We start from the raw sequence: 50,894 nt of genomic DNA on the forward strand, positions 1-50,894 counted from the left end.
CCGACACTGGGCCGGCGACGACCCCCTGCGCCCCGTCAGGTCGATCGAGTCCGCGACGGCGACCGAGGTCGAGGTCGAGGTCGAGGCCACGCCGTCCCCGGCGGCGACCGTCCCCGTCGACGCAGGCCCGGTCACCGACGATCGGCGCGCCCTCCGGGACGCCGCGGCCGGTCAGGCCGTGGGGCGCGCGGGCGCGTGGGCGCAGAACGCACGCCTGGTGCTGACGGCGTCGGTGGCCGTGGCGGCCGGCGTCGTGGTGACCGTGCTCGGCATCCTCTTCACCACCTGATCCGGGCGCAGGGCAGGGCCCGCCCTACGGGATCGAGAAACCGGTCGACGTCGGCAGGTAGTTGGAGATCTGCCAGTTCGCCTGCTGGTCCTCACTCCCCACCCGCTCGTCGAAGTTCAGGTTGAAGCTCGGGCTCCCGTTGGCCTTGATCCCGCCCAGGATGATCGATCCCGTCCAGTTGAGCGAGCTCGAGGTGCCGTCCATCGTGAGGATCATCCCCGGGGCCCAGAGTTCCGCATCGGCGAAGCCGCCACCCAGGTTGGCGTCACCACTGCCCCAGGCGTAGATCTTCAGGTCGGTCGGGTCGCCGACGAGGCCCCCCTTGCAGATCCCCGACCCCGATCCGATCGTCTCGCACTGGTTGACCGTCGCCGCGCTGAGATCGATGTTGGGGGACGTCGTGGACCCGACGGGCGGGAACACGAAGATCTGCACCTGACCGTTGTTCTGCTGGGGACTCTGGGCATAGTCCACGTTGACGGTGCCGGTCATGGTGAGCCCACCCCGGCAGGAGTAGATCCCGGGCTCCAGGGTGGCCGGGCCCGTGACCGTGTAACCCGTCGCATCCGTTCCCGTGACCTGCGAGCTCATAGCGGTGCACGCCTGGGTCGGCCCCGGGGGTGACGCGGTCGTGAGCGCCGGCATGCACGGGGTCGGGGGCTCGCCGTAGGGGTTCAGTGGCGCGGGGCAGGTCTGGGAGGGTTGCTGGGGCGCGTAGATGGGACCGAGGTTCTGGACCGGCGTGCACTTCGAGATCGAGCCTCCGTAGTTGACGTACGTGGCGTTGGGATCGGTGGGGCCGTTGCACGTCAGCGTGCCTCCGGGCCCGACGGCGATGGCGGCGGTGGCGCCCGGGACCGGGTTCCCGTAGGCGTCGGTGACCTGCAGGTCCGTGGTGGAGTTCCCGTCGAACGTGACGAACGCCCCTCCGTAGACGGCATTGGTGATGACGGGGCTGTTCTTGATCGTGACCTGGACCGCGTAGGAGACACCGCGCGACGTCCCTTTGGACAGGACCGTGTACGAGTTGCTCGCCGAGCTGTACCGGGCGGTGTAGACGGTCCCGGGTGCGCCGGGGATACCGCTCAGGGTGCAGGCGCCACCGCTGTTGGGCTCGTTGCAGAACGAGGCGGGTGACGCACCCTCCTGGTCGATCTGGAACAAGGCGTCGGCCACCCCGGACTGCGCCAATGCGCGGGCCTGGGCCATCTTGGTCTCGAGGTTGGCGTTGTCGAAGTCGCCGAGCACACGGGTGATCATCGCCGAGCTCAACAGCACCACGACGAAGATGATGGACATGACGACGGCGAGCGAACCGGCCTCGCGGTCTCGGCGGGCCGGGGGACGACGGAGCGGTGGCACGTTCATCAGCATCGGCTCACCCCCGGTGCCTGGTTCATGACGTGAACGGTGGTGGTGGACCCGTACGGCGCCGAGTTGACGTTGGCGACCGACAAGGTCACCTGCACGGCCGTCGTGGCGGCGCTGATGCTCGGAGCGGTCGCCTGGGCCTGGGTGACGAGGTTGATCGAGCAGTGGTCGTAGTAGCCGAACAGGGGGATCCCGCCGCTGGCCGGGTCGCCGTTGGTGACGTCGGTCAACTGCACGGTGGCGGTGCCGGAACCGATCTGGCGAGTGAGTTGCCTCGTCGCGTAGCTGTACTGCCAGGTGATGACCTGGTTGGACGGCTGGATCGTCAGCTGGAGCTCGTCGTTGTAGGCGGCCACGCTCCCGAGCGTTCCCACCGGGTTGGCGGACTGGATGTCGCTCTGCAGCTGCAGCAGCACCAGGCGGACGTTCGCCGCCGAGTTGGCGCTGTTGACGGTCGAGGCCTCCGCCTTGCTGAAGACCGTCACCATCGTGACCGTGAGCGTGAGCAGGATGATCGAGATGGTCATGGCCACCATCAACTCGACCAGGGTGAAGCCCTGCTCGGTGCAAGACGGTGCCCGCCGGCGTTGCGGGCGCGAGCCCAGGGTCTTCAGCATGCCGCCGACCCGTTGGTCGTGGCGAACGACACCTGGGCCCAGAGGCTCGTCGGCGAACCGTTGAGCGAGACCGTGTAGAGGTGCGTGCCCGTGGTGAACCCGGCGGCCGGGCACACCGTGTCGGCGTACTGGGTCGACCCCCACGTGAGGGTGTACGGCGACCCGGGATCGGCGCCGTTCGACGTGGCGGCCACCGTGACGGTGTCAGCGCCACTGGTGCACGATCCCGAGTAGGTCACCGTCAGGGACATGGCGCTCGTCAGGTGGAAGTTGGTCTTCTTCACGGTGGCCTGCCCCGAAAGCTGACCGGGCTGGCTGACCGTCAGGGTGTTGAGGACACAGGACTGGACCGGGGGTGTGAGGGTCGTGGCACTCACCCAGGTCTGTGAGGTCGCCCACATCGTCCCGTCGGACGAGAAGCCCACGACCTCGAACCAATACTTCGTGGACGGCGCCAGTCCCGTCACCGTGAAGCTGGTGGCGGTCCCCGCGATCGAGCCGCTCGCCGTCGATCCCGGCAGTTCCCACGCTCCCGACGTGCCCGATGTGTCCGGCGTCACCAGCGCCAATTGCCCGCCGGGGTCGGGCGCCCAGACCACGTCGTAGAACCCCGTCGGGTCCACAGGAGCGGTCCAGACGAGGTTCACCGTCACCTCTCCGGCCGGGTCCACGGGGACGCACGGCGAGACGTCGGCGGGACCGCCGGGGCACGCCGACAGGCCCGCCACGTTGTCGGGAGCACCGGTCGTGCCCGACGGCGGGGTGTCCTGTGGGCCGGTGTACTTGCCCAGGCCCCCGGGGTACACGAGGATGTTCTGCGTCGCCGAGACGTTGTGGCCCCCCTCGGACCACGACACCACGGCGTACACCTGCTTGTAGGCGTAGGCGTTCCCGCCCGAGCCGTCCACCCACACGATGTGCGTCACCTCGGAGAAGACGACGGTGCCCACCTGCTTGAACTGGGTCCCGGTGGGCACCTGGGCCGTCGCCGGGGCCGTCGGGGTGGCGCCCAGGTCGACACCGGGTTGGCCGTTGTACCCGGGGACCGTCTGCGGTGGCGTGCCGAACTGGTTCTCGTAGAAGCCGAGGTTGGCGTAGCTGATGGCGTTCGCCTTGGCCAGGAAGCCGTTGGCGATGGCGATGGCGTCGCCGTACTCACGGTTGTAGGCGGAGTTGGTGGCCCCCCAGTAGAAGACGCTCGCCAACGGGAGCAGCACGATGCTGAGGACTCCCAGGGCCATGACGACCTCCAGGAGGCTCTGGCCCTCGTCGCCGCGCCGGCCGACGCGCCACGTCCGCCCCGGACGGCGGGTGGGCTGCCTAGCGCCCACCGGAGTGCCTCCTCGGGATCCCGGCCGCGCCCGCCCGGCGGACGTGCGTCCAGGCCGCCACCAGCCGGTGACCGATCGCCCGCTCGTCCGCGGTCGCCGGCATCCTGGCCGCCCGCACCAGCACGGCGACGTGCCCGAAGCCGTCAGGGGCGTCGGCCTCGCCGAGCCGGCCCTCGAGGAGGGCGTCGGCGACGTCGGGGGCGAGCGCCACGTCGCGGTCGAGCGGGCACAGGGGCATCATCTCCTGGTATCGCCCCCCGGCGTCAGGCCGTTACAGCGAGACGGAGCTCCCGGTGGTCGTGGCGTTCCCGCATGCGGCGCAGCGCCCGGTGCTGGGCCACCCGTACCCACCCCGGGGTGCGGCCCAGGATCCTCGCCACCTCGTCGACGTCGAGGCCGCCCACCACGCGCAGCACCACGACTTCGGCCTGGTCGGCAGGCAGGTCCCGGACCAGGATCTCGACCGCCCGCTCGGCCGACATCGCTCCCACCACGTCGGCCTGGAAGTCGCCGCCCGGAGCTACCGCGTCGACGGCACCGAGGGCGACGGTCCTCGGCCGGCGGTGCTCACGCCGGAAGTGGTCCACGACGCGGCGGCGGGCGATGGAGAACAGCCAGGAGCGGAAGTCCCCGTCGTCCCCCGCGAACCGGTCGAACCCGTTGGCCACGGCCAACCACGTCTCGGCGGCGAGGTCCTCGGCCGCCGCGCCGGCGTGGTGGCGGAGGTAGCGCAGGATCTGGGGGTTCAACGCCCGGAACAGGCACGAGAACGCCTCCTCGCTGCCCTCCTGTGCAGCGCCCACCACGCTCGTCAGCGATTCCACCGTGTAGTAATCGGCAGAGGGCGGCCATTGATGAAGCCCCGATGCCGGGCGGTCCTGCGAGCCGGGGCCCGGACCGGTCAGGCCGACTTGCCCCGTCGGAACGAGGCCAGGAGTTTGCCGCGCTTGCTCACCAGGGAGACGTCACTCGACTCGATGTGGATGTCGTCGTCGATGGCCCTCTCCCCGGCGTGCTCGGCGGTGCCCGGCAGTGAGTCGAGGGCGTCCATGACCTCGGCGGCGATCCCCGGAGAGGTGAAGGCGCCGCCGTCGAGGTCGGCGCCGCCGTCGTCGTCCCCGTCGTCGTCCCCGCCGATCGACCACAGGGGGAACACCGGCAGCGGCTCCATCGTCGTCAGGGTGAGGGCGTCCTCGACTGCCAGTGGAGGGGCGAAGAAGTACCCCTGGCCCACGTCGGCCCCCAGCTCCCGCAGGATCTTGACCTGCTTGGCGGTCTCGACGCTCTCCGCCACCGTGCAGATGCCGAGCGAGTGGCTGACGTGCACGATGGTCTCCACCATGGCCCGGCTGACGCCGGTGGGGTCCGCCAGGCCCTCGATGAGGGTGCCGTCGATCTTCATGGTGTTGATGGAGAATTGCCCCATGCTCTCGATCGTCGACCAGTCCGACCCGATGTCGTCCACCGTCAGCTGGATCCCGAGGCGCGACATGGCGTGCAAGTCGGCGGCCGCCCCGTCGTCGGTGACGCTGGTCTCGGTGATCTCGATGGTGAGCCGGTCGGGGTTGAGCCCCGACTCCTCGAGCGCGGCGGCCGCCGCGGAGGCCGCCTCGCGCTGGCGGAGCTGGAACACCGAGCAGTTCACGGCCAGCTGGAGGTCCGACTGCCAGGACGCCGCCGCCGCGCAGGCCTCGGACAACACCCAGGCGTTGAGCTCCACCATGTGGCCGTTGGACTCCGCCCACGGGATGAGGACGCTCGGGGGGATCGGCCCCAGGTCGGGGTCGTTCCAGCGGAGCAGGGCCTCGAAGCCGAGCAGGCGACCGGTGGCGAGGTCGACGGCGGGCTGGAAGACGAGCTCGGGCTCGCCGTCGAGGCCGAGTTCGGGTCGTGCCCTCACGACGACTGCCCGGCGGTCCTTGTAGTCACAGGTATGGCATCGGCGGAGGGACCCCGGTCCTTGAGCGCGCCTCGGGACGGGACCGGGCCGCCCGGGGGTGGTTCCGGGGGGCCCGGGAGGTCGGGGGCCGCTGCGGGCCGGGAGCGCCCCGGCGCCCTACCGGAAGAGGAGCGTCGCCTTGTGGGCGAAGTCGACCAGGGGCGCGGGCCAGATGCCGAACAGCACCGTGACCGCCACGCACACGGCGATGGCAGCCGCCACCGTCACGGGCACGGCCGAGGCCTCGTCGTCGTCGGGCCCGACCAGCACCGAGACCGTCCCGGCGGACTCCGCCGCCAGGCCCGCCGGCACGCCGGCCTCGCCGGCCTCGCCGGCCTCGTCGGCCTCGTCGGCCTCGCCGGCGGCGGCCGACGGGGCCACCCGGGCGCCGTCGTGCCCGGCCGGGTGGGCCGCGGACGGGGCGGGTGAGTACATGAGGAGGATGACCCGCAGGTAGAAGAAGGCGGCGATGGCCGCCGACACCATGGCGATGACGGCCAGCGCCGTGGAGCGGCCGCCCACCGACGCCGAGATCACCTCGAGCTTGGCCAGGAACCCCGTGGTGAAGGGGATGCCGGCCTGCGCCATCAGGAGCACCGCCAGCGAGCCCGCCAGCCACGGGCGCCGGGCGGCGAGGCCCCGGTAGCGGTCGAGGTCGTGGCGGGTGTCACCGGGCCCGCCCACCACGGTCACGACCGCGAAGCTCCCGATCACCATGAACGTGTACACGAACAGGTAGTAGAGCGACCCCTCGATCCCGCGCGCCGTGGCCACCTGCAGGCCGAGGAGCACGAAGCCGGCGTGGTTGATCGACGAGTAGGCGAGCATGCGCTTGATGTCGCGCTGGGCCAGGGCCACCACCGCCCCGAAGAGCAGGGTGATGGCCGCCAGCACCCACACCGCGGGCTGCCAGTCGCTGCGCAGGAGCCCGAACGACGACACGAACACCCGCAGCAGGGCGGCGAACCCGCCGGCCTTGGCCACCGCCGCCATGAAGCCCGTCACGGGGCTCGGGGAGCCCTGGTAGACGTCGGGCGTCCACAGGTGGAAGGGCACGGCCGCCACCTTGAAGCCGAAGCCCACGAGCAGCATCGCCATCCCGGCGAGCAGCAGGCCGTTGTGCAGCATGACGTTGTTGGCCAGGTAGGAGGCGATCTGGGGCAGGTTCGTCGACCCCGTGGCCCCGTAGACCAGGGCCACGCCGTAGAGGAACACCGCCGAGGAGAACGCGCCCAGGACGAAGTACTTGAGCGCCGCCTCGCCCGACTCGGCCCGGCGGGCGTTCATGGCCGCCAGGACGTAGAGGGCGATGGAGAGGATCTCGAGCCCGAGGAACACCACGATGAGGTCGTTGGCGGCGCCCATGATCATCGCCCCCGACGCCGACACCAGCATGAGCACGTGGAACTCGGGGCCCCAGGCGTGCTCGCGGCGCATCCAGCCGTCGCCGACCAGGGCGGCGAGGAACACCGCGCACGACACCAGCACGGCGACCAGGGCGCTGAAGCCGTCCTCGACGACGGCCGAGTCGATGGACACGTGCGCCCCGTGGTTGACGACGTCGAACCACTGCACCAGGGCGAGCGCCAGCGCGGCGAGGGACGTGGCCACGGTCATCCCCGTCACCGTGGTGGGGTCCATGGGCCGGCGCTGCAGCGACGCCGCCGCCAGGATCACGACGGCCCCGCCCAGGAGCACGAGCTCGGGGAGGATCGACAGGTAGGCGATCTTCGGGACGGCCAGGCCCGCCGCCAGCAGCGTGGTCACGGCACCCTCCCCGACGTCGCCGATCCGCTGACGCGCACCGGGGCCGGCCCGTTCGTGGCCACCGTCGGCTGGTGCGTGCCCGTGGACCCCTCCACGTGGTGCACGAGGCGGTCGACCGAGGGGGTGATGCGGTCGAGCACGGGCTTCGGATAGACGCCCAGCACGAAGATGAGGGCGACGAGCGGCGCCACCACGGCGACCTCGCGCCACGACAGGTCCCGGACCGCGGCGTTGGCCTCGTCGGGCTCGTGGTGGAAGGCCTGCTGGTAGGCCCACAGCAGGTAGAGAGCCGCCAGCACGACCCCACCGGTGGCGGCCACCGCCCACCACCGGTGCGACAGGAACGTCCCCGTGAGCACCAGGAACTCGCCCACGAAGCCGTTGAGCCCGGGCAGCCCGATGGCGGCCAGCATGGCCACCGTGAACACCGCCGCCAGCACCGGCGCGGCCCGCTGGAGGCCGCGCAGCTCGTCGGCCTGCCACGTCTTGCGCCGCTCGTAGACCCACCCGATCACGATGAAGAGCACGGCGATCACGAGGCCGTGGTTGACCATCTGCAGGACGCCGCCGGTGACCCCCTGGGTCGTGAGCGCGAAGGTGCCGAGCACCACGAACCCGAGGTGGGCGAGCGACGAGTACGCCACCAGCCGCTTCAGATCACGGGTGACGCACGCCACGATGCCCCCGTAGAGGATGCCGACGACCCCGAGCGTGAGCAGCAGCGGCGCCAGGTCGACCACGGCCCGGGGGAACAGTGTCAGGTCGAAGCGGAGGATGCCGTAGGTGCCGAGCTTGGCCATGACCGCCGCCAGGATCACCGCGCCCCCGGTGGGCGCCTCGGCGTAGGCGTCGGGCGACCACGTGTGGAACGGGAAGATCGGGGCCTTCACGGCGAAGGCGGCGGTGAACGCCAGGAACAGCAGGACCTGCGAGGCCAGCCCCAGATGGGTGGTGCTGAGCGCCACGAGGTCGAACGTCAGGTGCCCCGTCTGGCGCTGGTGGACGAAGGCCACGGCCACGATCCCCACGAGGAGGAAGGCGGAGCCGAGGAAGGTGTACACGAAGAACTTGATGGCCGCGTAGGCGCGCCGGGCGAAGCCCCACCCGGCGATGACGAAGTAGACGGGGACCAGGGTCAGCTCGAAGAAGAGGAAGAACAGGATCAGGTCGAGCGAGACGAAGCTGCCGAGACACCCGGCCTCGAGCAGCAGGAGCCAGGCCACGAACGAGCGCGGGTGGCGGTCGATCTTCCCCGCCACGAGGGCCAGGGGGAACAGCAGGGCCGCCATGAGGACGAGGAACACCGAGATGCCGTCGACACCGAGGTGCCACGAGATGCCGAGCGTCGGCGCCCACACGTGCTGGCTGACGAGGCGGAACCCGCCGTCGCCGGCCCGGTAGCGCACGGCCACGGTGATGGCGAGGGCGAGGGTGGCGAGGGACCCGGCCAGGCCCACGGCCTGCACCGCCAGCCGCTGGCCGCGCTCGCCCAGCGAGGACGGCACGAGCGCGGCGACGAGGGCCGCGCCCGCGGGCAGCAGGATGAGCACGGTGAGGAAGGGGAAGGCGCCGTCGTGCGTCATGACCACGCCCTCGATGCCATCCAGGCGAGCAGGACGACCAGGCCGAACACGATGCCCAGCGCGTACTGGCGGACGAAGCCGGTCTGCACCCGCCGCAGCCCGCCCCCCGTGGCCCGCGCCAGCCGGCCCACGCCGTTCACGGCGCCGTCGATGACCCTGGCCTCGACCACCGTGGCGCAGAAGGTGGCGAACGCCTGGCCCGGGCGGCCGATGAGCGCGTCGTAGACGTCGTCGAGGAAGTAGGCGCGCCGGAGCACGGCGGGCTCGAGCGCGGGCGCGTCGGGGCGGCGCGACCACAGCGGGAAGGACACCGCCAGCCCCGTCACGGCCACCACCGAGTCGACGATGCCGAGGGCCCACCGGGTGCCCGACGACTGGTGGGCGTCGAACAGGGCGGTGCCGAAGACCGGGCGCAACCACCCGAGCGGGTCCCAGCTCGGGTGCCACGGCAGGTGCAGCAGGCCGCCGACGAGGGCCAGCGCCGCCAGCACGACGAGCGGGAGCGCCATCACCGGCGGCGCCTCGTGGGGCACGGCGCCGCCGTGGTCGTGGGCGTCGGGTGCCGACGTCGACGCCGAGGGGCGGGCCCCCAGCACGGCGCGCCAGCGGTCGTCGCCCCAGAACGCCAGAGCCGCCAGCCGGGTCATGTAGTAGGCCGTCAGCGCGGCGGTGACGAGGCCCACGACCCACAGGACCGGGAACCGGGCGAAGGCGTTGTCGAGCACGTCCCCCTTGGCGAAGAAGCCCGACAGGGGCGGGATCCCGGCGATGGCCAGCCAGCCCACGGCGAAGGTGGCGAACGTGAGCGGCATGAACCGCCGCAGGTTCCCCATCTTCTTGAGGTCCTGCTCGTCGTGCAGCCCGTGGATCACCGATCCCGCCCCGAGGAAGAGCAGCGCCTTGAAGAAGGCGTGGGCGACCATGAGGAAGATGGCGGCCTCGTAGGCCCCGGTCCCCACGGCCAGGAACATGTACCCGAGCTGCGACACCGTCGAGTAGGCGAGCACCTTCTTGATGTCGCTCTGGGCGCAGCCGATGGTGGCGGCCACGAAGGCGGTGGTGGCCCCGATCGAGGCCACCACCAGCTGGGCGGTGTGCGACTGGGCGAGGACGGGGCTGATACGGCACATCAGGTAGACGCCCGCGGTGACCATGGTCGCCGCGTGGATCAGGGCCGACACCGGCGTGGGGCCCTCCATGGCGTCGGCCAGCCACGGGAACAGCGGCAGCTGGGCGGACTTCCCCGCCGCGGCCCCGAACAGCAGCAGGCACACCGCCGTGCCCGTCCCGCCGCCGATGGCGGACAGGTGGGAGAAGATCCCGGTGTAGTCGAGGGTCCCGGTCTTGGAGAAGACGAGGAAGACGGCGATGAGGAACCCGACGTCGGCCAGGCGGTTGTAGATGAAGGCCTTCTTCCCCGCGCTGGCCGCGCTGTCGCGCCCGAACCAGAAGCCAATCAGCCAGTAGGAGCACACCCCGACGCCCTCCCACCCCACGAAGGTGAACAGGAGGTTGTTGCCCAGCACGAGCAGCAGCATCGACGCCACGAAGAGGTTCAGGTAGAGGAAGAACTTCGGGTAGTCGGGATCGCCCTTCATGTAGCCGATGGAGTACAGGTGGATGAGCGCGCTCACACCCGTCACGAACAGCGCCATCGTCATCGACAGCGGGTCGACGAGCAGCGCCGCCTTCACCTGCAGCCCGCCCACCGGGATCCACGTGAACAGGTCCTGCGTGAACGACCGGAACGGGGCCGCCCGCGAGACGAGCCCGGCATAGACCACGCAGGCCACCACGAAGGACCCCGCCACCGTGGCCGTGCCCAGCCAGCCGGCCCAGGGATCGCCCAGCCGGCGCCCGGCGGCCGCGAGCACGACGAAGCCGGCGAGCGGCAGCAGCGGCAGCAGGTAGGCGGCGTGGAGCATGGTGATCGGGTCCGGTTCGGTCGGGGGCTGGTGGTCGGGGGCTGGTGGTCGGGGACTGGTTGTCGAAGTCGAATGGCGGGCGGTCAGCCCCGCATGATGTGGAGGTCGTCGGCGGTGGCGGTCCGGCGGCGGCGGAAGATGGCGACGACGATGCCGAGGCCGACGACCACCTCGGCCGCCGCCACCACCAGGGTGAAGAACACGAGCGCCTGGCCCCCGACGTCGTTCAGCATGCGGGCGAAGGTCACGAAGGTCAGGTTGGCGGCGTTCAGCATGAGCTCGACGCACATGAACATGACGAGGACGTTGCGCCGCACCAGCAGGCCGAGCGCGCCGATGCAGAACACCACCGCGGCCAACCCGAGGTACCAGCCACCGGCGAGGCTCACGACGCCGGCTCCTCGGCGTCGGCGCCCGACGAGCCGCCCGCCACGAAGAGCTCCTCCGCCTGCGCCGGGGCCGGGGCCGCGCCGTCGGCGCCCGAGCCGGTGATGGGCGTGGGCACGGCCCCGACGACGTCGTCGGCCTCGTCCACGGGCGCGCCCGACGCCCCTCCGGGCCGGCGGGCCAGGACGACGGCGCCCACCACGGCGATCACCAGGAGCGCCGAGGTCACCTCGAAGGCGAACAGATAGGTCGTGAACACCGAGCGCCCCAGGGCGGCCACGTCCCCGCCGGCCTGGCCGCGGGCGGGGCCGGCCACCGACCGGGCGCCGACGGACCAGTGGGCGCCGATCCCCATGAGCAGCAGGCCGGCGAGGGCCAGCACCACGAGCCCCACGGCCAGGGGCCGCTGGGCCCGCAGGGGCTCCTCGGCCACGTTCTCCTCGCGGTCGACGCCGAGGAACATGATCACGAAGAGGAAGAGCACGACGATGGCGCCGGCGTACACGATCACCTGCACGGCCGCCAGGAAGTTGGCCTGCTGCTCGACGAAGAGCACGGCCACGCCGAAGAGGGTCATGACGAGCATCAGCGCGGCGTGCACCGGGTTGCGGGCCACCACCACGCCGACGGCGCCCGCCAGGACCACGGCGGCGGCCACGGCGAAGGTGAAGGCGTCCACCCTGGTGGCGGTGCCCAGCACGGTGACGAGGGTGGCCAGCGTGGCGGTGAGCATCAGCGGCCGTCGCTCCGGCGGCGCAGCGAGCCCGTCCGCAGCTGGACCCGGTCGCGCAGGCGGCTCATCACGCCGCGCGCCCCCTGCTGGTCGGGATTGCGGTCGATGTCGTCGAGGTGGGCCGAGAAGGTGTCGCGCAGCTGCCGGTTGCCGGTGGCGACGTCGTCACGGTTGGCGCTCTGGCCGCCCTCCGGGGCGCGCACGCCGTACCCCAGCTCCCCCGACCACTGCACGCGGCCCTCGTAGGCGGCCACGCCCGACGGCGACGTCGCCCGCATCCAGCCCGAAGTGTGCAGGTCGTCGCCTTCGCGCCAGTCCTCCCACGGCAGGCGGCGGGGCCGGCCGTCGTCGTCGACGAGCAGCTCGTCCTTCGTGTAGATGGCGTCCGCCCGGTTGGTGAAGGAGAACTCGAAGAGCTTGGTCTCGGTGATGGCCTCGGTGGGGCACGCCTCCACGCACATGTCGCAGTGGATGCAGCGCAGATAGTTGATCTCGTACACGAAGCCGAAACGCTCGCCCGGCGAGACCGGGTCGGACGGCACGTTGTCGGCGCCGCGCACGTAGATGCAGTCGGCCGGGCACACCCCGGCGCACAGCTCGCACCCGATGCACTTCTCCATACCGTCCTCGTAGCGGTTGAGGACGTGGCGCCCGTGCTGGCGGATCGGCTTCGGCTTCTTCTGGAGCGGGTACTGCCACGTGACGCGGGTGCGCGCCATCTGCTGGAGGGTCACCTTGAACCCGCCGAGGAAGCTCAGCTCGTCGCGCAGCCCGTCGAGGAACCCCATCAGGACACCACCTCGGGCGCGTCGATCTCCTCGGTGGTGCCGCCCGCGCCCGCCCCGACCACGATGGAGCGCAGCAGCAGGCCGCCGGCGACGACGAGCGCCACGATCACGCCCACCCCCCACCACCGTCCCACCAGGAACGCCGCCAGGACGAGGACCCACCCGAGCGACAGCGGGATCAGGACCTTCCAGCCGAGGTCCATCAGCTGGTCGTAGCGCAGCCGCGGCAGGGCGGCGCGCAGCCACACGTAGACGAACAGGAAGATCAGGGTCTTGCCGAGGAACCAGGCCACCGGGATCAGCCACGACAGGATGAACACGTGGGCGGTGGGCCCGTCGGGGCCGCCGAGGAACAGCGTCACCACGATGGCGGACATGGTGATGACGTTCATGAACTCGGCCATGAAGAAGAGGGCGAAGCGGATGGACGAGTACTCGGTGTTGAAGCCACCCACGAGCTCCTGCTCCGCCTCCACCAGGTCGAACGGCGGGCGCGTGAGCTCGGCGGTGATGGCGATCATGAAAAGGAAGAAGGGAAGGATGCCGGTGCGGATCAGGTACCAGCTCCCGATGAACGTGTGGGACTGGGCGTCCACGATGGCCCGGGTCGACAGCGACCCCGCCAGCAGCACCACCATCGTCACCGTCATCCCCAGGGCGGCCTCGTAGGAGATCATCTGCGCCGAGGCGCGCACCGATCCGAGCAGCGGGTACTTCGAGCCCGACGACCAGCCCGCCAGCATGACGCCGTAGACCGAGACCGACGACATCGCCAGCAGGAACAGGATCCCGATGGGCGGGTCGGCGACCTGCAGCTCGAACGTGTGCCCGAACACCGTCACGAGGCCCCCGACCGGCACGATGGCGAACGCCAGGAAGGCGGGCAGGATCGACAGGTAGGGGGCCAGCTTGAACACGAACTTGTCGGCGCGCTCGGGGAGGAGGTCCTCCTTGAAGAACAGCTTGATGCCGTCGGCGAGCGTCTGCAGCAGGCCCCACGGGCCGGCGCGGTTCGGGCCGATGCGGGCCTGCATGTCCGAGATGATCTTGCGCTCGAACCAGATCATGAGCATGACCGAGACGAGCAGGGCACCGAAGGCGACCAGCACCTTGATGACGACGATGAGCAGCTCGACCCAGTGCACGCCGTGCGCGAACAGCGGGTCGCCGAGGGCGAGGAGGTGTCCCATCACCGGCTCCCGGCCGTCACAGCGTCTCCAGCCGGACGTCGACGACGGGGTCACCGGCGTCGATCAGCGCCGACGCGCCCGCAAAGACGGTCGCCGCAGCCTCCCCGGCGGTGCCGGCGGTGGCGCCGTCCCCGTCCGATGCGGCCGCGGTGGCGGCCAGGTTGAAGCCGATCGAGGCCACCCCGCGCGGGACGCCGTCGTCGGCGACCGCCCGCAGGACGAGGGCGCCACGGGCCGAGCGCACGCGCACGCGCTCACCGGTGGTGACACCGAGGCGGTCGAGGTCGTACGGGTTCGCCTGCACCGTGGCCGGCGGCGCCAGGGCGGCGAGCGAGGCGCACGCCTCCACGAACACGCCCCCGTCGTAGAGGTGGCGCGGCGCCACGAGGCGCAGCGAGTAGCTGTCGGGCGCGGGCACGTGCGGGGCGTCCACGGGCTGGGGCCACTGCAAGGGCCGGGGGCGGGCGGCGGCGCTGCCGGCGCCGTTGCCGTCGCCATGGCCGGCGCCGTTGCCGTCGTCGTTGCCGGCGCCGTTGCCGTCGTCGCCGCCGAGGGGCTCGGCCAACCCGGCGCGCGGCGGAGCCCCCTGGATCTCGACGGCCTCGATGCCGGGCGTGGCCACGGGGTCGAAGGGGGCCAGCGAGGCCCTGGAGGAGATGCGCACGGGTGACGACGCCAGCGGGGCGACGATGCCGTCGCGCCCGCCGGGCGCGTCGAGGGCGGCTCGGGTGATCCCGGCGTGCGAGGGGGCCAGGCGCTCGACCTCGTCCCAGATCTCGGCGACGCTGGCGAAACCGAGGTCCGCGCTCAGCCGCTCGGCCAGCTCGACGGCCACCATCCAGTCCGGCCAGCACTGGCCGGGTGCCACCAGCTTCTGGGCCACGCGGGTCACGCGGCCCTCGATGTTGGTCGTCGTCCCGGCGCGCTCGTGGGCCGAGGCGGTCGGCAGCACGACGTCGGCGAGCGCCGACGACGACGACAGGAAGGCGTCGACGGCCACCACCAGCCCGGCGCGGCGCAGGGCCTCCTCGGCCAGGGCCCGGTCGGGGAAGTCGCCGACCGGGTCGGCCCCCACGAGCACGAGCGCGTGCATGGTCCCGTCCGCCAGCGCCCGCAGGATGCCGGTGGTGTCGCGGCCGCGCGCCGGGGGGACCGAGCCCCACGCCGCGGTGTACCAGTGGCGGCCCTCGTCGAGACCCACACGGCCCGGCAGGAGGCCCGGTGCGAGGCCCATGTCGATCGCACCCATGACGTTGCCCCGGCGCAGTGCCGGAAGAAAGCGCGCCGCGGGCCACGCCTCGGCCAGGGCGGCGGCGGCGGCGGCCACCAGCTCGGCGTGCTCCGCCATCGAGGGCCGGCCGAGCACGACCACCACGCCCTCGCCCCCGTCGCCGGCGCGCCCCAGCGCACCGCGTGCGGCCTCCCACGCGCCCTCGTCGACCGACTCCGGGCGCTCCCCGCCGGCGGCGACGGCGCGGGCCAGGGCGGCGGCCTCGCCGGGCCGGTAGGCGAGCGACGCCGTGGCGAACTCGCCCAGGGCGCCCGAGCGCGCCGCCAGCTCGACCACGGGCACCCCGCCGTCGACGGCGGCGCCCCGCAGGCGGAGGAAGAGCACCGGCAGCTCCTCGCGCAGGTCGCCGGCGAGGACGACCACGCACCGGGCGCGACAGGCGTCGTCGACGGTGGCCCGGGGCAGGCCCAGCACCACCTCGGCGGGCAGGCCGTCGGCGAGCTGGGCGTCGACGGAGTCCGTGCCGAGCACCGACTTGGCGAGCTTGGCCCACGCGTAGGCGTCCTCGTTGGACAACCGGGCCCCCCCGATCACGCCGATGGACTCGGGGCCGTGCTCGGCCCGGACCTGCGCCAGGCGCGCTGCCGCGGTCGACAGCGCCTCGGCCCACGACGCCGGCACCAGCGCGGCGCCGGCCGCGTCGCGCTCCCCGGTGCCGCGCACGAGCGGCACCGTCAGGCGGTCCTCGGCGTTCACGGCCTCGTAGCCGAACCGGCCCTTGTCGCACAGCCAGCTGTGGTTGAGGGGATCGCTGTCGATGCCGAGCAGGCGCGTCACCCGGTTGGCAGACGACTGCACCGCGGCGCGGCAGCCGAAGGCGCACAGCGTGCACGTCGACTCCACCTGGTCGAGGTCCCAGGGACGGGCCGTGAACCGGTACGGCGAGGCCGTGAGGGCACCGACGGGGCAGATCTGCACGGTGTTGCCGCTGAAGTACGACGTGAAGGCGTGGTCCTCGAAGACGCTCACCTCGACGGTGTCGCCGCGCCCGAGGAAGTCGATCTGCGCCTCGCCGGCCACCTCGGCGGCGAAGCGCACGCAGCGGCCGCACTGGATGCAGCGTTCGCGGTCGAGCAGCACGAGCTCGGAGATGGGGATCGGCTTCGCCCAGTGGCGCTTCTCCTCGAGGAAGCGGCTCTCGCCCGGGCCGTACCCGAGGGTCTGGTCCTGCAGGGGGCACTCCCCGCCCTTGTCGCACACGGGGCAGTCCAGGGGGTGGTTGACGAGGAGGAGCTCGAGCACGCCCACCTGGGCTTTCTTCGTCTTCTCCGAGGTCGTGTCCACCTCCATGCCCTCGGCCACGGTGACGTAACAAGCCGGCTGGAGCGTCGCCCCACGGGGCCCGGACACCTCGACCAGGCACATCCGGCACATGCCGACGGGCTTCATGCGCGGGTGGTAGCAGAACCGCGGGATGAACGTCCCCGCCCGCTCGGCCGCGGCGATGAGGAACTCGCCCGCCGGGGCCGTGACCTCGCGCCCGTCGAGCGAGAAGGTGACCGTGGCGTCGGGGTCGGCCGGTTGCGAGATGGCGTGGTGCGAGGTGGCGACGGGGTCAGCCATGGGGGCAGCCCCCCTCCTTGACGTGCACGAGGAACTCGTCACGGAACATCCGGATGGCCGACGCGATGGAGGAGGGGATGGAGGAGCCGAGCACGCAGATGGTGGTCTGCTGGGGCGGCCAGGACACGCCGGGCGCCAGGTTGTCGCAGACGTCCATGAGCAGATCGACGTCGGACTCGCGGCCCGCGCCGTCCTCGATGCGCCGCAGGATCTTCTCGAGCCAACCGCTGCCCTCGCGGCACGGCGTGCACTGCCCGCAGGACTCGCGCCAGAAGAAGCGCGTGATGCGCCAGGCGGCCCGCACCACGCAGGTGGAGTCGTCCATCACCACGATCGACCCCGACCCGAGCATCGAGCCGGCCTCCCCCACCTCGTCCTGGCCGAGGGGGAGGTCGAGCTGGCCCGGCCCGAACCACGGGGCCGACACCCCGCCGGGGATGATGGCCTTCAGCTGGCGGCCGCCGGGGATCCCGCCGCCCAGGCCGGGGTCGTACACGAGGTCGCGGAAGGTGGTCTTCACCATCTCCACCTCGTAGACGCCGGGGTTGTGCACGTGCCCGGCGAGGGCGAAGAGGCGGGTGCCCGTGGAGCGGCCGGCCCCGAGCGCGGTGAACGCCTCCGAGCCGTTGACCATGACCCACGGCAGGTTGGACAGCGTCTCCACGTTGTTGACGACGGTGGGCTCGCCGTAGAGCCCGATGGCGGCGGGGAAGTAGGGCGGCTTGATGCGGGGGAAGCCCCGCTTGCCCTCGAGGCTCTCCAGCAGGGCGGTCTCCTCGCCGCAGATGTAGGCGCCCGCACCGGGGTGGACCACCACGTCGACGGAGAACCCCGACCCGAAGATGTCCGCACCCACGGCGCCGTGCTCGTAGGCCTCGTTGAGCGCCGCCTGCACGCGCTCGAGGCCGAGGGCGAACTCGCCGCGCACGTAGACGAAGGCACGCGACGCCTGGATGGCGTAGGCGGCGATGACCACCCCTTCGATGAGCTGGTGCGGGTCGCGCTCGACGAGCATGTGGTCCTTGAAGGTGGCGGGCTCGCTCTCGTCGCCGTTCACCACGAGGTAGGTGGTGGGCGCCTGGCGCAGCATCGACCACTTCCGCCCGGCCGGGAAGCCGGCCCCGCCCCGGCCGAGGAGGCTGACGGCGTCGACCTCGCTCGCCACGGCCGCGGGCGTCATGGTCAGCGCCTTGCGCAGGCCCTCGTAGCCGCCGGTGGCGAGGTAGCGCTCCAGGGTGTGCGAGTCCTCGTGCCCGAGGCGCGACGTGACGATCCGGGGTGCCTCGGTCACCGCCATCAGGACCCCTCCGCCCCGGCCCCGGCGCGCGCCGCGGCGGCGGCGCGCTCGGCCCGGATGGTGGCGTCGTCGACGCGCAGGCCCCCGGCCCGGCGCACCCGCACCAGGGTCCCGTGCGGGGGGATCTCGTCCGCCAGGCGCCCGGCGCGCAGGTCGTCGACCAGCCGGTCGAAGGACGCCGGGGTGACGTCGCCGACGAAGCGGTGGTTCACCTGGAGGCACGGGGCGCGCCCGCAGTCGGCGATGCACTCGGCGTCCTCGAGGGTGAACATCCCGTCGGCCGTGGTGGCGCCGGGGCGCACCCCGAGCGACGTCTCCACGTGCTCGAGCAGGTCGTAGGCGCCGCGCAGCATGCAGGCGATGTTGGTGCACAGCGAGATGACGTAGGTCCCGACCGGCTCGGTGTGCAGCATCTCGTAGAACGACGCCGTCCCCAGCACCTCCGCCGGTTCGAGGCCGAGCAGCCCGGCGATCTCCTCGATGGCCTCGGGGCACAGCCAGCCGTCCTGCTCCTGGGCCAGGTGGCAGATGGGGATCAGCGCGGAACGGGGGTGCGGGTACAGGCCGATCAGCGCCCGCGCCCGCGCCACGACCTCGGCGGAGAGGTGGCCGCCCGCGGCGGGGGACGTCATCGGTCGACCTCCCCCATGACGGGGTCCACCGACGAGATGGTGGCGACGGCGTCGGCGACGAGGCCGCCGTGCATCATCACGGGGAGGCTCTGCAGGTTCACGAACGACGGGGCCCGGATGTGGAGCCGATGGGGCTTGGCCGAGCCGTCGGAGACCATGTAGCAGCCGAGCTCCCCGCGCGGGGACTCGACCGCCACGTAGACCTCGCCCTCGGGGACCTTGAACCCTTCGGTGAAGATCTTGAAGTGGTGGATGAGCGCCTCCATCGACTCGTCGATGCGGGCGCGCGGTGGCGGCGTCACCTTTTTGTCCTGGACCCGGTAGTCGCCGGCGGGCATCTTGTCGAGCACCTGGCGGAGGATCCGGACCGACTCCCGGATCTCGTTGAGGCGGATGGCGTAGCGGTCGAAGTTGTCGCCATAGGTGCCGATGATGACGTCGAAGACGACCTCGTCGTAGGCCAGGTACGGCATCGCCCGGCGCAGGTCCCAGGCCACGCCGGTGGAGCGGAGGATGGGGCCCGTGGCCGACAGCGCCAGCGCCTCCTCGGCGCTCAGCGCGCCGACGCCCTCCATGCGCTCGCGGAAGATGGGCTGCCCCGTGAGCAGCTCGTCGTAGACGGCGAGGCGCGCCGTGACGTTGTCGAGGATGGTCTCCACGTCGTCCTCCCACCCGTCGGGCAGGTCGGCGGCGGTCCCCCCGGGGCGGATGAAGTTGTGGTTCATGCGCAGCCCGGTCGTCTTCTCGAAGAAGGCCAGCACGAGCTCGCGCTCGCGGAAGCCGAAGATCATCATGGTGGTCGAGCCCACGTCCATGCCGTTGGTGGCGAGCCACATGAGGTGCGACGACACCCGCTGGAGCTCCGACAGCAGCATGCGGATCCACACGGCGCGCGGCGGGATCTCGATCCCGAGCAGCTTCTCGGTGGCGAGCGAGAAGACGAGCTCGTTGTTGAGGGGCGACAGGTAGTCCATGCGCGTGACGTTGGTGGCGCCCTGCTGGTAGGTGAGCCCCTCCCCCGTCTTCTCCATGCCGGTGTGGAGGTAGCCGATGATCGGCTTCGTGCGCAGCACCGTCTCGCCGTCGAGCTCCATCATGAGGCGCAGCACGCCGTGGGTGGACGGGTGCTGCGGGCCCATGTTGATGATCATGGTCTCGTCGTCGGGGTACTCCACGTCGAGGTCCGAGACGTCGACCCCGGTGCCCTCGGGGAGCCGCAACACCGACCCGGCCTCGCGCCCGAGCTCCGCCGGCGATGTGGCGCCGCGGTCCCCGAGCTCCTGGGAGCCCTCGAAGGTCTCCGACGACAGGGAGGACCCGGTGTGCGGCGTCATCGGGGGCCCGGGGCCTGCTTGAACTGCACCGGCACCCGCCCCACGCCGAAGTCCTTGCGCAGCGGGTGCCCCTCCCAGTCCTCGGGCATGAGGATCCGGGTGAGGTCGGGGTGCCCGGTGAACCAGATGCCGAACATGTCGAAGGCCTCGCGCTCCATGGCCTCGGCGCCGCGGTAGAGGTCCCACAGCGACGCCACCACGGCGTCGTCCTCGGGCACCTGCACCCGCACGCGCACCCGCCTTGGCTGCGACACCGACAGCAGCGCCACCACCAGCTCGAAGCGCTCGGCGGCCACGCCGTCGGGCAGGGCCCGCCCCGGGTGCCCGAGGTAGTCGACGGCGGTGAGGTCGGCGAGCATCTCGAACCCGGCCGCCCGGTGGGCCGCCACCGCGTCGTGGTACCCGGCACGCGACGGGAACACGATGTCGTGCCCGTCGGGCGACGTGGCGCGGGCCACGCCCGGCAGCGCCGGCTCCTGCGGCCCGGCGGACTCCGACGGCCCGGCGGGCCCGGACGGCCCGGCGGACCCGGCCTGCTCCTGCGCCGCGGTCGGCGCGCTCACCGCGGCGTCCCCAGCCGGACGGCGTCGGGGCGCTCGGGGACCCAGCCGGCGAGCTCCTCGGGGCTCTGCGCGGACGGGGGCCGGCGCGTGATCTCCCCGGTGCGGATCTTCTCGTGGAGGGTGAGGATGGCATGCAGGAGCATCTCGGGGCTCGGAGGGCAGCCCGGCGCGTACACGTCCACGGGAACGATCTGGTCGACGCCCTGGACGATGGCGTAGTTGTTGAACATGCCGCCCGTCGAGGCGCACACGCCCATCGAGATGACCCACTTGGGCTCCATCATCTGGTCGTAGACCTGCCGGAGCACCGGGGCCATCTTCTGCGAGACCCTCCCGGCCACGATCATGAGGTCGGCCTGGCGGGGCGAGGCGCGGAACACCTCCATGCCGAACCGGCTGATGTCGAAGTCCGCGGCGCCGACGGCCATCATCTCGATGGCACAGCACGCCAGCCCGAAGGTCACGGGCCACACGCTGTTGCGGCGCGCCCACTTGACCAGGTCCTCGACCCGGCCGGTCAGGAAATTGTGCTGGAGGTCCTCGAGTCCCATGCCGCCCTCACGCCCGCTTACGCGGCCCGGCCGGCGTCCGGGCCCGGGCCCGGGCCCACGCGGGCGATCGTCGATGCGGTGGTGCGCTCCGGCATGGCCGGACGGAGCCGCTTGGCCGGTCCCCAGTTCAGGGCGCCGTTGCTCACGAGGTAGAGGAACGACACGAACACGACGCCGGCGAAGACGAGGACCTCGATCAGGCCGAACGTGCGCAGCTGCCGGAAGATCACCGCCCACGGGTAGAGGAACACGATCTCGATGTCGAAGATGATGAAGATCATGGCCACGAGGTAGAAGCGCACGGGGAAACGCTGCGGTGGCTCGCGGTCGGGGATGATCCCGCACTCGTAGGGCGCGAGCTTGGCCGCGGTGGGTCGTTTCCGGGGGGCCAGGAGGCCCGACGCCAGGAACGACATGCCGGCGAAGAGCACGCCCAGGACGAAGAGCAGAAAGATCGGCAGGTAGGCGCTCATGACCGCTTGCGGTTCTACCACGGCACCCTGCGCACGGGCACATTGGCAATCGGCGCGCCGGGAGGCCTCGGCGCCGCCCCGGCGAGCGGGTGTCGGGGCGACCCGCGGGCACCTACGATCTAGCCGGTGACACCCTCCGCGACCCCCGCCACGAGGAGCGCTCCGGCTCGCCCGGTGACCGTCGACGACGGCCACCTCCACGACGTGGTCGTCGTCGGGGGCGGACCCTCGGGCGCGGCGTGCGCCTACTGGCTGGCCGACGCCGGCTGGGACGTGGCGCTGGTCGAGAAGAAGCACTTCCCGCGGGAGAAGACCTGCGGCGACGGCCTCACGCCGCGGTCGGTGCGCCAGCTCAACGACATGGGCCTGGCCGGCGCCCTGGCCGGGGCACACCGCTACGAGGGCCTGCGCGCCTGCGCCTACGGGCGTTCGCTCGAGCTGTCGTGGCCCGATCACCCCTCGTTCCCCCCCTACGGGTACGTGATCACCCGCCACGACCTCGACCAGCTCGTCGCCGAGCGGGCCGCCAAGGCCGGGGCCACCGTGTGGGAGGGCGCCGAGGCCATCGGGCCGATCCTCGACCCGGCCACGGCGGGCACCGTCGGCGGGGTGGGGACGAGCTCGGAGGTGCTGCCCAGCTGCGCCGGGGCCAACGTGCTCGACCGCGACTCGGGACGGACCCAGGCCGTGCGGGGCCGCTACGTCGTGGTCGCCGACGGCGCCAACTCGCGCTTCGGCCGCGCCCTCGGGACGTCACGCGACCGCCAGTACCCCCTGGGGATGGCCCTGCGGGGCTACTTCCGCTCCCCGCGCCACGACGACGCCTTCATCGAGTCCCATCTCGACATCCGGGACGCCTCGGGTGCCGTGGTGCCGGGATACGGCTGGGTCTTCCCCCTCGGCGACGGGCGGGTGAACGCCGGCGTCGGCATCCTGACCGTCGACGGCCGGTGGAAGGGGATCAACACCACCCACCTGATGGACGCCTTCATCGACTGGGCACCCGCCTCGTGGGGGTTGTCGACGGCGACGCTGTGCGGGCCGCCGACCGGCGGGAAGCTCCCGATGGGCCTGTCGGTGCGGCCCCGCATCGGCCCCAACGTGCTCGTCACCGGCGACGCCGCCGGCACCATCAACCCGTTCAACGGCGAGGGCATCGCCTACGCCTACGAGACCGGCCGGCTGGCGGCGGCCTGCGTGGCCAGGGCGCTGTCGGGCGAGGGGGTCCACGCCCTCGTCGACTACGAGTCCCAGCTCCAGGCCGCCTACGGCCTCTACTTCAAGATCGCCCGGGAGTTCGTGAAGGTGATCAGCAGGCCCGAGCTCATGCGGGTGTGCGTGGGCGCCGGCATGCACTCCACCAGCCTCATGGGCTGGCTCATGCGCATCATGGCCAACCTGCTGCACCCCGACGAGCTCGGCCCGGCCGAGATCGCCTACCAGGCGCTCCTCGCCGTCGCCCGGTCGACGCCCGGCTGAACCGCCCCGGGCGGGGCGTCACAGCAGGTCCACACCCACCACCCTCGCCTCGATGTCCCGGAGGACGGTGGTCTGCGCGTCGATGGGGAAGACGAAGTTGCTGACGGATGCCATCGTCGCCTGCACCCGGCCGCCGAACACGGCCATCGCCGTGGTGACGGTCGTCACGGTCTGGCCGTTCACGTTGCCGATCCGGGCGATCTGGAACGCGGCGACCTGCACACCCGAGTCGGCCAAGGGCACCGGGACCACGAGCGGCTGCACCGTGGCGGTGACGAAGGTGCCCGACCCCGGCCCGCGGCGCGGCACGTAGGGCAGCATCGCCTGGACGAAGGGCTGGTAGCAGGTGGCGAAGAGCCCGGGGTCCTGGAACACCCGGGCGTCGGCCTGCTGGACCTGCACCGAGGCGACGACGTCGACCAGCGAGCTGACGGCGCCGCCGTTGCCGGCGGGATCGTTGTACGTGCGGGAGCCGACCTCCGCGGTGCGGCCGTCGGCGCCGCCCGTGCCGAGCGCGCCGTCGAGCGCCGACACCGGCACGCGCAGGCAGCGGGCGAGCACGGTGGAGGCCTGCGCGGCCGTGTGCTGGGCGGCGGCCCCCTGGGTGGTGGCCCCGGCGGCGAATACGTTGCCCGTCCGAACCATCTCGGACGTCCACCCGGGAAGGTCGCCGCGCTGGATGCCCACCCGGGCGGCCAGCGCGGCATCGGACTTGGGCGCGCCCGCGGCGTGTGGTGTGGTGCCCCCCACGTGGAGGTACCAGACGCCCGCGGCGATGGGGAGCAGGCCGACGAGGATCGTGACGAGGGCCACCCGGAACACGCGCCGCCCCCGTGTCAGGGGTTGGCGGCGGGCCGCACCGGGCCGGCGGTAGGGCACGCCGCGTGCCGTGCGGGACGCCGGCGTCCAGTCGTCGTCCTCGCCGTCGACGGCGTCGGCTTCCTCGACCTCGCCGACCTCGCCGACCTCGCCGACCTCGCCGACCGCGCCGACCGGGCCGACCGCGCCGACCGCGCCGACCGGGCCGACCGGGCCGACCTCCACGCCATGGGCCTCCCCGGCGGCCTCCCGGACCTCCCCGGCGGCCTCCCGGACCTCGTCGACGACGTCCACGGGGCCCGCCGACACAGCGGGGACGACCTCCGGATCGGGCTCGGCGACGACGTCCGCCTCGGAGGGCTCGACGACCGGCCCGGGGGCGAAGGGCGCGGCCGGGGCGAGCCCGACGACGGCGTCCGACCGGCCCGACAGGGTCGTGCCCAGGAGGGTGACGGCCTCCATGTTGGGATCGGCCATGTCGACAGCGACGACGGGCGCGGCCCCGGGGACGGCCGGCACCGGCGCGACGGGTACCGGGGCGGTGACCGGCTCGGCGACGGCGACGGGCTCGGCGGGGACGGCCACCGGCTCGGCGACGGCGACGGGCTCGGCGAAGGCAGCGGGTGCGGCAGGGACGGGGGCAGCGCTGTCCTCGGGAACCGGGGCCGGTGCGGGCGGGACGACGGTGTCGTCCTCCACCGGAGGTGGCGCGGCGACAGAGGCGTCACCGAGCCCGGAAGGAAGCAGGAGGCGCAGCGGCCGCCCGTCGAGGACGAACCGCAACGAGCTCACCGGCCGCTCTCCCGGGAGCGTCGCCGCGGGACCGAGCTCGATGGAGGACATCCGGTCCCACCCCACCGTGCGCCGTGCGCCCGGGGCCGGACCCAACACGGTGATCCCGCCGGCGTCGACGATCACGGAAAGGTGGCCGACGACTGCCGTCCCCTCCGGCGTCTCACCCTCCAGAGCGACGTCGTCCAACCGAAGGCCCCCGCTCCCCCCGCCGAAAGGTCCCATCGCGCTCCTCCGTTCGGCGCGCCGTCAGCTGTTGGCGGCTACGCCCGTGACAGGCGCGTTCAGCGCCAGGTTCCCTGCTGACCCCCGGAAGAAGGCGTCACCGAAGTTGAAGACGCCGCCGTCGGAGGCGACCATCCAGTACCCGCGGCCCGTGGTCGTCGGCGAGATGCCCACCACCGGCTGGTTGAGGTGCGACCCGCCCATCGACCCGAAGAACCCGGCGTCGCCGAAGGCGAACAGCCCGCCGTCCGACGCCACCTCCCAGTACCCGCCGCCGGCGGGGGTCGTGGCGATCCCCACCACGGGCTGGTTGAGGCGCGTGCCGCCCATGGAGCCGTGGAAGGCGGCGTCGCCGAAGGCGAACACGCCGCCGTCCGACGCCACCTCCCAGTACCCGCCGTGATCGGACGTCGGGGCGATGCCGACGACGGGTCGCGACAGGGCACGGCCGCCCATGGAGCCGAAGAACGGGGCGTTGCCGTAGGCGAACAGACCCCCGTCGGTCGCCGTCATCCAGTACCCCTGGGTGGAGCAGGGCGGGACGTCGGGGCTGCAGGTGCCGGGGGCGGGGGCCGGGGCGATGGCCGAACCCGTCAGCTGCGGGTCGTGATGGTACTGCGGCCAGGCCCCGCTCCCGAGCGAGTGGTTGGACCCGTTCGTGACCTTGTAGACGGCGATGAACCCCTGGGTGTTGTCGTTGTTCACGCCGCCGTAGGTGCCCGCCACCACGATGTCGTCCCCGACGCCCGAGGGGTCGGGCACCACCAGCGGAGAGTTCTGCATGTTGAGGTTGGCGGCGTTCGTGTCGCCCCCGAAGTTGCCCGACGGGCTGTTCAGGTTGAGGCCCTGCGAGCTCACGAGGCCGCCGGTCCGCCCGTCGAGGATGTCGAAGCCGAGGCCCGAGGCCACGACCACGTCCTGGTAGCCCTCTCCGAAGTCGGCCGTGGCCACGCCGCCCGCGATGGTGTTGGTGTTGGTGGTCTGCCCGGGCGGCAGCGGCAGCTGCACGGCCCACAGCTGGTTGCCGTTGGGGTCGACGGCGAACACGAGGCCGCCGATCGTCTGGCCGTCCGCCGTCCACGTCGGCTCCACCACGTCGAGCCGGCCGTTGCCCTGGAGGTCGGCGAGCGCCGGCGTCGCCCGCGTGTAGCCGCCGAGGTGGCGCTCCCAGCGCAGCGCGCCCGTGGCGGCGTCGACGGCCGTCAGCCCGTCACCGTCGCTGCCGCCCCAGTACCGCCCGTGCCCGTAGACGGCGACGGGCCCCGAGCCGTCCAGGTTGCCCACGACCGGCGACGACGTCACCACCTCGTTGCTGGCGTCGGTCCACACCGTGCCGCCGCGCGCGCTCATCAGCCGCGAGGCGCCGCCATTCCAGTTGTCGAGCGCGCCCGGCCCCGCCGTGGAGTCGCTCGACGCCACGATCTGCTGGGAGTTGTCGACGTTGGCGATGGCGGCGGTGGCGAAGGTGGTGTCGGCCGTCTTCTGCGGCCACCCCGGGATGGTCCCGCCGGTTGCGGGGTCGAGGGAGTACAGGCTCAGGCTCACGCCCCCCACGACGATGCGGGCCTGACCGGTGCCCGTGTCACCGATGGCCGGCGACGCCGGCACGGCGGGGTCGCCGCCGAGCGTGCCGTAGACATCGGGCAGCGTGCGGGCCCACTGGGTGTTGCCGCCGGGCCCGTACTCGATGACCGACCCGTGACCGGCGTTGCGCGCCGCGGGGTTCATGCCCCCCACGTCGCCGGTGCTGACCACGACGTCGTCGAGGCCTCCCCCGACCGGCAGCACGGCCGGTGTGGAGTCCACCGCGTTGCCGTTGCACTGCTGCGGCCAGCCCGGCGTCGTGCTCCCGTCGGACAGGTGGACGGCGTAGACGCAGCCGTTGACGCGCGATCCCACCACGATCGACTGGCCTCCCCCGTCGAGCGTGGCGAGGTTGGGCGACGACAGATCGATCTGGGAGTTGGGGCCGAGCATGTCGGCCCACTTCAGGCTCACGCTCAGGCCCGTCCGGGGGGCGGCCGCCTCGACGGTTCCGGGCAGGGCGATCCCCGCTCCCACCGTCATCGCGATCGTGGCCAGAGCCGCCGCCACCCTGAGGTGCCGACGCGACCGCGCCAGAGCCATGCTGACCTCCTCCGTCACCGACGTCCCGGCGCGGAACCGCTTCCTGGTCATGTGTCGGCACGAAAGGCCCACAACCTGAGCGCCCGGCCACGTGCCCGCGGGACGAGCGGCGGTCCGGCGGGACGGCCGTGGCGGCGGGCCCGCTCCCGCTACCTGCCGATGTGGACGAAGCGGACCAGCTCCATGTTCTCGTAGGTGATCCACGAGTCGGTGACCTGGCGGTAGGGGAACATCTCGTGGGCGCCCAGGGACCGGTCGGCGAGGAGGTCGGTCTCGAGGGTCTCGCACTTCGTCCCGAACGTCTGGTACCCCGGGGCCCACACCAGCCAGATCTGGTGGACGGGGGCACTCAGCTGCTCGAGGCGCGCCGCGAAGGTGCCGGAGTGCCCGGCGCGCGAGGCGGCCGAGTAGTCGACCCAGTTCACGAAGGCCGGCCCCGTGCCGCGCGGGAAGGTGATCTCGCGGTACCTCCCGGCGGGCAGGAGGCGGTGGACGGCGGGGCCGAGCTGGTCGGGGCAGTACGCCACGACGTCGCCGGGGCGGCCCAGCCGGGCGAGCGTGGCAGCCACCTCCCCCGCCTGGGTCCGGCTCGTCCAGATGTTGGGCACGCTCCCCGCCACCCCGAAGGCCACTGCGGCCACCAGGACGCCGGCGCGGATCCGGCGGTCGCCGAAGGTGGCCAGGCCCAGGGCCACCAGCAGGACGAGCGGGACGAACACGACCGACGCGTACCTCGCCTGGAACGCGCTGCGGCTGGCGTAGCCGCCGACGATGGCGACGGCGAGCGTGCCACCCAGCACGAGCGCCAGGGCCCGGCTGCGCGGGCGGGTGCGCAGGTCGAGGTCGACGTGGACGGCGCCGCGGGCCACGCCGAACAACCCCAGGCCGGCGAGGGCGAAGTAGACGAGGGCGAGCGCACGGCCCTGGCTGGTGGCCCCGCCCGCGAACGACGCGACGGCGTTGACCATGGCGGCGAAGTTCGCGGGCTTGGCCCACGGGGTCCCGGTGTGGTGCGCCTGGTACAGGAAGGTCGGCACCCACGGCACGAACGCCAGGCACCCGACGACGACGGCGGCGAGAGCGGCGCGCGCGCCGCGGCGACGGTCGTCGGGGCCCCGCCATGCCTGCCACGCCAGCCACAGGGCCGTCACGCCCACCAGGTAGAGCGCCCAGTAGTGCGCGTAGAGCAGCGACGCCGTCAGGACCGCGAGGGCGAGGACGTTGGCCGCGGTGCGCCGGCGCAGGATCTGCTGCAGCGCCACCACGCCCGCGGCGGAGAGGAAGCCCACGAGCGCGTACATCCGGTTCTCGGTGGCGTACCGGACGGCGAAGGGGGACGTCGCCACGATGACCAGGGCGCCGGCGGCCACCGTCCGGCCGCCGAGGCGACGCCCGGCCACCCACATGAACGGCAGGGTGGCGCAGCTGAGCAGGCCGGACAGCGATCGCACGGCGGTGTCGGAGGTCCCGAACGCACCCGTCCAGAAGTGGAGCAGGACGTAGTACAGCGGGGGGGCGCCGTCGCGGCGCAGGGCACCGTGGATCTGCCCGAGGGGGAGCCGCGCGATGTTGAGGGTGAGCGCCTCGTCGAGCCACATGTCCGACCGCGCCACGAAGCGCAAGGCCACCCCGAGGGCGATGACCGCCACGGCGCCGACCACCATGACCCCGAACAACGCCGGGTGCAGCCCGTCCGTGGCGTCGGGCGCGGGCCCGTCGAGCACCGCCGCGGGCCCGTCGGGCACGACGACCGGGGAGCCGTCGGGCACCTCCGGGAAGGCGTCGGCGTCCGGGGCGTCGGCGGGTGCGACGCCGGGTGCGACGCCGGGTGCGACGCCGGGCCCCGCCGGCGGCGCCTGCACCCCGTCCATCCACGGCATGGTAACGAAACGACGGACCGGTTCCGTGGCACGGCCCCAGCATCAGCCGGGCCGCCTGCGACCCTCCGCCCCGACGGGAGGCGCCACCGGACCGGCGGTGGGCCGTTCGCAGCGACCGGGCCGACGGCGCGCCGGCCGACGGAGGCCGGCTCAGCCGGCCGTCGGGACGGCGGCCGCCGACGCCGCCGCGCCGGCCGCCGCCTCGACCACGGCGTCGATGTCGGCGTCGGTGTGCGCCAGGCCCGGGAACATCACCTCGTAGGGACCGGGCGCCAGGGCCACACCCCGCTCGAGCATGGCCGAGAAGAACGGGGCGTACCCGCCCCCCGCCACCGATGCCCGGGCCGACTCGTAGTCGGTGACGGGGGCGTCGCCGAAGAAGAGCCCGACCAGCGGCCCCACGACCGGCACCTGCACGGCCACGCCCGCACCGGCGATGGCGCCCTCGAGACCGGAGGCCAGGCGACCGGCGCGGGCACACAGGTCGTCGTAGTCCGCAGCCGTGACGGCCCCCAGCACGGCGAGCCCGGCGGCGGTGGCGAGCGGGTTCCCCGACAGCGTGCCCGCCTGGTACACGGGACCGCCCGGCGCCAGCACGGCGAGCACGTCGCGCCGTCCGCCGAACGCCCCGAGGGGCAGCCCGCCGCCCATGACCTTGCCGAAGCACCACAGGTCGGGCGTCACCCCCGACAGCGCCGACGCCCCGCCGGGGCCCAGGCGGAACCCGGTGATGACCTCGTCGAACACGAGCAGGGCACCGGCGTCGTCACACGCCGTGCGCAGCGCCTGCAGGAAGCCGGGGGCGGGCCCGACCAGGCCCATGTTGGCGGCGACCGGCTCGACGATCACGCACGCCACGCGCTCGTCGAGCTCGGGGACCCTGTTGTAGGGCACGACCACGGTGTCGGCCACGGCCGACGACGGGACACCGGCGGAGCCGGGCAGGCCCAGCGTGGCCACCCCGCTGCCCCCGCCGGCCAGCAGCGTGTCGGCGTGGCCGTGGTAGCACCCGTCGAACTTCACGACCCGGTCGCGTCCGGTGAATCCCCGCGCCACGCGCACCGCGCTCATGGCCGCCTCGGTCCCCGACGACACCATGCGCACCTGGTCGCACCCGGGCACGCGGCCGCAGACGGCCTCGGCCAGCAGTACCTCGCCCGGGGTGGGCGCGCCGAAGCTCGTGCCGAGCGCTGCGGCGCGCGCCACGGCCTCGGTGACCACCGGGTGGGCGTGACCGAGCAGGACGGCGCCGTAGGACTGGACCATGTCGACGTAGCGCCGGCCCTCGACGTCCCAGACGTGGGCGCCCTGGCCACGCACCACCGTGTAGGGCACGCCACCGACCGCCGCGAACGACCGGACCGGCGAATCGACGCCGCCCGGGATCACGTGTCGGGCGCGCTCGAACCACCCCGCGTTGGTGGGCGGCCCCGACGGGTCAGCCATGCAGGGCCTCGGCGACCTCACCGGCGAAGTACGTCAGGATCATGCCCGCCCCGGCGCGCTTCAGCGCGGTGAGGTGCTCGAGCGCCACGGCGTCGCCGTCGATCCAGCCCCGCTCGGCGGCCGCCTTCACCATGGAGTACTCGCCGCTCACGTGGTAGGCGGCGACGGGCACGTCCACGCGCGCCGCCACCGCCGCGATCACGTCGAGGTACGCCATGGCCGGCTTGACCATGACGATGTCGGCGCCCTCGGCCACGTCCAGCGCGACCTCGGCGAGCGCCTCGCGGCCGTTGCGGAAGTCCTGCTGGTAGCCGCGTCGGTCCCCCCCGCCGGCGATGCTCACGTCGACGGCGTCGCGGAACGGCCCGTACAGCGCCGACGCGAACTTGGCCGCGTAGGCGAGCACCGCCACCTCGGCGCGCCCCGCCTCGTCGAGCGCGGCGCGGATGGCGGCGACCTGGCCGTCCATCATGCCGCTCGGCGCCACCACGTCGGCGCCCGCGGCGGCCTGCGCCCGGGCCACGCGTCGGTAGCGCTCGAGGGTGGCGTCGTTGTCGACGCTGCCGTCGGCGGCGAGGACGCCGCAGTGCCCGTGGTCGGTGTACTCGTCCAGGCACAGGTCGGCGATGAGCACCATGGTGTCGCCGAGCGAGCTGCGCAGCTCCGCCAGCGCCACCTGCACGACGCCGTCGGTGTCCCAGGCACCGGACCCTTCCGCGTCCTTGGCCGACGGGATGCCGAACAGGACGATCCCGGGGATCCCGAGCGACGCCAGCCGCTTCGCCTCGCGCACCAGCGACGCCGGGGAGTGCTGCACATGACCCGGCATCGACGCGATGGGCACCGGCTCGGCGACGCCGGCCCGCACGAAGAGCGGGGCGATGAGGTCGTCGACCCCCACGGTCGTCTCGGCCACCAGCCGGCGCATGGCGGGCGTGCGCCGGAGGCGGCGCATCCGGCGCACCGGGAATGCTGCAGGCCGCATCGGCCTCGGTGACATGCCCTCCACGGTGCGCGAGCCTACGTGGACGGCGGCGTGTCGACCCCCCGCGGCGCCCCGCCCCCGCCGACGTGCGCCGACAACGCGGCGACCAGTCCGGCGGCACTGTGGTCGGCGGCCACCACGTCGACGGTGAACCCCTCCCCCCGGGCCGCCTCGGCCGTCACGGGCCCGATGCAGGCCACCACCGCCGGCCGGGGCCGGCCGGCGGCCAGCGCGGCGTACGCCGTCACCGTGGACGGGGAGGTGAACGTGATGGCGTGCGCCGCCGAGGCGGCGTCGAGGGCATCGTCGGTGGCGCCGTCGGCGGCGGTGGCGGGGACGGTGCGGTACGCCTCGACCTCGATGACGTCCCACCCCTTCTCCCGGAGCCCGGCCGCCACCACCGGGCGGGCCTCCACCGCCCGAGGGAAGAGGACCGTGCCCGAGGCCGGGCCCGAGGCCGTGCCCGCGCCCGGGGGCGCGGCTGCGGGCATGGCGGCCACGAGCCCTTCGGCCGTCTCGACCTCGGGCACGAGGTCCGCGACCAGGTGGCGGGCGGCCAGCGCCCGCGCCGTCACGGCCCCCACGACGGCCAGCCGGGCCTGCCCGAGCGACCGCCCGTCACGCAGCAGCGGCACGAACCGCTCGACAGCGTTGGCCGACGTGAACACGACCCAGTCGAACGACGCGACGCGGGCCGCGGCGGCGCGCAACGCCTCGCCGCCGTCGGGGGGGTCGACGATGGCGACCACCGGGAGCGCCACCACCGTGGCCCCGGCGCCCGCCAGGGCGGCCTCGAGCACCGCCGCCTGGGCCGGGGCCCGGGTCACGACCACGCGCATCCCCGCCAGGGGGCCACCGCCGGGGCCGGCACGGGGCGGGCGGAGGTCGAGGGCGGCAACGGGCCCGATGACGATCGCGCACGGCGGCCCGAGCGCCACGTCGGCGAGGCCCGCCAGGGTCGTGCGCACGCTGGACTGTGCCGGGGTGGTGCCGCCGTGCACCACGAGCACGGGGGTGTCGCCGCTGCGCCCGCCGGCGACGAGGCGCCGGGCGATCTCGCCGCGGGCCGCCATGCCCATCAGGACCACGATCGTGCCGCCCACACGGGCGAGCGACTCCCAGTCCACCGCCCCGGGGGCGTCGGGCGGGCCGACGTGCCCGGTGACCACCGTGACCGACGACGACAGTCCCCGGTGCGTCACCGGTGTGCCCGCCGCCGCCGGCGCGGCGAAGGCGGAGGTGACGCCGGGCACGACCTCGAACGCGATGCCCTCGGCCAGCAGCGCTTCGGCTTCCTCCCCGCCGCGCCCGAAGACGAAGGGGTCCCCGCCCTTCAGGCGGACGACGGTCCTGCCCCGGCGGGCATGCTCCAGGACGAGGGCGGTCACGTCGTCCTGGTGGCCCTGCTCACCGGGACGCTTGCCGACGTCGACGCGCCGTGCGGCCGCGGGCGCCAGGTCGAGCAGGGCCGGGGCGACGAGCCGGTCGAAGAGGACCACGTCGGCGAGCGCCAGCACCTCGGCGCCCCGGCGGGTCAACAACCCCGGGTCGCCGGGCCCGGCCCCCACCAGGTAGACGGTCACCGCCCCTCCGCCCCGACGCCCCCCTCGGTGCGCTGCGACCAGTCCTCGAGCGACGAGCCTCCACAGTCGTCGAGCAGCTCGAGCGCCAGTTGGCGGCCCAGCTTCTGGGGCGACTGCCCGGACAGGCGCCGCCGCACCATGACCCCGCCGCCGCGGCTGGCCAGCATGCCCTCGACGACCATCTCCGCGCCCACGCCGCTGTGAACCGCCAGGGCCCCGAGCGGCAGCGTGCACCCGCCGCCCACGGCGGCCAGGAAGGCCCGCTCGGCGTCCACGTCGTCGTGCAGGGCGGGATCGTCCACGGCGCGCAGGAGCTCCAGCACGTGGTGGTCGTCCTCGCGGCACTCGACCGCCAGGGCGCCCTGCCCCACCTGCGGCAGCAGCGTGCCGGGATCGAGCACCTCGGCGACGTGCGACGCCAGGCCCAGGCGCTGCAGCGCCGCCAGCGCCAGCACGCCCGCGTCGACCTGGCGCGCCCGCTCGAGCCGGGTGGCCATGTTCCCCCGCAGGTCGCAGAAGGTCAGGTCGGGACGGAGCCACGCCAGCTGGGCGCGGCGACGCACGGAACCGGTGGCCACGGTGGCTCCGGTCTTCAGGTCCTGGAGCGGTGACCCGACGAGGGCGTCGCGGGGATCGGCCCGCTCCGGCACGCACGCCAGGACCAACCCGAGCGGCGTGGCCGAGGGCAGGTCCTTGGCCGAGTGCACCGCCAGGTCGGCGCGACCGTCGAGCACCGCCGCCTGCACCTCCTTCACGAACGCGCCCTGGCCGCCGAGCTGGGCCACGGGGACGTCGGCCAGCGCGTCCCCCGTCGTCCGCACCACCAACGGTTCGCACCGCGGCGCCCCCGGCACGGCCGCCACCAGCGCCACGACGCGGCGCGCCTGCCACAGTGCCAGGGGCGACCCCCGGGTGGCCACGCGCAGGGCGCGCCGGCTCGCTCGACTGTTCGGGGTCACGATGACGTGGGACCGGGGTCGGGTGCGGACGGCGTCGGTGGCTGTCGAGGTCCGGACGTGCGGGGACCGGGCGTGGCGCTCAGAGGTCGAACAGCGTGCGCAGCGCCTCGACCAGCCGCTCGCCGCGTGGGGTGCCCGCGGCGTCCTTCACGGCCACGGTCGGGTTGTGCAGCAGCTTGGCGAGCACGTCGCGCACGACGGCGCCCACCTCCTGCCACTGCCGGTCGTCGAGGTCGGCCAACCGGCCGCGATGGCGCTCGAGCTCGGCGAGGCGCAGCTCCTCCATGCGGCCCCGTAGCGCCGACACCACCGGGGCCGCGCCCCGCGCCCGCTCCTCGGCGCGGTAGCGCTCCACCTCCTGTCGCACGATCTCGCGGGCACCCGACAGCTCCGCCCGTCGTCCGGCCAGGGCGCGCTCGGCGTGCTCGGTGAGGTCGTCCATGTCCAGCAGCTCGACACCGGGCACCTCGCGCACCGCGGGGTCGACGTTGCGCGGCACACTCAGGTCGACGACCACGAGCGGCGAGCGCCCCGGTGTGGCGGCGCGCGCCTCGCACGCCGGGGCCAGCACGTCGGGCCCGAGGACGGGCAGCGCGGCGCCGGTCGACACGAGGACCACGTCGGTGGCGGCCAACGCCTCGGGCAGCCCGGCGAGGCCGACCCCGGTGCCCCCGACGCGCGCGGCCAGGATCGAGGCGCGACGCGCCGTGCGATTCGCCACCACCACCTGGGCGAGGTCCCCGTGGCCCCCGAGCGCGTCGACCATGCCCTCGCCCATCTCCCCGGCCCCCACGACGAGCACGTGCCGCCCGGCCAGCGAGCCCCCGAGGCGCGAGGCGGCGAGCTCCACCGCCACATGGGAGAGCGATGTCGCGCCCTGGGCGATGGCGGTGGTCGTGCGCACATGGCGCCCGGCCTGCACGGCGTGGCGGAAGAGCCCCGACAGCACCGGCCCGCTGGCGCGCTCGGCGTCGGCGCGCTCGAGCGCCCGGCGCACCTGACCGAGGACCTCGGTCTCACCGAGCACGCTGGAGCGCAGCCCGGCCGCCACCTCGAAGAGATGCGTCGTCACGGCGTCGTCGAAGAGCACCGTCCAGTGGTCCTGCAGCGCGCCGAGGGGTGCGCCCGCCACCCCGGCGAGGTACTCCTGGAGGTCGGTGACCCCCTCGTGGAAGCGCTCCACCACGGCGTACAGCTCCGTGCGCATGCACGTGGACAGGACCACCACCTCGGCCAGGTTGGCCCGGTCCCGCAGGCTCGCGACGGTCTTGCCGAGATCCTCCTCGGGGATGGTCACACGCTCGAGCACGTCGAGCGGGACCTGGTGCTGCTCGAGTCCAACGACGATGACGGACAAGCGTCTCGCAGAGCTCCTTGCACGTGTCGACGGTCCGCGACGGGCCGGCCGGCCCGATGTCTGCCCGGCTCCCTCCTACCAGGATGCCGGGCGGCGGGGCCCCGTGCCAGACCGGGGGGCCCGGTGGGGGCCGGGTCCCAGGTCGGAGGCGGTGGGGCGCGGGCGGCGGGAGCTCAACCGGGCTCGGCCGAGGTGAGGCCCACGGCGTGGGGCAGCGGCGACCAGGCCGGGCCCTCTCCCGGGACCAGGCGGTGCGACAGGTAGAAGCTCATCACCTGGAGCTCGATCGACAGGTCGACGTAGCGGAGCAGGACCTCGGCCGGGACCGTGAGGACGCGCGGGGCGAAGTTGAGCACCGAGCCCACCCCGGCGCGCACCATGCGGTCGGCGACCTCCTGGGCGGCCGAGGCCGGGGTGGCGATGACGCCGATGGCGGGCGGGTCTGCCTCCGACACGCGCTCGTAGTCGTCGACGTGGTGGACCGTCACCCCGCTGATCTCGCTGCCGAGCAGCGACGGCTCGACGTCGAACAGGCCCGCCACGCGAAATCCCCGGGAGGAGAACCCCTGGGAGTTGGCCAGGGCCCGGCCCAGATTGCCGAGCCCGACGATGGACACGGGCCAGTCCCCGTGCAGGCCCAGCTCCCGGTCGATCTGCGCCAGGAGGAACTCGGCCTCGTAGCCCGAGCCCCGCGTCCCGAACGACCCCAGGAACGACAGGTCCTTGCGCACCTTGGACGCGTTGACCCGCGCCATGTCGGCCAGCTGGTCGGAGGACACCGTCGTCGTCCCGGCCCGCACCAGCTCCATCAGGATCCGCTGGTACACGGGCAGGCGTGCGACCGTGGCCTCGGGGATGCGACGCGCGCTCGGTTCGGGCATCGCGGCGGATCGTACCGACACCGGGACCGCTCGCACCAAGCGAGCCACCCGGTCGACGGCGTGCCGGGAGCCCGGGCCCTGGGCGTCAGGCGGGTCGGTCCCGCACCGCCCGCCGCAACGCCTTGCCCGCCAGGCCCCGGGGGAGCTCGGGGACGAACCGCACCGACGTCGGGCACTTGTAGCGCGCCAGGTGGGCGGCACAGTGGGCGCGCACCAGCTCCTCGGTCACCGTCGCCCCCGGGGCCGCCACCACCACGGCCTCGACGGCCTCCCCCGTGGTGGGGTCGGGTCGGCCGATCACCACCGCCTCGGCCACGCCCGGCACCGCCTGCAGCACCCGCTCGACCTCGGCCGGGAACACGTTGAACCCCGAGACGATCACGAGGTCCTTGGAGCGGTCGACCACGAACAGGTCGCCCTCCTCGCCGATGACCCCGATGTCACCGGTGCACAACCAGCCGTCGCCGGTCAGGACCTCGGCCGTGGCCACGGGGTCGCGCCAGTAGCCCGCGAACACGTTGGCCCCGCGGACCCGGATCTCCCCCGGGTCGCCCGCCAGGGCGGGCTCGCCCGCCTCGTCCACCAGCATGACCTCCACCCCCGGCAGCGGGCGACCGACCGAGCCGGGCCGGTTGCGCCCCGTGCCGAGGGACGTCGACACCGCCGGGGAGGCCTCGGTGAGCCCGTAGCCCTGCCACAGTGCGATGCCGTAGCGGCGCTCGAACCGCACGGCGACGTCGGCGTCGAGGGCGGCCGCCCCCGAGATGGCCCGGCGCACGCCGGCGAGCGGCGACGCGCCGTCGGACTCCTCGCCGGGAGCGTCGGCCCACGCCGAGAACATGGTCGGCACCCCGAGGAGCGTGGTCACGCCCAGGTCGTGCACGAGCTGGAGCGAGGCCTGCGTGTCGAAGCGTGTCTCGAGGACCAGCGCCGCGCCGGTCGCCAGGCCCAGGCCGAGCGCCACGTTCAGGCCGAAGACGTGGAACAGCGGGAGGGCCACGAGCCCGACGTCGTCGGCGCGCAGGATCTCGGGGATGCCGAGCATCTGGCGGAGGTTGGCGAGCAGGTTGCCGTGAGTGAGCATGGCCGCCTTGGGGTCACCGGCGGTGCCCGAGGTGAAGAGCAGCACGGCGATGTCGGCGTCCTGGCGCGCCACGGGGGCGAGGGGCCGCGACTCGCCGGTCCCGGTCGCCGCCGACAGCTCCTCCCAGGTGACCGGCGCCACCGCCGACACTGCGGCGTCGCACGCCGCCGCCGGCAGCACCACGGACCGGGCGACGTCGCCGCCGTCACCGTCGCCGGCCGGCGCCGTCACGGCGGCGGCGGCCAGCAGGACAGCCGGCTCCACCACCTCGAGCTCGCGCCGCACCTCGTTGGCCGGGCTGTTGGGGTTGAGGGGCACGGCCACGGCGCCGGCGGCGAGCACACCGAGATAGGCGACCACGAAGTCGACCGACGTCGGCCAGGCGATGGCCACGCGGTCCCCGGGCCCGACTCCGAGCTCGACGAGCCCGGCCGCCACCGCGCCGGCGCGCCGGCGCACGTCGCCCCAGCTGTGCCAGTGCCCGTCCTCCCACAGGGCGCGGGCGGCGGCGGGGTGCTCGTCGACGAGCGAGGCGAGGTTCACGGCGCGGCGTCCTCGTCCGCCCTCACCGCTGTGCCGCCCGCTGACCCGCTGTCCCCGGCCGCCGACCCGCTGTCCCCGGCCGCCTGCACTGTGACGATGTCGCCCGGCCGCACCGCCAGCACGGTAGCGGCGGACCGCCGGTCGCACACCAGGGCCAGGTGACCGTTGGCGTCGACCACGAGGCCGAGGCCGCCGTCGGGGAGCAAGGCGAACGTGGTGGCGGCGCGCGCCCGGTGGGCCGAGCCCCCCGCCGTCACGCCGACCTCGGCGCCCAGGCCGGCGCGCGCCGCGTCGCCGGGGCGGGCCGCCAGCTGGACGTTGCCGAAGCGGTCCACCCACTGCACCTCGGCCTCGAGCATGCCGGGCGACACCGCCAGCCGCGGGGGCGCCAGGCGTTCCAGGCCCGCCGGGTCGATGTCGTCGCCGAGCTCGGCCAGCGGGGCTCCCCGCCACAGGCGCGCCGCGGCGGGGGCGAAGACGTCGCGCCCGTCGAAGGTGGAGGCCGCCTGGCCGGCGGGTGGGCCCGGCAGGGCGACGGCCTGCCGGGGACCGCCGACGGCGTCGAGCGCCCAGGGGAGCAGCCCGTTGTCGGGGCCGACGAACCGGAGGCTGCCGGCCAGCACGGCCACGGCGCGCCGGGGCGTGCCCACCCCGGGATCGACCACCGCCACCACGACCCCGGCGCCGAGATGCGGGGCGGCCCGGCTCAGGGCCAGCGCCCCCGCCCTGACGTCGAACGGCGCGACCTCGTGGGTGAGGTCGATGACCGGGGCCCCGGGCGCGTCGCGTTGGACGACGGCCCGCACCACACCGGCGAACTCGTCCGCGGTCCCGTAATCGGTCAACAAGAAGACCGCACCGACGGCGCGGCGGGTCACCCGCCCCCCCTCGTCACCGAGGCGGCCGGCAGGGTCAGCCGGCCTGCGTGTACCGGTCGGCCAGGTAGCGGTTGACGTCGTCCTCGCGGAGGCGGAACGACTTGCCGACTCGAACCGCAGGCAGCTCGCCTGCGTTGATCAGTCGGTACACGGTCATATTTGACACTCGGAGCGTGCTCGCCACCTCGCGTACTGTCAGGAAGCGAGTGCTCGTGACGTCATCTGCACTCAGTGGAATCACCCCTCTCCGCCTGAGGCGACTGTACGCCACTGTGGTGAATGAGGAAAGAGCGAGCGCCAGAAAATGGCTGCTCAGCCACCCGGCCGCCGGCCGGGCTCCCCGGCGGCGGGGCGCCGGGACTAGGCCCCGAGCTCACGGGAGCGCTCGGTGGCCGCCACCACCGCCGCGGCCAGCGCCTCGCGCAGCCCCCGCTCCTCGAGCACCCGAAGGCCGGCCTCGGTGGTACCCCCCGGAGAGGTGACCTGTGCCCGGAGGCGCTCGGGCGGCTCGCCCGACTCCGCCAGCAGCCGCCCCGCGCCGGCCACGGTGCCCACGGCGAGGCGCCGGCTCACCTCCGGGGACAGGCCGGCGGACTGGCCCGCGGCCACCAGCGCCTCGGTCACCAGGAAGACGTAGGCGGGGCCCGACCCCGACAGCCCGGTGACGGCGTCGAGCGACTCCTCGGGGACCCGGACCACGTCGCCGACGGCGCCGAGTACCTCTTCGGCCCAGGCGATGTCGGGGCCCGACGCCGTCGAGCCGGCCGCCAGCGCCGACACGCCGGCCCCCACCGTGGCGGGCGTGTTCGGCATGGCCCGCAGCACGGCACTCGACGGTGCGAGCCACGACTCCAGCCGGGTGACGGTGACCCCCGCCATGATCGACAGGACGCGGCGACACCGCGTGGCGGCCACGGACCGGCAGGCGGCCTCGGCGTCGACGGGCTTCACGGCGAGGACCGCACCGTCGGCGTCACGCGGCTCGGTTTCGACGACGACCCCGGGGAACAGCGCCGCCAACGCCGTCCGACGGTCGGGGGACGGCTCGACGATCACGATGTCGGCGGGACGCCAGTGCGCGGCCAGCAGCCCGCGCGCCAGCGCGCCCCCCATGCTGCCCCCACCGACGACGAGCACCTTCGGCTGCACCGGCGTCACGCTACCGTCACCGCCGCGGCGACAGTGTCGGTGCCCGGACGCGGCGCGGCCCGAGGAACCCTGGACGCCGGCCGCACTTCCCCGATCGACCGGCATCACCAGCCCCTCGGGCCGTGCGCCTGGCGCACCCTAGCCGGTGGACGAGCGACGCGCGCAGGCCCGATGCGCGCGCGCCGTGCGCGCGGTCACGACGTGCGGCGCGTCATCGTGCCGACGGCGTGCACCCGGCGTGCGGACTGCCGGTGCGGTGTCGTGACACGCACGCCACGCGTACGACGCCACCGGTCAGGCCGGGCGGCGGCGGCGGTAGCGGCCGGCGAACCCGATGCTCATCGCCGTCGGGAAGTACGCGTCCACGTAGGCGAGGCTCGACCCGACGATCCGGTCGAGCTCCTCCTCGGAGACGGCGCTCACGGGGACTTCGCCCACGAGGTACACGGCGTCCTCGGCGCCGAGCGCGAAACGCATCTGGTGCAGGTCGGCGTTTCGGCGCAACAGGTATTCGAACGTCTGCTCGACGTTCACCTCGGGCGCCGGCATCACCTGGGCCTCGTGGTGGAGCGTGCGTTGGCGCACGGTGAGCCACACCGTGACGAAGTCCTTTTCGTCGCCCTGCAGGCGTAGGTACCACCGACCCAGCTCGGGCTGGTGGTCGACGGCGACCACGGCGCCGTCCTCGGCGAGGCGCGCCGCCGCCCACCGCTCGATGGCCGCGTCACACGCGGCGTGCTCCTCCGGTGACGCGATGTCAGCAGGCATGGGTAGGCAGGCTCAGAAGCGGGCCTTCAGGGAGCGCGCCGGTCATCGGCGGGCACGGTCAGCGGCGCCACGAGCACGCAGCCCGGTCGTGGGAGCGCCCGCCCGTCAACGGCACGCGACGAGGCGCTCGGCCGCGAGCTCCTCGTACGTGGCCCGCAACAGCGAAGCGGCCCCGGCCCAGGTGTAGCGGCGGGCGCGGAGCACGGCCTTGGTGGCGAGGCGTTCCGCCAGCAAGGGGTCGGAGAGCACCCCGGAGACCGCGTCCGCGAACGCCGCCGGCGTCGAGGGCTCGACGAGATAGCCGGTGTGGCCGTTCTCCACCAGTGTCGTGAGCCCGCCCACGGACGCCGCCACCACCGGCGTCCCACACGCGGCGGCCTCGAGCGCGACGAGGCCGAACGACTCGGAGCGGCTGGGGACGACGCACACGTCGGCGGCCCGGTAATAGGTGGAGAGCAGCTCGTGCGGTTGCGGCTCCTCGAACCGGACCCGGTCGGCCAGCCCGAGCTCGGCCACCAGCGCCTGGAGCGCGGCCAGGTGCTCTTCGCCCCGCGGCCCGCTGGGCCCGCCGACGATGACGAGACGGGCCCCGGGGTGGTCGTCCAGCGCGGCGAGCGCCCGGACGGCCACGTCGGCGCCCTTGAGCGGCTGGATCCTCCCGACGAACAACAGGAGCGGCGCGTCGGCGGGCAGGTCGAGGGCGCGGCGCGCCTGGGGCCGGTGACCGGGCCCGAAGAAGGCGTGGTCGACCCCGGGGGGCACCACCCGGATACGGGCGGGGTCCCCGTCGTAGAGCTGGGCCAGCTGGGTGGCCTCCACCGAGCACGAGGCCAGGACCACCTCGGAGCAGCGCATCACGGCGGCCTCGGCCTCCGCCCGCCGGTGGGGCTCGTCGCTCGACACCTCCTCGGGGCTCGCCTCCGCCTTGACCCGGGCCAGGGTGTGGAAGGTCGACACCAGCGGCAGGTCGAGCTCGTGCTTGATCCGGTGGCCGGCGATGCCCGACAGCCAGTAGTTGGCGTGGACGGCGTCGAACCCCGTCTCGGCGTGCAGGGCGGGGGTGACGCCCGCGCCGGAGGTCATCAGGGACAGCACGTTGTCGGCGAACTCGTCCACGACCGCCGGGAGCGCTTCCTTCACCACCGGGCCGAGGGGGCCCGCCGGCACGTGGTGGACGCGGAGCCCGGGCTCGATGGTGACCGTGGCAGGGAGGTCCTCCGACCAGGCCCGCGTATAGACGTCGCACTCCACGCCCGCCCGCGCCAGGGCCGAGGACAGCTGGCGCACATAGACGTTCATCCCCCCACCGTCACCGGTCCCGGGCTGGGCGAGGGGTGACGTGTGCAGCGAGAGCACAGAGAGTCGTCGCACCGGCGGTGAGCCTACCTGGACGGTCCCGGACCCGATCTCGGGGCGGGGGCTCCCGCTACACCTCCGCCGTCTTGCCCCGGGCGCCCCCCGAGCCGTTCCCGGCGGGGTGGGCTCGGGCGACCGCCCCGGCCGTCCCGGCCGCCCCGGCCGTCCCGGCCGCCCCCGCCGCCCCCGCCGTCCCGGCCGCCTCGTCGTCGGCGACGGGCTCGGGCTGGACGTCGTTCTCGTGGCGGAACGACAGGTAGATGCGGATCAGCGCCTGCTTCTGCTCCTCGGTGAGGTGGGGGTCGGCGAGGATCTCGCGCCCCAGGTCCGTCTCACCGTTGCCGGGCTCGAGGATCCCGGCCTGGACGTAGAGGGTCTCAGCCGAGATGCGCAGGGCCTTGGCGATCTGTTGGAGGATCTCCGCCGAGGGTCGGCGCAACCCGCGCTCGATCTGGCTGAGGTAGGGGTTGGAGATGCCCGCCAGCTCCGACAGGCGCCGCAGCGACAGCCGCGCCGTCGAGCGCTGCTCCCGGATGAACGACCCCAGGTCCCGCCAGCGGTCCGGGAGCTGCTTGGGCACGGTCCTCCTCGTCCTCGGATGCGGGGGCGGGGGCGGCGTTGCTCAGGCCAGCAGGCCGTCGACGGACGCCTCGCCCGTCTTGTAGCGGCTCACGATCTCGGCCTGGAGCGTGTCGATGCGCTCGTGCAGGGCCCGGCGCTGGTCCGAGATGCGCGTCTCGATCTCCGTGAGGCGGTCGCCCACGGCCCGCAGCTCGTCGTCGCCCATGGTCGGCAGCGCCCCGATGTGGTCGGCGTCGAGCACGCCGTCGATCTCCTCGGTGAGGTCGGTGCTGTCGAGGTCCGGGGACATCTGCGACGGCAGCCGGCCGTACCCCGACGGGCGGGCCGGCCCCGAGCCGATGATGGACGGCAGCCGCTCCACGAGGGAGTCGAGCCCGCCGCTCTCCCCCTCGGCACGGTCGAGGCAGGCGTGCACGAGGTCGAGCCGGCCCTGGGCCAGCCGCCGCAGGAACGACACCGCCGTCTCGGCCGCCTGGCACTCGGCGCGCATGGCGCGCACCTCCTCGAGGGAACGGGTATTCACCCCGTCGAGGTAGTGGGGGGCGAGCAACCGGTCGAGCTCGGTGTCCAGCGACGCCATCAGGGCGATCGTACTCCGCCGGGTGGCGCTCCCCGCACCCCGGCCGCACACCCCCTCACCGCACCGGCCCGGCCCGCCACGGCGGTGCGTAGCAGCGGACCACCCTCCCCAGGACGGCACCCGACGGCACCGCCCCGAAATGCCGGCTGTCGGTGCTCGCAGCGGGGTTGTCCCCGCGCAGCGCCACCTCGTCGGCGAGCACGGCGGCGATGCGCTTGACGAGGACCCGCCCCCGGTCGCGCGGGTCACGCACCGCCACGACGTCGCCGACGCGCAGGCGGGCGGCCCGGGTGACCAGGAGCCGGTCGCCCGGCGCCAGCGTGGGCTCCATGCTCCCGCCCTCGACCACGACCCGGCGCGGGCGCACCCATGCGAACGCGGCGACGCCGGTGAGGGCGACCGCCGCTGCCGCCACCAGCACGGGCCGGCCTCGCCCCGGGCGGGAGCGCCCCGGGGTCACCGTCGGCCGTCTCTGGGTAAGGTGGGCACGAGCCCCATCGACTGCACTCTGCACGAAGGAGACCCGCACATGCGCATCGTCGACCGCCTGCTGTCGACCCTCGACCGGATCAGCCCCGCGTCGGCCGCCCACGCCCACTGCGACCTTCCGTGCGGCGTCTACGACCCCGCCCAGGCGAGGATCGAGGCCGAGTCGGTCAAGGCGTGCATGGAGAAGTTCAACGGGTCCGACGACGCCGTGTTCAAGGAGCGTGCCGTCTCCATCAAGGAGCAGCGGGCGGAGCTCGTCAAGCACCACCTGTGGGTGCTGTGGACCGACTACTTCAAGCCCGAGCACCTGGCGAAGCACCCCCAGCTCCACGAGCTGTTCTGGAAGGCCACGAAGGCGGCGGGCGAAACGAAGAAGACCAACGACCCCGGCGTGGCCCAGGGCCTCCTCGACCAGATCGCGGAGATCGACACCATCTTCTGGGCGACCAAGAAGGGGTAGCCCGGCGGGGCCGGGCCGTCAGCGAAGCGTGAGCGGCAGGTGGTCCGGGCAGAACCTGGTGGCGGGTGCCGTCGACAGGTCGGCGTCGTCGATGGCGTTCCCGCACACGTCGCAGTGCCCGTAGGTGCCGTCGTCGATCATGGCGAGGGCCCGCTCGACGTCGGCCAGGTCCTGCTCGATGGAGTCCAGCAAGGACTCGTCGATCTCGACCTCGACCTCCACCTCGAGCTCGGCCTCCACCTCGGCCTCCACCTCGAGGCCGGCCTCCACCTCGACCCCGAGCTCGGCGACGGCCTCCACCTCGAACGCCGGGGCGGCCCCGGGCCGGACCTCGGGATCGGTGTCCCCGGCGGTGGGGCCCCCGTAGGTTCGGGGACCGAAGCCGGCGTCGTCGTGCTCCACGCCTGCGATCGTACCGGCCGGCACCGCCCCGGGGCGCGACGGTGCACCCGTAGACTCCGCCCGTGGCGCACACCGCGGACCCACCGTCTCGGCTGGTGGGCGACGACGTGGTCGTGCCGTGCGTGGACGGGAGCGACCGGCGGTACGTGAGCCTCGACGCGGCGGCGTCGACCGGCGCGCTGCCCGCCGTCATGGCGGCCGTCGAGCAATTCGTCCCCGTGTACTCCAGCGTCCACCGGGGCGCGGGATACAAGTCGCGGCTCGCCACCACCGCCTACGAGTCGGCCCGGGCCACCGCCCTCGCCTTCGCCCGGGGCGGCGGGCCGGGCACCGCGGACGTCGCCATCCTGTGCCGGAACACCACCGAGGCCCTCAACCATCTGGCGTTCCGGATGCCCTTCGAGCCCGAGGACGTGGTCCTCACCACCGTCGTCGAGCACCACGCCAACCTCCTGCCGTGGGGGCGCGTGGCGCGGCGGCGCTACGTCGAGTGCGGGGTCGACGGCACCTTCGACGTCGACGCCGTCGTGGCGGGTCTCGACGAACGGCCGCGACCGCGCCTGCTCGCGCTCACCGGCGCCTCGAACGTGACGGGGTGGCTGCCGCCGGTCTCCGCCATCGCCGCCGTCGCCCACGAACGCGGTGTCCCGGTGGCGCTCGACGCCGCCCAGCTCGCACCGCACCGTCGGATCCCGCCCGAGGTCGACTACGTCGCCTTCAGCGGCCACAAGCTCTACGCGCCGTTCGGCGCCGGCGTCCTGGTGGGCCCGGCCGCCACCTTCGCCGAGGGTGAGCCGTTCCTCGCCGGCGGCGGGGCCGTTGACCTCGTCGACCTGGACGAGGTGTGGTGGACCGAGCCCCCCGAGCGCGAGGAGGCGGGCTCGCCCAACGTGGTGGGCGCGGTGGCGCTCGAGGCGGCCCTGCGCGAGCTCGGCCGCATCGGCTGGGAGGCCATCGAAGCCCACGAGCGGACCTTGGCGCAGCGGCTGCGCCGCGGCCTGGCCGGCATCGAGGGCGTGCGCCTGCTCGGCCCGCCCCTCGACGCCGACACGCTCGCCATCGGGAGCTTCGTCGTCGAGGGCGTGCACCACGCCCTGGTGGCGGCCCGGCTGAGCGCCGAGTGGGGCATCGGGGTGCGCCACGGCTGCTTCTGCGCGCACCCCTACCTGATCCGCCTCCTCGGCCTGTCGGCCCGTGACGTCGACACGTACCGGCAGCAGGTGCAGGCCGGCGACCACCGCCTCATGCCCGGGGCGGTGCGCGCCAGCTGCGGGATCTCGAACACCGAGGCCGACGTGGACACCCTGCTGGCCGCGGTCGCTGCCATCGCCGCCGGCGCCGGGGCGGGCGAGCCTCCCCCGGTCCCCTATGTCCAGGACGTCGGCACCGGTGACTACTGGCCCGAGACCGACGCCCCGGGATGGCTCGGCCACGAGCGCGAGACCGGCACCTCCTGCGCCCGGGGTTGAACGACACCGCCGACCGAGTCGGCGACGGCCGTTGCGACCGGCGGGGGTGCGGGCGACGGGAGCCGAGACGGCGGCCGAGCGCGGGAGCGCTCAGCCCATGGAGCCGTGGAAGGGCACACCGAAGCTGAAGATCCCGCCGTCCGAGGCGGCCAGCCAGTAGCCGGCGCTCGACGGCGCGCTCATCGAGACGACCGGGGCGTTGAGCACGTGCCCGCCCGTCGACCCCCGGAAGGGGGCGTCGCCGAAGGCGAAGATCCCGCCGTCCGACGCCGTGAGCCAGTAGCCGCGGCCGTCGGGTGTCGACGACATGCTCACGACCGGCCGGAACAGGGTGGTGCCGCCCATCGACCCGAGGAAGGGCGCGTCGCCGAAGGCGAACAGCCCGCCGTCGGAGGCGACCTCCCAGTAGCCGCGCCCGTCGCGTGTCGGTGCCATGCCCACCACGGCGCGCGCCAGGGGACGGCCGCCCATCGACCCGTAGAACGCGGCGTCGCCGAAGGCGAACAGCCCGCCGTCGGAGGCGACCTCCCAGTAGCCGCGCCCGTCGCCTGTCGGCGCCACGCCGACCACCGGGCGAGCGAGGGCGTGGCCTCCCATCGACCCGTAGTACCCGGCGTCGCCGAAGGCGAACAGCCCACCGTCGGAGGCCACCAACCAGTACCCGCGACCGTCGGGCGTCGACGCGATGCCGACGACCGGCGCGGCGAGGGGCAGGCCTCCCATGGAGCTGTAGAACGGGGCGGTGCCGAAGTTGTAGACGCCGCCGTCGGCGGTGACGAGCCAGTAGCCCTGGCCGTCGGGCGTGGAGGCGATGCCGACGGCGGGGGCGACGAGCCCCGAGCCGCCCGGTGAGCCGGGCAGGTACGTCACGACCTGGCTCCACACGAAGTCGAGGTGCGGCGACCCCGACGAGTCGACGAGGAGCTCGGTCCAGCTCGGGTACCCCTGCCACCCGGTGGCGTCGAAGCCCACGCCCATCACGCACGTCTGGCACGTCAGCGACAGCAGGATGTTGTCGCGGTGCCCCCAGCACCCGGACGTGTTCGACGGGGTGCAGTCGATGTTGGACGAGCCGAGCCCGTCGTCGTACATCCAGAAGTAGATGGCCTCGAGCGGGTTGCCCATGGCGCCGGCCCAGTTGCCGCCCCAGGTCGTCCAGGGGAAGCCGCGCGGCGGCGAGGGATCGGTGCTCTGGACGGCGGCCGACTCCGCCACCTGGTCGAGGGCGGTCGCCATGGCCGTCAACGGGGGCAGGCCCCGAACGGTGCGCTCGAGGTTGGTCGCCGTGTACAGCTGCTGCTCGGGGGAGAGCTGGGCCCAGTCGGTGGGGAGCACCATGCCGGGGAGGCCCTCGGTCTCGCGGGCGTTGTCGATGGCCTGGAGCGCGGTGGCGAGACACTGCTGGGAGTCGTCGTAGCGCGTCCCGACACAGCTCGACAGGAAGTTCGGGGACGGGGCGATGTTGCCCGCCGGCTCGGCCGGGGGCAGCGTGCCCTGGCCGGAGGCCCGGGTGACCGGGACGGGGGCGGCGGGCCCGCGCGGCGTCGCCTGCGCCACGCTGCCGGGCGTGGCGCCGAAGGGCGCCAAGGCCACGGTCGGGGCCACCAGGAGCACGGCCGTGGCCAGCAGGAGGCTGCGGGCCCGGCGGGCCACCGCCCGGCTCGCCGCGGGAAGGACGCCACGCCTCGTGCAAGGGGGAACTGCTTCCACGATCCGTGGTATCGGAGCACTGAGAGCGTCGATTAAACCACGCAGAGAGAAACCCTCACGTTGTTCGTTTGTTGTTCGGACACGTGCCGACCCGGCCTCGTCCGGGGCCCGTCAGGCGCGTCGGACCGGTCCGAGCCGCCGCGGCGGCCCGGTTGCACGGCCGGGACGCCAGACCTCGGCCGCACGTCCGGCACACGCCGGCCGTTCGCCGACGGTGCACGGCGCCCTCGCGCCGGCGCGGCCCGGCCCGCGCCGCTCGTCCGCCCGAACGGGACGAGTTTCCGTCGCCGCCCGCGGCGAGGCGCATGGCGTCCGGGCGCGGCAGTCGGCATGCCGTCGCCGCCCGCGGCGCGGCGACGGCGTGGCGCGCCGCCTCCGCGGACGCGCCGGGCGCGACGGCGACGTTCGGCGTCGTCAGGGGCGCTGTTAGCCTGAAACGCGTCGGGCACAGTGGGAGTCGTCGATGCCGTTCGAGTTGACAGAGGTGCTGCAGGCGCGGCAGGGAGAGAACTTCCGCCTGCAGGCCCGGTACATGAACCCGCAGATGGGCCGCGTCCTGAAGACGATCGGGTTCGACCGCTACTACGTGCGCGGCGAGGGCTGTTACCTCTTCGACGCCGACGGGCGGCGGTACCTCGACTTCCTGTCCGGGTTCGGCGTGTTCGCGCTCGGCCGCGGCCATCCCGCCGTCACCCGGGCGCTGCACGAGGCCATCGACGCCGATCTTCCCAACCTCGTCCAGATGGACTGCTCGCTGCTCCCCGGCCTGCTGGCCGAGGCGCTCGTGGAGCGTTCGCACCCCGGCATCGAGCGGGCCTTCTTCACCAACTCGGGCGCCGAGGCCATCGAGTCGGCCATCAAGTTCGCCCGGGCCGCCACCAAGCGGGACCGGATCGTCTACTGCGACCACGGGTTCCACGGGCTCACCACCGGGGCGTTGTCGCTCAACGGGGGCAAGGAATTCCGCGAAGGGTTCGGGAAGCTCCTGCCGACAGGCTGCGTGCCGTTCGGCGACATCGGCGCGCTGGCCAAGGAACTGCGGCGCGGCGACGTGGCCGCCTTCGTCGTCGAGCCCATCCAGGGCAAGGGCGTCAACATGGCGCCCGACGACTACTGGCCGGCGGTGCAGGAGCTGTGCCGTCGCCACAAGACGCTGTTCGTCATGGACGAGGTGCAGGCCGGCCTGGGGCGCACCGGGAAGTTCTTCTGCCACGAGCACTGGGGTGTCCGGCCCGACGTCATCACCGTCTCCAAGGCCCTCTCCGGCGGCTACGTCCCCGTGGGGGCCATGCTGTCGTCGGCCAAGGTGTTCGACAGCGTCTACAGCTCGATGGACCGCGCCGTCGTGCACTCGTCCACGTTCAGCACGAACCAGCTCGCCATGGTGGCGGGGCTGGCGACGCTGCAGGCGTTCGACGAGGAGGACATCGTCGACCGTGCCCGGCGCACGGGCGAGGCCTTCACCAAGGCCCTCGACCCACTGGTCGAGCGCTACGAGTTGCTCCACGAGGTGCGCGGCAAGGGGCTCATGATCGGGCTCGTGTTCGGCCCGCCCGAGTCCGGGCCGCTGCGGCGCCGGTGGCGGGTCGTCGAGGCCATGCGTACCGCGCTGTTCTCGCAGCTCGTGGTCCTGCCCCTGTACCACCGCCACGGCATCCTCACCCAGGTCGCGGCCGACAACACCAACGTCGTGAAGCTCCTCCCGCCGCTCGTCGCCGGCGAGGAGGAGGTAGAGCGCTTCGTCGACGCGCTCGACGACGTGCTCGGGGACGCCAGCCGGGGGTCGGGCCTGTTCTGGGAGGTCGGCAGGACCATGCTCAGGGGCGCGCTGCGGCGCACTCCCGGTTGACCGGCGACGCCGGGCCCGGCTACGGGCACGGGGACAGGGTCGCCGTCACGGGAGCGAGCGGGTTCATCGGCTCGGCCGTCACCCGGGCGCTGCTCGCCCGCGGGGCGTCGGTCCGGGGGCTCGTGGAGCCCGGGGCCGACCTGGCCAACCTGGCCGACGTCGACGTCGAGCGGGTCGACGTCGACGTGCGCGACGCCGAGGGGGTCCGGCGGGCGCTGCGGGACTGCCGGGCGGTGCTCCACGTCGCCGCCCTGTACCGCTTCTGGGCGCGCGACCCCCGGCAGTTCTACGACGTCAACGTGGGCGGGACGCTGAACGTCATGGAGGCGGCGCGCGCTGCGGGCGTCGAGCGCATGGTCTACACGAGCACCGTCGGGACCCTCGGCCTCGACGCCGCCCGCCGGGGGGTGGCGGCCGACGAGCACAGCTTCCCCGACGTGAGCCACCTGTTCGGCTCCTACAAGCGCTCCAAGTACGTCGCCGAGCACGAGGTGCTGCGGGCGGCCGCGCAAGGGCTGCCCGTGAGCATCGTCATGCCGACGTTCCCCCTGGGGCCGCGCGACCGGGTGCCCACACCCACCGGGCGCCTGGTGCTCGACTACCTGAACGGGCGTGTGCCGGGTTACGTCGACACCACCTTGAACGTGGCGCACGTCGACGACGTCGCCGCCGGCCACGTGCTCGCCCTCGAGCGCGGGGAGACCGGGCGCAGCTACATCCTCGGCGGTGAGAACTACTCGCTGCAGGGCCTGCTGGGGGTGCTGGCGGCGGCGACCGGCCTACCCGAGGCGAGGCTGCGCGTGCCCCGTGCCGTCTCGCTCGGCGTGGCGCACGTCTCCGAGTTCGTCGAGGGGCGGCTGCTGCGCCGCCACCCGTCGGTCCCGCTCGAGGCCGCCCGCATGTCGACGACCCACATGGCCTTCGACGACTCCCGGGCCCGCAAGGAGCTCGGGTACTCGCCGCGGCCGGCATCCGAGGCCATCGAGAGCTCGGCCCGGTGGTTCGTGGACAACGGCTACGTCACCGCCGGCCGGCAGGCGAAGATCACGTGGGGCGCCCCGTCCTGAGTGGTCGGCCCTGAGTGGTCGGCCCTGGCCACCCGGTCCCCGCATGCGTCCGGAGGCTCGTCGATACCTTCAGACAACCCCGTGACGCGCCGATACCCAGAAGGGGTGGACGCCATCCCCGCACGGTCCGGGTCGGGCACCCAGCAGCGGGAGACGCGATGACAGAGCCTCGACGCACGGTGGACATCGCGACCGCAGCAGCGATGGTGCGCCGACTGCAGGCCGTGGGGCTCGGACTGCGGCACGTTCGTGCCGAGGTTCTCGGTACACGTACCCGGCGCCGGGTGGCGGCCGCGATCGACGACGTCGACCACTCCCTCAGGATGCTCCGCCTCGACGCCCTCGGTTTCG

46 protein-coding genes are annotated in these 50,894 nt (G+C 73.6%); 6 read left to right on the forward strand and 40 right to left on the reverse strand.

All coding sequences use genetic code 11. The features are described 5' to 3' along the window. Positions 1-289 (forward strand): hypothetical protein (locus tag VMV22_03280; GenBank protein HUY21342.1); only part of this gene is annotated, 289 nt, incomplete at its 5' end. Between the two features lie 24 nt (positions 290-313). On the opposite strand, the gene VMV22_03285 is transcribed toward VMV22_03280, so the two are convergent. The 20 genes from VMV22_03285 to ndhC form a co-directional block, all read right to left on the reverse strand. Further along, the gene (locus tag VMV22_03285) at positions 314-1,663 is read right to left on the reverse strand and encodes a hypothetical protein (protein ID HUY21343.1); all 1,350 of its coding nucleotides are present in this window, start codon (positions 1,661-1,663) and stop codon (positions 314-316) included. After that, positions 1,657-2,277, reverse strand: a complete 621-nt coding sequence (locus tag VMV22_03290; GenBank protein HUY21344.1) for a type II secretion system protein — start codon at positions 2,275-2,277, stop codon at positions 1,657-1,659. The genes VMV22_03285 and VMV22_03290 overlap by 7 nt, the downstream gene beginning before the upstream one ends. Next, the gene (locus VMV22_03295) at positions 2,271-3,608 is read right to left on the reverse strand and encodes a fibronectin type III domain-containing protein (protein ID HUY21345.1); all 1,338 of its coding nucleotides are present in this window, start codon (positions 3,606-3,608) and stop codon (positions 2,271-2,273) included. The genes VMV22_03290 and VMV22_03295 overlap by 7 nt, the downstream gene beginning before the upstream one ends. After that, positions 3,598-3,846, reverse strand: coding sequence for a hypothetical protein (locus VMV22_03300; protein HUY21346.1), 249 nt, complete (start codon positions 3,844-3,846; stop codon positions 3,598-3,600). Before VMV22_03300 ends, VMV22_03295 begins: the two co-directional genes overlap by 11 nt. A gap of 25 nt (positions 3,847-3,871) precedes the next feature. Next, positions 3,872-4,432: a sigma-70 family RNA polymerase sigma factor gene (locus VMV22_03305; GenBank protein ID HUY21347.1), complete on the reverse strand. Its 561-nt coding sequence runs from the start codon at positions 4,430-4,432 to the stop codon at positions 3,872-3,874. 77 nt (positions 4,433-4,509) lie between these two features. Further along, a complete protein-coding gene (locus VMV22_03310) occupies positions 4,510-5,508 on the reverse strand; it encodes an EAL domain-containing protein (protein HUY21348.1) in 999 nt (332 codons plus the stop codon). A 156-nt stretch (positions 5,509-5,664) separates the two neighbouring features. Beyond that, positions 5,665-7,314, reverse strand: coding sequence for an NADH-quinone oxidoreductase subunit N (locus tag VMV22_03315; protein ID HUY21349.1), 1,650 nt, complete (start codon positions 7,312-7,314; stop codon positions 5,665-5,667). Further along, a complete protein-coding gene (locus VMV22_03320; GenBank protein HUY21350.1) occupies positions 7,311-8,897 on the reverse strand; it encodes an NADH-quinone oxidoreductase subunit M in 1,587 nt (528 codons plus the stop codon). The genes VMV22_03315 and VMV22_03320 overlap by 4 nt, the downstream gene beginning before the upstream one ends. Beyond that, complete coding sequence (gene nuoL, locus VMV22_03325) at positions 8,894-10,822, reverse strand: NADH-quinone oxidoreductase subunit L (GenBank protein ID HUY21351.1); 1,929 nt, start codon at positions 10,820-10,822, stop codon at positions 8,894-8,896. Before nuoL ends, VMV22_03320 begins: the two co-directional genes overlap by 4 nt. An 83-nt stretch (positions 10,823-10,905) precedes the next feature. Then, the gene (gene nuoK / locus VMV22_03330) at positions 10,906-11,211 is read right to left on the reverse strand and encodes an NADH-quinone oxidoreductase subunit NuoK (GenBank protein HUY21352.1); all 306 of its coding nucleotides are present in this window, start codon (positions 11,209-11,211) and stop codon (positions 10,906-10,908) included. Further along, a complete protein-coding gene (locus VMV22_03335) occupies positions 11,208-11,942 on the reverse strand; it encodes an NADH-quinone oxidoreductase subunit J (protein HUY21353.1) in 735 nt (244 codons plus the stop codon). Before VMV22_03335 ends, nuoK begins: the two co-directional genes overlap by 4 nt. After that, positions 11,942-12,730, reverse strand: a complete 789-nt coding sequence (nuoI, locus tag VMV22_03340) for an NADH-quinone oxidoreductase subunit NuoI (GenBank protein HUY21354.1) — start codon at positions 12,728-12,730, stop codon at positions 11,942-11,944. Before nuoI ends, VMV22_03335 begins: the two co-directional genes overlap by 1 nt. Continuing rightward, entirely contained in the window at positions 12,730-13,920 is a 1,191-nt protein-coding gene (nuoH, locus tag VMV22_03345) for an NADH-quinone oxidoreductase subunit NuoH (GenBank protein HUY21355.1), read from the reverse strand. The genes nuoI and nuoH overlap by 1 nt, the downstream gene beginning before the upstream one ends. A gap of 16 nt (positions 13,921-13,936) precedes the next feature. After that, positions 13,937-16,774, reverse strand: a complete 2,838-nt coding sequence (nuoG, locus tag VMV22_03350; protein HUY21356.1) for an NADH-quinone oxidoreductase subunit NuoG — start codon at positions 16,772-16,774, stop codon at positions 13,937-13,939. Then, entirely contained in the window at positions 16,767-18,071 is a 1,305-nt protein-coding gene (gene nuoF, locus VMV22_03355) for an NADH-quinone oxidoreductase subunit NuoF (GenBank protein HUY21357.1), read from the reverse strand. The genes nuoG and nuoF overlap by 8 nt, the downstream gene beginning before the upstream one ends. After that, positions 18,071-18,703 (reverse strand): NAD(P)H-dependent oxidoreductase subunit E, encoded by a 633-nt coding sequence (locus VMV22_03360; protein ID HUY21358.1) that lies wholly within the window; start codon positions 18,701-18,703, stop codon positions 18,071-18,073. The genes nuoF and VMV22_03360 overlap by 1 nt, the downstream gene beginning before the upstream one ends. After that, entirely contained in the window at positions 18,700-20,037 is a 1,338-nt protein-coding gene (locus tag VMV22_03365; protein ID HUY21359.1) for an NADH-quinone oxidoreductase subunit D, read from the reverse strand. Before VMV22_03365 ends, VMV22_03360 begins: the two co-directional genes overlap by 4 nt. Further along, positions 20,034-20,600 (reverse strand): NADH-quinone oxidoreductase subunit C, encoded by a 567-nt coding sequence (locus VMV22_03370; protein HUY21360.1) that lies wholly within the window; start codon positions 20,598-20,600, stop codon positions 20,034-20,036. Before VMV22_03370 ends, VMV22_03365 begins: the two co-directional genes overlap by 4 nt. Then, complete coding sequence (locus VMV22_03375) at positions 20,597-21,151, reverse strand: NADH-quinone oxidoreductase subunit B family protein (protein ID HUY21361.1); 555 nt, start codon at positions 21,149-21,151, stop codon at positions 20,597-20,599. The genes VMV22_03370 and VMV22_03375 overlap by 4 nt, the downstream gene beginning before the upstream one ends. Positions 21,152-21,168: 17 nt before the next feature. After that, positions 21,169-21,624: an NADH-quinone oxidoreductase subunit A gene (gene ndhC / locus VMV22_03380; protein ID HUY21362.1), complete on the reverse strand. Its 456-nt coding sequence runs from the start codon at positions 21,622-21,624 to the stop codon at positions 21,169-21,171. Between the two features lie 126 nt (positions 21,625-21,750). Between ndhC and VMV22_03385 the strand changes: the two genes are divergently transcribed. Further along, positions 21,751-23,103 carry a geranylgeranyl reductase family protein gene (locus tag VMV22_03385; GenBank protein ID HUY21363.1) on the forward strand — a complete coding sequence of 451 codons (1,353 nt, stop codon included), beginning with the start codon at positions 21,751-21,753 and terminating at the stop codon, positions 23,101-23,103. 18 nt (positions 23,104-23,121) lie between these two features. Here the strand turns inward: VMV22_03385 and VMV22_03390 are convergent, their stop codons facing one another. From VMV22_03390 to sodX, 18 genes are all read right to left on the reverse strand, one after another. Next, positions 23,122-24,939 carry a hypothetical protein gene (locus tag VMV22_03390; GenBank protein HUY21364.1) on the reverse strand — a complete coding sequence of 606 codons (1,818 nt, stop codon included), beginning with the start codon at positions 24,937-24,939 and terminating at the stop codon, positions 23,122-23,124. A gap of 24 nt (positions 24,940-24,963) precedes the next feature. Continuing rightward, positions 24,964-27,117: a PQQ-binding-like beta-propeller repeat protein gene (locus tag VMV22_03395; protein HUY21365.1), complete on the reverse strand. Its 2,154-nt coding sequence runs from the start codon at positions 27,115-27,117 to the stop codon at positions 24,964-24,966. A 98-nt stretch (positions 27,118-27,215) separates the two neighbouring features. Further along, positions 27,216-28,937 (reverse strand): glycosyltransferase family 39 protein, encoded by a 1,722-nt coding sequence (locus VMV22_03400; protein ID HUY21366.1) that lies wholly within the window; start codon positions 28,935-28,937, stop codon positions 27,216-27,218. Positions 28,938-29,096: 159 nt separating this feature from the next. Then, on the reverse strand, positions 29,097-30,392 hold the full coding sequence (locus VMV22_03405) for a glutamate-1-semialdehyde 2,1-aminomutase (GenBank protein ID HUY21367.1): 1,296 nt from the start codon (positions 30,390-30,392) through the stop codon (positions 29,097-29,099). After that, complete coding sequence (hemB, locus tag VMV22_03410) at positions 30,385-31,377, reverse strand: porphobilinogen synthase (protein HUY21368.1); 993 nt, start codon at positions 31,375-31,377, stop codon at positions 30,385-30,387. Before hemB ends, VMV22_03405 begins: the two co-directional genes overlap by 8 nt. Positions 31,378-31,412: 35 nt before the next feature. After that, on the reverse strand, positions 31,413-32,960 hold the full coding sequence (gene cobA / locus VMV22_03415) for a uroporphyrinogen-III C-methyltransferase (GenBank protein ID HUY21369.1): 1,548 nt from the start codon (positions 32,958-32,960) through the stop codon (positions 31,413-31,415). Next, positions 32,957-33,919: a hydroxymethylbilane synthase gene (gene hemC / locus VMV22_03420; GenBank protein HUY21370.1), complete on the reverse strand. Its 963-nt coding sequence runs from the start codon at positions 33,917-33,919 to the stop codon at positions 32,957-32,959. Before hemC ends, cobA begins: the two co-directional genes overlap by 4 nt. Positions 33,920-33,998: 79 nt before the next feature. Then, the gene (hemA, locus tag VMV22_03425; protein ID HUY21371.1) at positions 33,999-35,276 is read right to left on the reverse strand and encodes a glutamyl-tRNA reductase; all 1,278 of its coding nucleotides are present in this window, start codon (positions 35,274-35,276) and stop codon (positions 33,999-34,001) included. Between the two features lie 173 nt (positions 35,277-35,449). Beyond that, a complete protein-coding gene (locus tag VMV22_03430) occupies positions 35,450-36,157 on the reverse strand; it encodes a redox-sensing transcriptional repressor Rex (protein ID HUY21372.1) in 708 nt (235 codons plus the stop codon). A gap of 85 nt (positions 36,158-36,242) precedes the next feature. Then, complete coding sequence (locus VMV22_03435) at positions 36,243-37,784, reverse strand: AMP-binding protein (GenBank protein HUY21373.1); 1,542 nt, start codon at positions 37,782-37,784, stop codon at positions 36,243-36,245. Beyond that, positions 37,781-38,662 (reverse strand): SAM-dependent chlorinase/fluorinase, encoded by an 882-nt coding sequence (locus tag VMV22_03440; protein HUY21374.1) that lies wholly within the window; start codon positions 38,660-38,662, stop codon positions 37,781-37,783. The genes VMV22_03435 and VMV22_03440 overlap by 4 nt, the downstream gene beginning before the upstream one ends. A gap of 34 nt (positions 38,663-38,696) precedes the next feature. Then, complete coding sequence (locus VMV22_03445) at positions 38,697-38,933, reverse strand: helix-turn-helix domain-containing protein (GenBank protein ID HUY21375.1); 237 nt, start codon at positions 38,931-38,933, stop codon at positions 38,697-38,699. 89 nt (positions 38,934-39,022) lie between these two features. Then, entirely contained in the window at positions 39,023-39,811 is a 789-nt protein-coding gene (gene proC / locus VMV22_03450; protein HUY21376.1) for a pyrroline-5-carboxylate reductase, read from the reverse strand. A 294-nt stretch (positions 39,812-40,105) separates the two neighbouring features. Next, positions 40,106-40,579: a YbjN domain-containing protein gene (locus VMV22_03455; protein HUY21377.1), complete on the reverse strand. Its 474-nt coding sequence runs from the start codon at positions 40,577-40,579 to the stop codon at positions 40,106-40,108. Between the two features lie 105 nt (positions 40,580-40,684). Continuing rightward, positions 40,685-41,950 (reverse strand): glycosyltransferase, encoded by a 1,266-nt coding sequence (locus VMV22_03460; protein HUY21378.1) that lies wholly within the window; start codon positions 41,948-41,950, stop codon positions 40,685-40,687. A gap of 55 nt (positions 41,951-42,005) precedes the next feature. Beyond that, positions 42,006-42,515 carry a helix-turn-helix transcriptional regulator gene (locus VMV22_03465; protein ID HUY21379.1) on the reverse strand — a complete coding sequence of 170 codons (510 nt, stop codon included), beginning with the start codon at positions 42,513-42,515 and terminating at the stop codon, positions 42,006-42,008. A 42-nt stretch (positions 42,516-42,557) separates the two neighbouring features. After that, a complete protein-coding gene (locus VMV22_03470) occupies positions 42,558-43,097 on the reverse strand; it encodes a hypothetical protein (protein HUY21380.1) in 540 nt (179 codons plus the stop codon). 55 nt (positions 43,098-43,152) lie between these two features. Further along, on the reverse strand, positions 43,153-43,518 hold the full coding sequence (sodX, locus tag VMV22_03475; GenBank protein HUY21381.1) for a nickel-type superoxide dismutase maturation protease: 366 nt from the start codon (positions 43,516-43,518) through the stop codon (positions 43,153-43,155). A 108-nt stretch (positions 43,519-43,626) separates the two neighbouring features. Between sodX and sodN the strand changes: the two genes are divergently transcribed. Continuing rightward, positions 43,627-44,046: a superoxide dismutase, Ni gene (sodN, locus tag VMV22_03480; GenBank protein HUY21382.1), complete on the forward strand. Its 420-nt coding sequence runs from the start codon at positions 43,627-43,629 to the stop codon at positions 44,044-44,046. 18 nt (positions 44,047-44,064) lie between these two features. Here sodN and VMV22_03485 read toward each other — a convergent pair whose 3' ends face one another. Beyond that, positions 44,065-44,448, reverse strand: a complete 384-nt coding sequence (locus VMV22_03485) for a hypothetical protein (GenBank protein ID HUY21383.1) — start codon at positions 44,446-44,448, stop codon at positions 44,065-44,067. Positions 44,449-44,510: 62 nt separating this feature from the next. Here VMV22_03485 and VMV22_03490 point away from each other — a divergent pair, with 62 nt between their 5' ends. Next, positions 44,511-45,917 (forward strand): aminotransferase class V-fold PLP-dependent enzyme, encoded by a 1,407-nt coding sequence (locus VMV22_03490; protein ID HUY21384.1) that lies wholly within the window; start codon positions 44,511-44,513, stop codon positions 45,915-45,917. A gap of 90 nt (positions 45,918-46,007) precedes the next feature. Here the strand turns inward: VMV22_03490 and VMV22_03495 are convergent, their stop codons facing one another. Then, positions 46,008-47,570, reverse strand: coding sequence for a hypothetical protein (locus VMV22_03495; GenBank protein ID HUY21385.1), 1,563 nt, complete (start codon positions 47,568-47,570; stop codon positions 46,008-46,010). A gap of 520 nt (positions 47,571-48,090) precedes the next feature. On the opposite strand from VMV22_03495, the gene VMV22_03500 reads away from it, so the two are divergent. Together VMV22_03500 and hpnA are read left to right on the forward strand one after the other, a co-directional pair. Then, on the forward strand, positions 48,091-49,476 hold the full coding sequence (locus VMV22_03500) for an aspartate aminotransferase family protein (protein HUY21386.1): 1,386 nt from the start codon (positions 48,091-48,093) through the stop codon (positions 49,474-49,476). Further along, the gene (gene hpnA, locus VMV22_03505) at positions 49,473-50,543 is read left to right on the forward strand and encodes a hopanoid-associated sugar epimerase (protein HUY21387.1); all 1,071 of its coding nucleotides are present in this window, start codon (positions 49,473-49,475) and stop codon (positions 50,541-50,543) included. Before VMV22_03500 ends, hpnA begins: the two co-directional genes overlap by 4 nt. The last annotated feature ends 351 nt before the right edge of the window (positions 50,544-50,894 follow it).

This window comes from Acidimicrobiales bacterium (genome assembly GCA_035531755.1).
Taxonomy (GTDB): Bacteria; Actinomycetota; Acidimicrobiia; order Acidimicrobiales; family UBA8190; genus DATKSK01.

What these genes read in the sequence shown, in the direction of transcription:
- VMV22_03430 (HUY21372.1), bottom strand. Translation starts at nt 36,157, where the DNA reads ATGCCCGAACCGAGCGCGCGTCGCATCCCCGAGGCCACGGTCGCACGC.
- VMV22_03375 (HUY21361.1), bottom strand. Translation starts at nt 21,151, where the DNA reads ATGGGACTCGAGGACCTCCAGCACAATTTCCTGACCGGCCGGGTCGAG.
- sodN (HUY21382.1), top strand. Translation starts at nt 43,627, where the DNA reads ATGCGCATCGTCGACCGCCTGCTGTCGACCCTCGACCGGATCAGCCCC.
- nuoH (HUY21355.1), bottom strand. Translation starts at nt 13,920, where the DNA reads ATGGGACACCTCCTCGCCCTCGGCGACCCGCTGTTCGCGCACGGCGTG.
- nuoL (HUY21351.1), bottom strand. Translation starts at nt 10,822, where the DNA reads ATGCTCCACGCCGCCTACCTGCTGCCGCTGCTGCCGCTCGCCGGCTTC.
- nuoG (HUY21356.1), bottom strand. Translation starts at nt 16,774, where the DNA reads ATGGCTGACCCCGTCGCCACCTCGCACCACGCCATCTCGCAACCGGCC.
- VMV22_03300 (HUY21346.1), bottom strand. Translation starts at nt 3,846, where the DNA reads ATGCCCCTGTGCCCGCTCGACCGCGACGTGGCGCTCGCCCCCGACGTC.
- VMV22_03285 (HUY21343.1), bottom strand. Translation starts at nt 1,663, where the DNA reads ATGCTGATGAACGTGCCACCGCTCCGTCGTCCCCCGGCCCGCCGAGAC.
- VMV22_03360 (HUY21358.1), bottom strand. Translation starts at nt 18,703, where the DNA reads ATGACGTCCCCCGCCGCGGGCGGCCACCTCTCCGCCGAGGTCGTGGCG.
- VMV22_03390 (HUY21364.1), bottom strand. Translation starts at nt 24,939, where the DNA reads ATGGGACCTTTCGGCGGGGGGAGCGGGGGCCTTCGGTTGGACGACGTC.
- VMV22_03395 (HUY21365.1), bottom strand. Translation starts at nt 27,117, where the DNA reads ATGACCAGGAAGCGGTTCCGCGCCGGGACGTCGGTGACGGAGGAGGTC.
- VMV22_03405 (HUY21367.1), bottom strand. Translation starts at nt 30,392, where the DNA reads ATGGCTGACCCGTCGGGGCCGCCCACCAACGCGGGGTGGTTCGAGCGC.
- VMV22_03320 (HUY21350.1), bottom strand. Translation starts at nt 8,897, where the DNA reads ATGACGCACGACGGCGCCTTCCCCTTCCTCACCGTGCTCATCCTGCTG.
- VMV22_03290 (HUY21344.1), bottom strand. Translation starts at nt 2,277, where the DNA reads ATGCTGAAGACCCTGGGCTCGCGCCCGCAACGCCGGCGGGCACCGTCT.
- hemB (HUY21368.1), bottom strand. Translation starts at nt 31,377, where the DNA reads ATGCGGCCTGCAGCATTCCCGGTGCGCCGGATGCGCCGCCTCCGGCGC.
- nuoF (HUY21357.1), bottom strand. Translation starts at nt 18,071, where the DNA reads ATGGCGGTGACCGAGGCACCCCGGATCGTCACGTCGCGCCTCGGGCAC.
- VMV22_03400 (HUY21366.1), bottom strand. Translation starts at nt 28,937, where the DNA reads ATGGACGGGGTGCAGGCGCCGCCGGCGGGGCCCGGCGTCGCACCCGGC.
- VMV22_03335 (HUY21353.1), bottom strand. Translation starts at nt 11,942, where the DNA reads ATGCTCACCGCCACGCTGGCCACCCTCGTCACCGTGCTGGGCACCGCC.
- VMV22_03365 (HUY21359.1), bottom strand. Translation starts at nt 20,037, where the DNA reads ATGACGCCGCACACCGGGTCCTCCCTGTCGTCGGAGACCTTCGAGGGC.
- VMV22_03500 (HUY21386.1), top strand. Translation starts at nt 48,091, where the DNA reads ATGCCGTTCGAGTTGACAGAGGTGCTGCAGGCGCGGCAGGGAGAGAAC.
- VMV22_03470 (HUY21380.1), bottom strand. Translation starts at nt 43,097, where the DNA reads ATGGCGTCGCTGGACACCGAGCTCGACCGGTTGCTCGCCCCCCACTAC.
- nuoI (HUY21354.1), bottom strand. Translation starts at nt 12,730, where the DNA reads ATGGGGTTCCTCGACGGGCTGCGCGACGAGCTGAGCTTCCTCGGCGGG.
- VMV22_03455 (HUY21377.1), bottom strand. Translation starts at nt 40,579, where the DNA reads ATGCCTGCTGACATCGCGTCACCGGAGGAGCACGCCGCGTGTGACGCG.
- ndhC (HUY21362.1), bottom strand. Translation starts at nt 21,624, where the DNA reads ATGAGCGCCTACCTGCCGATCTTTCTGCTCTTCGTCCTGGGCGTGCTC.